Genomic DNA, 57671 nt, shown 5'->3' with positions numbered 1-57671 from the left:
AATATTACCAGCCGTTAAAACTAACACAATGATTGTTAAAGGATGAATATTTAGCGTTTTCCCCATGATATTTGGAGAGATGATATTGCCTTCAATTTGTTGAGCAATTAACATGATAATGGATACATAAACAGCCATAATTGGGTCTTGAAATAAGGCAACTAGAAAAGCTGGTATGACGGCAATAAATGGACCTAAAAACGGAATAACGTTCGTGAACATTCCGAATATAGCTAAAACAAGTGAATAGTTTAGGTCAATAATTAAATAGCCTATGTACAAAAGCACACCGACAATGACACTGACGAGCATTTGACCTTGAATATAGGTAGCGATGGTCTTGTCCATTTCTTTTAATATGTTTTTTACATTTTCTTTTTTAGATTGTGGGAACATAACAGCCACACGCGGTACCAACCGATGACTATCTTTTAACATATAAAATAAAATAAATGGAACAAGCACGAGATAGAAGATCGTATTGATAAAACCGCCAATATATCCGAAAGCACTAAGAATTCCATTTGCAATATTCCCTGCATTGGCTGCAATTTTGACTTGTAATTTTTCACTCGCAGTTATCAATGCTTCTTGAACGAAGTCAGGGAAAGTACTCCGATTTTCCTGAATATACATAAACCAATCTGTTACGGTGGAAACCATCATTGGCAAATTCTTCACAAAATGCTCTAATTGATCATTGATAACCGGTCCAACCAATTTTATAATGCCAATAATAAACAATGTTATGGCAAGATAAGCAGCTAAAATGGCTATCCATTTTGGTGTTTTCTTTTTTTCAAGCCATGTTACTAAAGGTCGGCATAAATAAAACAAAATACCGGCTACAACGAAAGGCAAAAAGATTGTTTTAAGGAATATAAAGATTGGATTTAATATAAACTTATTTGTATTTAATAAATACACAATAATTAAAAATAAAATGATGGCAACCATACTTTTAAACCATCTTTGTTCAAACAACGACATGTACAAATCTCACCTCCAAAAGAATGGCTAATATTACCCCTATCTGAATATTATACCCAATATACTGAAAATCCAATAATAATTTGTCGGATCAATATGCATATTAAACCATAATAAGTGTGTCAATTCCCGGTCATAATCTAGTATCCAGTCATTTAATGCTTCAAAATCTTAAAAGCTTGGTAAGTTTTCCATGTTGATTTATAAATGATCTTATCAATCAGATGCTAAAATTTAAAGAATTAAGGAGATATTAAGGTGGAGTTTATGCATGTGTAAGAAAAAGAGTCTATTATAGTGTTAGATTAATAATAGCATAAACACAGTAGTTTTATAGGCGGTGATTTAATGTATTCTCAAATGAATGCACCCAGGCAACGATTATCCAGGGATGCGGTTAAAGTATGGATCATAAGTGAATTGGTTACAAATCTAATCGGATTTATTATCCTTGGGGCTTTATTTTATCTTGACTATCGCTTTTCATGGAAGGAATGGATTGGCTGGATTCTGATTGCTATTACAGCAATCTCTTTGATAGGAGCTGTTTGGTCATTTATCAATCCGTTTCTGCTTTATAAAAATTGGCGCTTTGATGTTGATGAAGAGTTTTTACAATTGAAATCAGGTGTACTAAAGGAAGTACATCAACTTGTCCCGATGACAAAAATTCAATCGGTTGCAACTACACAAGGACCGTTACTGAGAAAATACAGTCTCTGCTCTGTTTCAATTGAAACAATGGGGTCGTCTCATACAATTCCAGCCTTACCTAAAGATGCAGCTATTGAGTTAAGAAATCAGATTGCCCAATATGCAAAAATTAAGGAAGTGGAGCAATGACAAAGGCAAAACGATATAATCCGCTTCTCATCCTTTTTGATCTTTGGTTATTAATCAAGAACTCCATTTTCTTTGTGATTTTTTTATTTGTGATCAAAGCTGGTTCGGAATCCACCTTCATTACATACGGTAGGATTATTTTTTTCCTAGCTTTCGGATTAACTATTATTTCAATAATTTTGAAATGGTTGACCCATAAATACGAACTCGATGATAGATCCTTTCATCTTTACAAAGGAATTTTCAGCAAATCTGAACGAACTATTCCTTTTTCTAAAATTCAAAACATCAATCGTCATACTTCTTTATTCCATCGGATATTTAAAGTAACTTCCATCAACTTTGAAACAGGAATGGCAGGTGAGGATGCTGCTGTTAAATTCGAAGTCATTTCTCAAAAGGAAGCTGATAGGATGGAAGCGCATATGACAAGTGCTGTCCGTGATGACTTGGCGACTATTCTTCCTAGCGATGAAGAAGATATATCCTATTCTGCTATGGAAGTTAAAGAAGGAAAATCAAATCGGATCATTCATTTTAAGCCGACAAAGAATGATATTTTAAAAGCGTCCTTTACATCTCTAAGTTTTCTAGTTCTTATTCCTTTACTTAGCTCTTTATATTTCAAAATCAATGAAATCTTTCATGTAGAAGATAAAGCAGAGGGCATTTTTGAAAAGCTAATAGGCTCTTGGTGGATGGTGACCATCGTTTTCATTGTACTCATCATTGCTTCTGCCACTTTCGGAATCGTCAGGACCTTCTTAAAGTATGGGAAATATGAAATTTCATCAGACCATGATCGTATCTATATAATAAAAGGTGTAATCGATGAAGCTGCCTTTTCCATTGCAAAAGAAAAAGTACAGGCGATTGAAATTGAACAGTCATTTTTGAAGAGAGTGCTCGGACTGGCAGAAGTGAAGCTAACAAGTGCAGGTAGTTTGTCTTCAGGAGAGGATACTCATGAGATTAACTCATTATATCCCTTCCTTCCTATTAAGAGAGCATATGAATTGGTTTCGGAGATTTTGCCATATTATGAAGTTACACATAAGATGGATCGTCTCCCGCAAAAATCCTTATTGGTGCGCATGTTTATGCCGAGTTGGCTCTGGATCATTGCAACAATTATTCTATTTTATTTCAAGCCGGCTGTTCTAAAATTAGAGCAAGCTTGGTGGATCTTATCTGTTGGCCTGTTCATTATTATCGTTGTGTTAAGATTGCTAGATTTCTTTAATACTCGTTACATCTTAAATGATCATTTCATTCAGTTCAAAAAAGGAAGTTTGACCACCTCTTTATTCGTGTCAAAACGGGATAAGATCATTGAAGTGGAAGTAACTAGGAACATCTTTCAAAAACTGCTAGGCCTCGCCTCAATTGGGACCATCAATCGGGCTAAACCAGTGCATCATGCAGGTGTTGACGATGTCCCATTAGAGCTCGCTGACTCGTTTTACAAGTGGTATATGGGACGCAGAAATGAAATTGAGTTGGGATAAAAGCGTGTTTTTATTTCTTGACTAATTAATCTTTTATGTAAATAAAAGTTGAACGGAAAAACCAAAGAAAACACTCATGCTGAGTGTTTTCTTTGTTAAGCTAATAAGCAATTTTAAGCTTATTAACGTACTAAAGTAAAGTGTGTGTTCAATTAAATTTCTGCTAATAAGGTATTCGCCAAAAAAGACTTGGCGAACGCCAAGTTTTTCTAATAGCGAAGTTTCATCAAAACCTCTTTAATCTCTTCATCAGCCATTACTGTTTTCTTATACCGTTGGGTAATCTTTGTTAAAGCTACATCGTGATAGAAGAAATCAGTAAAAATCTTTACTAATGGCGGCGACTGAGTTCGAATGGCTTGCCAATATGAATCTTCAATACCGGCAAACATCATTTCTTTCTCATCTACAATGATAATTCTGCTTCGCTCGAGCGTTTCATGGCTTTGATCAGGAATAAGTGTAGAGACAGTTGGTATGATTGTTTCAACCTCTCCAATTACATGAATAATGACTTCCAATCCTTCTTTATATTTCGCTTCTAATAATGGCAAGTATGTAACTAAGTCATCTGCCCATGCAGAAATAAAGATTGAACGTGTTGCTTTCAAAGATAATGCCTTTATGAATGATTGGATGGATTGATTTTTTTTCAATGTCCATACACGGTCATCTACTTCGGTTTCTTCCACGTTTATTTTATTTAGTTCTTCAATATGTAATTCAAAATCTGCTTTTAATTTTTCAATCATTGCGTCCATCGGCAATGCTGTATAGAGACGTTTCTTTTCAACTGTTGCCTCCATCACAATTCCTTTTTCAGACAATCTGTGCAGAACTTCGTATACTTTCGAACGAGGAACCTCGGATCGTTTAACAATAGCCGTTGCATCAAGTGCTTGATTAATCGTAATAAGCGATGAATATACTTGACTTTCATATTGTGTAAAACCAAATTGCTGTAGCATCAAGATCCTCCTATTCTTTGTACAACCTTACCAATAGCATAGACTAAACACTCCTATAATTTCTAGTTGTTTATCTTTTTATATAATGTTACCCTTATGGTGGTAACTTTTAAAGGGGGTGTTTTCATAAATAAACGAGTGTATTTATTAACGATCGTTTCATTTGTGGTTGGATTAGTTGAATTAATACTTGGAGGAATTCTTGATTTAGTAGCTAATGACCTGGGGGTTTCTCTCGGGAAAGTCGGAATGTTAATTTCAATATTTTCTTTAGTCTTTGCTATTTTTGGCCCCATTTTATTAGCCGCTACAGCTAAAGTAGAACGAAAAAAGCTAACATTAATTTCTCTAAGTGTTTTCTTTTTTGCTAACTTACTAGCTATGTTTAGTACAAGTTATGCCATGCTTATGCTTGCACGTATCATTTCTGCCATGAGCGGAGCTTTACTTATCGCCTTATGTGTAACGATCGCATCTAATATTGTTTCAGAACAGTACCGTGCCCGTGCGATTGGCATTGTTTTTATGGGAGTCAGTGCTTCTTTAGTACTTGGGGTACCGGCAGGTCTAATGTTAGGTAATGCCTTTGGCTGGCATGCACCATTTCTCATGATTACGATCTTAACAGCATTGTCCTTTTTCGGGATCTATTTCTTTATGGAACGCATTAACCCGAAACCTGGTATTCCCTTTAGGGAACAGCTGCAGACATTGAAGAATGGCAGGATTTTATTGATTCAATTATCGTCGTTTTTATTCTTAGCTGGACATATAACGCTTTATGCATACTTAACGCCATTCTTACAAATGACAATGGGGCTTGATGGTACATGGATTAGTATGATGTATCTCATCTTTGGTATTTCAGCGATTATCGGCGGTGGTATGGGTGGAATGCTGTCTGACCGCTTTGGACCGAAGAAAACGATTATTGGAGTTATGGCTGTATTTGCTGTATCGATTTTCACGATTCCGTATACAACAAATATTTTGCCGTTATTTTTAGTGGTGATGATGATTTGGAGTATGCTAAGTTGGGCGATTACCCCAGCGATACAAAGTAACTTAATTGAATCTGCACCAGAAACAGCTTCTATTCAGCAAAGCTTAAATAACTCTGCTCTCCATTTCGGAATTGCTTTTGGGTCCATGATTGGGGGAATTGTTATTGAAAATGCAACAGTTGAGATGAATGCAACGGTTGGTGGAATCTTTGTCCTTTTTGCTTTACTAATGTTTTCATTAACAATGGTTAATAAGAAAAAACATGCTGAGTCTTCAGCTGCTTAAGACAAAAAACATTATCATTGATCATTTCTGAGTTGGTTTATAACACGAACGGATCAGGTTATTGATATAACAATAGAGAGTCTTTTACAATCAATCAGTAAAAAGACTCTCTTTTTAATTATCTATGACATCCTTCATCTATTCTGAAAAAAAGTAATGAAACCGGAATGCTTTGTCTAAGTACCTTAGCAATCGGATTTGGAAAGATAATGAGTTTTTAATTGGAAATAGAAAATGTTACATAACACAATGCCTAATTGCTCAATGTTTCACAAATTATCCATAGACTATTAAGTTGTTAAAACTTATATTATAGGTGTAGGAAGAAATAATTGGGAGTGAAGTATACTACAAAGGGAGGAAGAATGAATTATGCCTATGACAACCTTTAAAGCTACTGCTCATTTACAGCAAGGTGTTCAAGTTAAAGTAAAATCTCGTGATTTTGAGATAATCATTGATGAGCCAAAGGAATTAGGTGGAACAGATACAGGGATGAATCCTGTCGAGTTAACTTTATCCGCATTAGGTGCTTGTCAAGCTATCGTAGCTCGTGTATACGCTAGAAAGTTTAAAATTGAATTTGATGATCTTTGGATTGATGTGGAAGGGGACCTTGACACAGATGGCTTTATGAATAAATCTGATGTCCGCCGCGGTTATTCTGATATTCGTTTTAACATTCATATTGCGACAGATGCACCTAGAGAAAAAGTTGAGGAGTTTGTCGCGTTTATTGAGAAGACATGCCCGGTTGGGGATACCATCGCTAACCCAGTGAACGTAAAATTAAATCAGATTATTTTAGAACCGAGAAAGGTCCATGTGTGAAATATAGACTCTTTTTAAGCTTAAATACATTTCTCTGAGGGGCTGTCCGAAATGGGTATTGGACAGCCCGTATATATTGGGGTTTATTTTTCTATTGCCTTATTAACCGCTTCAATCGCATGAATGACGGTTGTATCAAATAATGGAACTTCTGAATCCTCTTGTTTTACTAATAATCCAATTTCTGTACAGCCCAATATGATTCCTTCAGCGCCATTCTCAACCAATCTCTTAATAACTTTTTTATAATAATCCCTTGCCGATTGTTGAATATTTCCTAAACATAACTCTTCATATATAACTTTATTAACCATCTCTCGTTCAGTATGACTTGGTACTAAAACCTGTATACCATTTGATTCTATTCTAGATTTATAAAAGTCTTGCTCCATTGTATACTTAGTACCTAATAGTCCTACAGTTGTAATATTTGATTTTTTTATTTGATTTGCTGTTGCTTCCGCTATATGTAAGATAGGTATGTTTATTTTTTCTTTAATATTTTCAATAACTTTATGCATCGTATTTGTACAGATAACAATAAATTCTGCTCCTCCTTTTTCTAATGAGAGAGCAACATTCCCTAATAATTCACCAGCTTTATCCCAAGCACCTACTGCCTGATAACGCTCAATCTCCTCAAAATCAACGCTGTATAATAAGCATTTTGCTGAATGTAAACCACCTAATCTTTTTTTTACTTCTTCGTTAATAATTCGATAATATTCAACCGAAGATTCCCAACTCATTCCGCCAATTAATCCGATCGTCTTCATAAGTTCCCCTCATTTCTATTTTGTTGTCATAATACTAATTATTCATAAGAGCATCAATTTAATCTTCTAATGCAAAAATAGTTTAAATAGACTTGCTTTGTCTACTATCTTGATATGTTATTAATAGAATTAGCAGATCATAAAACGGAAACTCCGAAGACTATGTTAAATTTCCTTGTTGATTTCCGCTGCAGGCACTCGCTTTCCGCGGGCGGTCCGGAAGCCTCCTCGTCGCTATCGCTCCTGCGGGGTCTTCCTTTGACTCGCTTCTCCCGCAGGAGTCTCGTGCCTTCCGCTCCAATCAACAACAAAATAGCATTTTCAACACTGAGCGTTAACACAGACCTGTTAAAAAAGAGAATTATTGAGTTATTGTACATAAATCAATAAGAAAAGGAATATTAAACCAAATGAAGAGTATTTAAGATATACTTAATAGAGAAGTTTAGATAAAGTGAAACTTCCATCAGTGGGGGTTTTTTCATCCCCCACTGATGTTAGTTGCGGCCCACAGGAAGTGGGTCACGCAGACGTTGCCACACGATGTGGCGCTTTTAGTCTGTGTTCATTTTACGGGCAGTAAGACCCCCACCTATCTTCCTCGCTTCTCTCTCAATCTTGAGGTGGGGGTCATACTGCCCGTTAATGCGGGATAAATATTAAAGGGGATAAGGATATGCAAAACGTGCTGTATATTTTATATGCTGTAATATTGGGTATCGTTGCATTGACTACGGGTGAAATAGTCACGTTTGTGATGTTAGGTTTTATTTTATTGGCCCTTAATAATATCAATTCAACATTAAAGAAAATTTATAAAAACACTAAAAAAAATGAATAGCAGTAAAACTTTTAAAAGAAACAAACTAGGAGATTCGTGCTAATGGGTGCGGATCTTTTTTCGAATAGAAAAATGAAACCGGAATGCTTATTCAATCGTCTAAGTACGAATTTTGAAAAAAGGGGGGTGAGCCGTTTTGTATTTGGAAGAGAAAAGCAACGCGAATTATGCATGTGTAAGAGATGAAAATGTTGATGCTGTGATAGAAGGTTTGATGATGGAGTATGGTACAGAGTTAACCTCGCTCGCTTTTTCCTATGTGAAGGACGCGGCACAAGCGAAAGATATTGTACAAAATGTTTTTATTCGCTGCTATCAGCATTTGCACCAGTTTAAAGGTGAAGCTTCAATTAAAACATGGCTGTACCGGATTACGATTAATCAGTGTAAAGATTATTTGAAGAGCAGTTATTTTAAAAGGATTTTCTCGATTGAAAAGATGGAAAAAGTGGTGCAATCAGAGCAAAATCCAGAAGAAGATTTGCTGGATAAGGACCGAAAAACGCAAGTGAAAAATATAGTTTTATCATTAAGACCAAAGTATAAGGAAGTCATATTTTTATATTACTATAAAGATTTTTCAGTAGAAGAAATATCAGTTGTTTTGAAGGTTTCTGCGAATACTGTCAAAACAAGGCTGAAAAGAGGAAGAGAGCGGCTTAAGCAGTTATTAGAAGAGGGGGGATTTGAATGGGAGGATATATGAACCGAGATAAGAAGCTTCGAAACAGTGAATTATTTGAAGAAGTATCATTTAATGCGGACGATCGTCATCAAGTACATACTGTGCTTAAGGAAAGAAAGGTTCGACGGAATGTTTTCGGTAAAGGAAAGAGAGCTTTAGTGCCTGTGATCATTGGAATCATGATTTTATGTGCAGGGATCTATTTGCCATCTAATCCAGTATTGGCATTATCAAAGCTTCCTTTCTTTGAATCAATCTTTCAATTTTTTGGAGATAGCGGTTTAAAAGATGCTACAAAAGAGAATAAGCAAAATGTTCAACATCAGAAGAGTGAAGATGGTATGAGCATGGAAATACAAGAAGCTGTTTATGATGGAAAAAGGCTTTCAATCAGCTATGTTATCAAGTCTGAAAAGCCAATCAAGAATTATACTAGCCGTATGGTGAATTTTTATATCCCATTCGACGGCTTTCAAAAAGGAGGATATATTTCCAATGATCAATTTAAGCAAGTGTCAGATCATGAAGTAATCGGTTACTCCACATTTACATCAGAATCAGAAATGCCGAATGATATCATGGTAGATTTTGTTTATAAAGGAACGACAGATTATACATCTGATAAGCAAAAAGAATTCAAATTTTTGTTTGAAGTTCCGATTAAAAAGACCACTAAGATTGATACAGTAGTATTCAATAAAAAGAAAAGCTTTGGGGAAGAGGAACTGAAACTGAAACAAATAAGCCTAAGCCCTATCTCAACGGTCATCAACTTACAATATAAAGCTCCCTATCAAAATAATCCGGATGATGTGGCGATGTCTATTCGCCTGCTTGATCAAGATAACAGAATAATAAAGGAAGTTCCCAATAGAATAGGATGGTTCGGTACACAAATAAAAGAAAATAATCGTTGGTATACATTAAAGGAAACAAATATATTATTTGAACCGCTTGATAAAGAAATCGAAGAGATTAAAATACAGCTGTTTAAAAACGAAAACCAATTAGATATTTTAACTGATACGAAGGTTAAATTAATCGCCTTGCCAGAAGCAAAGAACCAGCTTCTTAATCTTGGTGAAAGAGGGACGATGAAAATTACTGATATAAAGCAAGAAGAGGATTCTGCTGTGATCCGTTACGAATATAACAGCAGCTTCGCCTTTTATTATAACTTATCACCGCTCGTACTTAAAAGCGCAGATGGGAATTGGCATCACGGTATCGAAATGGAACGAAAATATCTCGGCAATGAAACGTATATGGTAGAGGAATTATTTCTTGATCTTCCTAAAGATAAGTTAGAGGTGAGATACCTACAGGAGAAAGCACCTGAGTTAATAGAAGAACTGGAAATAAAGGTATCATCTGACGAAATTAAAAATGGCATCAAAGTACAATAACCAAGTTAGCGGTAAATGAACCGAATTCTAAAGAAGGGATATTAACATAAAAATAAAAAAGGGGTGCCTCTGAGCCGAATGATCGGCTTATGAGAAACCCCCACTTGTTTAACAATCTAGCCTTATATTAATGCCAGTTTCCTGCTTTATATTCTCCCTTTCTAAATGGCAGCCACCAATTCCACTTTCCAAATAGCTTCATTAAGCTAGGGACGAGTAAAAGTCGTATAATGGTCGCATCGATGGCGACTGCAATTGCAATTCCAACCCCGATCTGTTTTACTGGCATAACGTCCGTAAAGGCAAAGGCCCCTGTTAAAACAATCATGATAAGAGCGGCTGATGTAATAATTTTACTCGTCGACGCTAATCCTTCGACGGTTGCACGGTCATTGTCAAATGAGCTTGCATACTCCTCCTGCATTCTCGAAATAAGGAATACCTCATAGTCCATACTTAAACCAAACACAAGACTAAAGACGATGACAGGGATAATAAGGGCAATCGTCCCTGCCTCCAAGCCAAAATGGCCGTATTGGAAAATATAGACGAGAATGCCAAACGTCGCAGAAAGTCCAACGATGTTCATCAATATCGCTTTAATCGGAATTAAAATTGACCGGAAGGCCAGCATCAAGATTAAAAAGGTCGAAACAATAATGACAGTGAGAACAAGCCCAATTTTATTAGCGATCTCATCGAATATTTCCTGATTAAATTTTGGCTGCCCCCCGATTAAAAGGTCGAAAGAGGTTTCCTTCTCTGATAGATGACGTACCCAATCTTGTGCTTCATTTGAAGCTCCCGATGCTTTTAGCGTTACAGGAATGAACAGCTTATCATCTTTTACGAATGAATCCCATACTGGTTCAAGAGTCGCTTTCATTTCAGGTGCTGCCCATGCTTGTTCCCATTCCATAGGCGATTTGATCCCGCTTAAAGAAAAGATGGTTGTCACATGATCAACAAGTGAATCATTTAGAAAATCATCTTCTAATTTCTGTATTTGCTCTAAGCCCTCTAAATCTTGCCAACCTTCCTCACGTGTCGCTACGACATAAGCAGAGGATTTCTCTCCTAGTCCAAATTCATCCTCAAGCAATTCATATGCTTGACGAGAATCATAAGAAATTGGCAAAGAATCGATTTGTGGAATGGTTAAATTCATGTTTCGAGCAGGGATAAGAGCAGTTCCTAATAAAATGAGCGCCAATATTGTAATCGTGACAGGACGCTTGATTACACCATTTGCAAACACGCGCCAGCGATTCGTGCCGTTTTGCTTTAATTTCAGTACTTGCCATTTATCAATTCGTTCACCTAACAAGATTAAAATAGCAGGCAAAAGCGTTATGGAACTAATCACTGCCATCGACACAACAATCATTCCACCAATCGCGATATTTTGGAAAATATCTACTTCAATGAATAGCATCGCTCCAAGTCCAATAAACACACAAAGGGCAGAAAAGATAACCGAACGTCCTGCCGTTCGAATCGTGGTGGAGATAGCTTCAAGCGAAGATGACTTTTTTCGTTCTTCTCGATAGCGACTAATAAAAAGCAAAGCAAAATCAATGCTTAATGCAAGACCGAGCATCGGAATAATATTAAGGACAAAAATAGAAAGATCGACATGACCTCCTAAAATCGTTAATGTACCGAACGACACAATAATCGTACTTAAACCAATAATTAATGGGATACACGAAGCCGCAACGGTTCCAAATGCAAATAAGAGAACAATAATGGCAATCGGAAGACCAATCGCTTCTGCAATCATCAGATCTCGCTGGCTCGCCGTATTAATATCCTTTGAAATTGCAGGGGCACCAGTTAAAACAATCCCCTTTTCATCTCCGATAGCATCACGTATATTTGTTACAATTTCAGACATATCCGCATCTTCATCATCGAATTGAAGCATCGCATAAGAAAGCTGACTTTTATATAATGAAGGATCTTCCAATGGTGAAACAATTTGAGATGTAACGCCCATTTCCTCAATTTTTTTAAGTGTCGCCTTTATTTTTTCATCACTCACTTGATCAAAAACAAGAAAAATCGTCTCAACAGGCATATCAAATGTATTTGCGGCAATTTCCATTACTTCTTCATGCTCCCCATCCATCCGAAACCCATCGCCTTGAAGCATTGAAGGAAGGCGGATAGCAAAAAACGCCATCACTACTGTGATCACAACCCAAGTGATTATGATATATTTATAAGCTCCCGTTACAAACCGTGCTAGAGTGCGCATACTCTCTTTCCCCTCACTATGTACGAATCATATTCCCTTTTTAGTTTAGCCGATAAGCAGAAACTTGTCTCTTTAAATAGAGGATGAATGGATGGGATATCTCTTTGTATGTCTTTGATCATTGCTAACTACTTAAAAGTTTGACTGGTTTTTAATCCAGCTCTAGGAAAGCCCGCCGTATGAAAAAAAGGCTACCACGGTAACGAATCCAGTGCATTGGTGCCCGTCAACTGAAAAATCCTAGCCTTTTAATTTAGTCTTTAATTAATGTAGGAATAGGAGATTAAATGTAAGAAGGAGAGGGACAATGTTCCTGTCCCCTTGTCCTTAACTCTCATAACCAATCCCATATTTCTTCATTTTTTTATAAAGGGTAGCCCGGGACATTCCTAATTCTTTTGCGCTGATGCTTTTGTTGCCGTATGTTTTTTCAAGGGTTTGGAGGATTCGTTCTCTTTCTATGCTTTCCTTTTCATTTTTCAGTGAAAGAGGGACTGTATAAAGTGGTTTTACTAGTTGTTTAGCTTGCGGTAATAGCTGGGTAATATCCATTTCAGAAATTTCACTGTGCTCATGAAGAACCATAAGTCTTTCGAATAGATTACGCAATTCGCGTATATTGCCGGGCCAATGGTATTCACATAATCGATTTAATGCTTCTTTATGAATACTAGGAAGCGGTTTGTTATATGAAGAAGAAAATTCTTCTAAAAACTCATAGACCAGGCATGGAAGATCCTCTATCCGTTCCCGAAGAGACGGAATTCGAGTGGCAAATACGTTTAGACGGTAATACAAATCAGAACGGAAAGTCCCCTCTGATACCATATTTTCTAAATGCCGATTCGTAGCAGCGATTATTCTTACGTTGATTTTTTTTGGAGTTTGTCCGCCTATACGATAAATTTCTTTTTCTTGTAAAGCCCTCAATAGTTTTACCTGCATATTAAGGGGAAGTTCCCCCACTTCATCTAGAAATAAGGTACCTCCTTTAGCAAGCTCCATTTTCCCTGGTTTTCCTTTATTCGAGGCCCCGGTATATGCTCCTGCTTCATATCCAAATAGCTCGCTTTCAAACAAGGCTTGTGGAATAGCGCCGCAGTTAATAGGGATAAATGCTTTTTTGCTTCGTGAGCTTTCCTGGTGGATGGCCTGAGCAAAAAGCTCCTTTCCTGACCCGCTTTCGCCTGTAATTAAGACGGTAGCATCTGATTTAGCGGCTTTTTTTGCATCATAAATGAGACGATTAATCGCTTGGCTGTTCCCCTTAATTTTGCTAAAAGCATCATCAAGACGCTTAGAAGAGAGTTGTTGTTTTAAGTGCTGCAGCTCTTGTAATGTATTCGATAAATTTTCGTTTAATCGTATAGTCGTTGAAATGTCTCTTTCCACTGACATAGAACCAATAAGCTGATTGTTTTCATCGTAGATCGGAGTAGTGCTAATGACTACATGTTGGTCAGGAAGCGGTTGATGATATTTTTCATGGACAGGTTGTTTAGATTTTAGGACCTTTAAGTTCATGACATCTTCTTCTCTGAAAAAATCTGTTACATTTCTCCCAATGATCTCTTCTTTTTTAATATGAAAAGTTTTCTCTGCTGCTTCATTCCAATAAACCATTTCTCCCTTTGTATTAACGATGGAAATCGATTCTTCTAAAACGGATAACAATGTGTGTAAGGTATGAAGGGCAAAAGAGTCAGGTATTTTCATAGAATCACCTCACAGATTTAATAAATTGTGTTTAAAAAATATACAATCTATACACTTTTGTTGATAAAAATATACACTATTCATTAAATATTGTAAATTCAGTTTAACAGAAAATTAATAAAGTTTCTTTTTGGCAGGTTGGCATAATAATTGCATTAAATAAAGATGAATCACCAAGCATCATTGAAGAGGGGAGCTTATGTGAGAGTTATAAGTCTGCTGCTTCATTTTAATAATCATGGTATTTAACCATATTTATTAAAAATTAAACGAAAATTGGAGGAGAAATGATGAGATACGATAAATTATTTACGACTATTGACGTTCATGTGTCAGGAGAACCATTGCGTATTATTACCGGTGGTCTGCCGGAAATCAAAGGGGAAACCCAATTAGAAAGACGGGCATATTGCATGGAACATTTAGATCATATTCGAGAGGTGCTAATGTACGAGCCAAGGGGACATCATGGAATGTACGGCTGTATTATTACTCCACCGGCAAGTCCTGGTGCAGATCTTGGAGTGTTATTTATGCATAATGATGGCTTTAGTACAATGTGCGGTCATGGAGTCATCGCAGTCGTGACGATGGCCATTGAGACAGGCATGATCGAGATAAAAGATGAAAATCAAAAGTTCATTATCGATTGCCCATGTGGACCTGTCGTTGCCTATGCAAAATGTAATGGGAATGAAGTGGAAGCGGTTTCTTTTGAAAACGTACCTTCTTTTGTCTATAAAAAAGATGTTCCAGTGAAAATTGATGGCTATGAATTTAATGTGGATATATCTTATGGCGGAGCTTTTTATGCTGTAGTTGATAGTAAAAAAGTGGGCTTAAAAGTTAATAACGAAGATCTATGGGATCTGCAAATATGGGGAGACAAAATTAAACATTACATTGAAGGCCAAATGAAAGTGAAGCACCCATATGAGGATATAACAGAGATCTATGGGGTGATATTCTCTGACGAACCACAAGACAGCCATGCTGATTTACGGAATGTAACCATCTTTGCTGATAAACAGGTCGATCGCTCGCCTTGTGGTTCAGGCACTGCCGCTAGAGTAGCTACTCTATATGAACGTGGGGTATTGAAGGAAGGCGGAAGCTTTGTTCATGAAAGTATTACTGGGGGAAAATTTATTGGAGAAGTATTGTCATTAACAAAGGTCGGCGAATATGAAGCTGTTATTCCAAAAGTAACAGGGGATGCATTTATAACAGGATTCCATCAATTTGTCGTAGATTTACGGGATCCATTAAATAAAGGATTTTTATTGATGTAATGTTCGGTAAGAGTGTGTGTCAACGGGGAAAATTCAGCTCTCCTGTAATGGGGAACCGGTAAGGGGTTGTTTACATGAAATGGTGGAGAAATCAAAAGCTTTATGTGAAAATTTTCATCGGTGTATTAGTGGGGGTCATTCTAGGTCTTGTGTTTGGACCAAAAACCGCCATTTTAAAACCAATCGGGGATATTTTTATTCGTTTGCTGCAAATGCTTATCGTTCCATTGGCATTTTTAAGTATTGTATCTGGCATAACCAAGCTCGAAGATATCAAAATGTTGAGATCTATTGGTGGAAAGATTTTGATTTTTTATGTATTAACCACTTTACTAGCCACAATTAGTGGGGTTGTTACCGCCCTCTTGATTAATCCGGGTAAAGGTGAGAAAGGACTTCTCGATAAAGGGGAAGCTCCTGAGCATGAAGAATTTAGTTTTCTAGACAATATCGTCCAATGGGTTCCGTCAAATATTTTTCAATCAATGTCAGAAACCAATATGCTTCAGATTATTATCTTTGCTATTTTTGTCGGAATCGCAATCGTTCTTCTTGGAGACAAAGTGAAACGAATTCGTGAATTAGCCCAAGAAGGAGCAGACCTGATGATCAAAATTGCAGAAATCGTCATTAACTTTGCTCCTTACGGAATTATGGCGTTAATAGCTAACATTATCGGAACACTTGGATTGGAAATGCTTATCGAAGTTGGTCGATATGTATTATCGGCATTTATCGGTTTCTTCATTATTCTTTTAATAATATATCCGATTTTATTGAAAGGATTAGGAAAAACAAGCCCACTGTTCTTTTATAAGCAAATAAGTCCAGCTATGCTTGTAGCCTGCAGTACAACATCAAGCAGCGCAACACTTCCTGCATCAATGGAGGTTTCAAAAGAGGGACTCAAAATACCTGAAAACATATATGGATTCACGCTTCCGCTTGGCGCGACAATAAATATGAATGGATTAGCATCAACCCTGGGGGTTCTAGCTGTATTTGCAGCAAACCTTTACGGGATCCCTATTACGTTTAGTATGATTTTACAGATTGCCTTTTTAGGTGTTGTTCTTGCAATGGGCTGTGCAGGAGTAAAAGGGGCAGATGTCGTTACGGCATCCCTATTACTTTCTACATTAGGTCTTCCACTTACGTTAATACCAATCATTGCGGCAGTTTCCCCTATTGTTGATATGGGCAATACGGTTGTCAATATAACAGGTGATTTAGCAGGAACACAGATTGTTCACCGGAGAAATCCCCATTATTCAGATGGAAAAGAAGAGAGTATGATGTTGGCAGGAATAGATGATGTTAGTCATTAACCATTGGGACAAGGGACATACCCTCACATCCCACCAAGTAAAGATATAAGGATGAGAACCTATGTTAGTAATAAATACTGATGAACTGCGAAGTTTAGCAGACATGAATGAAATTATTGAATGTGTGGCTGTTGCTTTAAAGGAATTTTCAGCGAAAAGGACGATTACACCTATCCGTGCCGCTCTTCCTTTTAATAATGATCAAAATACAGCATTAATCATGCCTTCTGTTGCTGAAGAACTTGGCAGTGTTGGATTAAAGGTAGTAGCAGTAGCTCCCAATAACAAAAATTTAGGTAAGAAAACGATAACAGGAGTCGTAATGCTATCGGACTTTAAAACAGGGGAACCAATCGCTCTTTTGGAAGGCTCCTATTTAACAATGATTAGAACGGGTGCCTTATCAGGGGTAGCAACGAAATATTTATCTCGTCAAGATGCAAAGAAGCTATGTATCATTGGTACTGGAGAACAAGCAAAAGGTCTGCTTGAAGCCGTACTGACTGTTCGAGACATTGAAGAGATCTTCCTTAATAACAGAACAGAACAGAAAGCACAGGAATTTGCTGAATATATTAGAATGAAATTTGATAAACATGTACAGGTATATTCAGATTCAAATGAAGCAGTATGTGAAGCTGACATTATAGTAACGACAACAAACTCTACAACACCGGTTTTTTCAGAACGATTAAAACCTGGTGTTCATGTGAATGCAGTTGGTTCATTCAGGCCTACGATGCAAGAGATTCCATCTCATGCCATTTCTTCAGCTCATAAGGTTGTAGTCGAATCGAGCGAAGCGGCTCTTGAAGAAACAGGTGATTTCCAAATCCCAATAAAAGAAGGCGTTTTTAAACCTGGTGATATTTATGGAGAACTCGGGCAAATTGTAAATGGAGAACTAAATGGAAGAGAAAGCAACCAAGAAATTACTCTCTTTAAATCTGTAGGACTAGCAGTTGTAGACATTGTAGTAGCCAAGTATTTTTACGAAAAAGCCATTAAAAATAAAATAGGAACTAGTATTAACTTTTAGCCAGGGACATGGGGACAGTTTCCTTGTCTCACTTGTAAGAATGGTGATGGATAGAGAGAGAGTCACCCCTGCCACTACTCAGATTTATTGAAGGAACTTAATAACTGCCACATTTTTCGTGGAGTGACAGTTACTGTTCTCTTATTAAAGTTATTTAATAACGAAAGCCGACACTAAAAATAAAATAGTGTCGGCTTTTTTCGAGTGAGTTAAATCATCAAACCTAATGGATGTCTTGCTGAGCATTTTAACGCTTCTTCCAATTGCATTTATAGCCAACTTAAGGAGAGTTCAGCCTGAAAAGGTAATGAAATATACTTTGTCTACACTCTGGACTCTTTTTCGGTAAAGGAGAGTTTTCTGGTTGGTGAGGGGGAATTATTGGATGATCCCTCTGCGCAAGGCTTCGGCCACTCAAGACCAGATTGCCCGATGACGAGATTAGCCACTCCTTTTGGCAAACCAATTTCATCAAAGATTTTAAGGAGGTGAATCATAATACAGCAATGGCTTTGATGGAACTATGACCGTCAATCAAAGATATGCGGAACAACTAGCATCATAATACAGCAATGGTATTGAAGAACCAAGACTGAACATAATTTCTTCAGTTTTAAGTAGCCTTAATTATTTGGCTTAATAATTCCATTAATCATTTAGAACGTATATTAAAGTTAGCGCATTCTGACTTTGTCTTTTCCTCATTCAAACCTTATTTCCTTAGGAACTAATTACCTTTTTTCATTCCTTCTTTTTTACTTTTGGGTATATATTCATCATAATATTCGAAATCTATAAACTCTTCATAAACAAGTTGTTGATCTAATCCAGTTGTCTTTTGGCCATTAGATATTAATATTAATTTTAAGGTATTCCTTTTTTTAGAGAGCTAAACTCACCAAAATCCTAAATGATTTCATTGTATACTGTCTTGTTCTACCATTAATGTCAAATCTGTTTCTTTAATTTCCAATTTATAAACACCCGTATCGCATGAATCATACAGAAGTATATGATATTGTTATTCGTCATATGGCTATGGGCTTCCTTTTGCTTCTTCGATGAATTCAATTAGTCTTGGGAGATCAATCAATTTTATCGGCTTGTCTATTGAATAAGTCATTGCAGGTTGAGTGAAGTATCCTGTTGTAACAAAGTAACCCTCTTTTGCATTCATGTCAATTAATGCACTATGAAACTTTTGAATCTCAGGACGAGAAACCTTATTGTTTTGATTATATCTTTTACATTCCACCAAAGAGATTTCCTTGTTTTTTCTTAAAATAATGTCTTTTCCACCATCTCCAGTAAGAGGAGTTAATTCTACGTCATATCCTTTTGTAGTAAAAAGGTCCGCTACATATTTTTCAAAATTAGAAGGACTCATAGAAATTAATTTTTGATATTCTGAGTCTCGTAATACTCTTATTTTTGCTTGTTCTTGTTCAAAATGTCTTTGACCTATCTTTCTATTATTAATATAAAAATAATTAATAAGAATTAACGAAGTAATTATTACAACCATTAAAAACCAATCCACGGCAGTTAAAGATTGTATTAGGTATTTTAATTTTATAATAAATTGCTGCAATGCGTGGAGAAACTTATTTGACAATGCAAAAAAGAATACGGCACAAATAATTACCCATTCAATCTTATTTTGTATCCATGAATTTTTTCTTCTATATTTTCTTTTACCCATCCAACCACCCCTCTTGTCCATGTTTATTCTGATGAAAAGGAGGTTATTCATTGGTTAAAGTAACAAAAAAAATCTTTAACGATAAGGTCTTCTTCAAGTACATTTCGTCATGAAAGCCTCTCTAAGACTAAAGGTGTAGATTGATTCAATCGAATTCTTGATTCATTTATTTCTTTTTTAATCTAGGATTAAGGTAGATGAAAACAAGGAGGAGATGCAGAGTGAGACATTCACAATTATATGAAACACATATTCAGACGAAAGATTTAAGTAAGGCAGTAGCATTTTATCAAATGTTAGGTTTGGAGTTGGCACACATCATTCCTGATCGGAAAGTTGCCTTCTTTTGGCTGGGAGATCCGTCTAAAAAAGCACAAATGCTAGGGATATGGGAAGTATCAGATCATCAATTTTCACGCTCTCACTTTGCATTTGGTGTAACGTATGATGAATTACTTGGTGTACCAGAAATTCTTTCTAGCTTAGGAATTGAATTGTCTGCATCCTTCGGTTTAGATGCGAGTGAACCGATCGTTCATACTTGGATGCCTGCAGCAAGTTACTATTTTGCAGATCCTGATGGCAATTCATTAGAATACATTACTGTTCTTGATCAAAACCCTAATTTCGAATTACCGACCATGCATTTAAGCAAATGGGAAGAAATCAATACAGAAAAAAATGTAGATTGATCTTTTGTTACTAACTAGAAAAATCTGTTCAGACTTTATTTAATAAAAGGATATTAAAAGTAACAAAAAATCCCTTGTCTGACTGTTGACAATTATACGAAAAAGGTGATAATCTTCAAGAACACTAAACAATTTTTTACAGGAAAAGGAGGAATGGGCAATGAGAGATCAAATGCTTGCTTCAAAACGACTAATTTCATATATTGTCCATACCTATTTTCTGTAAAATTGTGAATTTCTAACGAGAAGCAAGGTATGGGGGCTACTTCTATACCTTTTTTGAGATGTATGCTCTTTTGAGGGTATGCATCTTTTTTGTTGGAATTTTTTGGTGAATTGATTAAAGAGGAGTAGATGTCAATGTGGAAAAGACAAAAAAGATTGATTTTCAAAAAGGAGTTGCTGGACAGTGGGTAGCAATGTTCATAGCCTGTGTGAGAAAGAAGGTTTGATATATGTTTGATGTATTAGGAAAGCTTGGCTGGTTTTTTAAGCAGTATTGGAAGCAATATACCATTGCTATTATTTTATTAATGATTGCCACTTTTTTGGAAGTGATTCCACCGTATTTACTTGGCTCCATTATCGATATTTTAACAGCTGGTGAAATGACAAAAGCGATCTTGAGCCAATATATACTCATATTCGTTGCCATAATTGTCTTCGGTTATTTTTTGAATTTCTTGTGGCAATATCGTTTATTTGAAGGGGCTCTTAATCTTGAAAAATTAATGCGTCGTAAATTAATGCTTCAATTTTTAAAAATGACGCCAACATTCTATGAAAAAAATCGTACGGGTGACTTAATGGCGCGTGCAACAAATGATTTAAATTCTGTTTCTTTAACAGCAGGATTTGGGATCATGACATTAATTGATTCTACTTTATTCCTAGGCACCATTATTTGTGCGATGGGCTTTATGATTTCATGGAAATTAACATTCTTCGCCATGCTGCCTGTGCCTATTATGGCTGTGCTCATTCAGTATTTAGGTAAGCTTGTACATGAACGATATATGAAGGCTCAGGACGCATTTGGCGAACTAAATGATAGTGTCTTAGAGTCTGTTGCAGGTGTACGTGTGATTCGTGCCTACGTCCAGGAGAAGAAGGATGAAGCCAATTTCGCTGGTATGAGTGAAAAAGTATACGAAAAAAATATGTATACAGCCAAGATAAACGCTTTATTCGGACCAATCACGAAAGTTGGAACGGGAATTAGCTATGTCGTGGCCCTTGGTTACGGTGCATTTCTAGTTTCAAACGGCGAAATGTCGGTCGGTCAGCTCGTCACATTTAATGTTTATTTAGGGCTTGCGGTATGGCCTATTTTTGCCATTGGCGAGTTAATAAATGTCATGCAGCAAGGGAATGCTTCACTTGATCGTGTACAAGAAACCCTCAACTACGAAGCAGACGTTCAAAACACGAAAAATCCGGTTGCGATTACGACACCGAGTACCATTGGTTTCGATGATTTGATGTTTCAATATCCAACAAGCCAGGTGAAAAACCTACAGCAAATCTCCTTGTCACTTAAAAAGGGAGAGACGCTTGGCATTGTTGGGAAAACAGGCGCAGGAAAAACGACGTTCCTTAGACAATTACTGCGTGAATATCCACTTGGTGAAGGTAAATTAACTGTTGGTGGAATAGATATCGCCTCGCAGACAAAAGAGCAGATTCTTGATTGGATCGGATATGTACCACAGGATCATGTGTTATTCTCGCGGACAATTCGAGAAAATATTTTGTTTGGTAAAGAGGATGCAACAGATGCTGATTTGGAGAACTCCATTCGCCTTGCATACTTTGAAAAGGATTTAGAAAATTTACCGATGGGGGTTGAAACCCTTGTTGGTGAAAAAGGGGTTTCTTTATCAGGGGGACAAAAGCAGCGTGTGTCGATTGCACGTGCCCTTATTAAAGATCCTGAAATATTAATCCTAGATGACTCACTATCAGCAGTCGATGCCAAAACAGAGGCTCGTATTATTAAAAACATTCAGAATGAACGAAGCGGCAAGACAACGATCATAACGACACATCGCTTGTCTAGTGTGCAGCATGCAAATCACATCATCGTGCTAGATGAGGGACAAATTACAGAGCAAGGAACACATGAAAAGCTCATTCAACAAAATGGCTGGTATAAAGAGCAATTTGACCGTCAGCAGCTAGAAGGAGGCGGGTCATGAGTACGAGTAAGCGATTATTGAAATATGCCATGGATTTTAAACGACCTATTTTTCTTGGGCTATTTTTCTTAACGGCCGCCGTATTTGCGGATCTTGCCGGTCCATTCATTGCGAAATATATTATCGATGAGCATATGACAATTGGAAAAATTGAAATAGAACCGATTGCCTGGCTGCTTTGTTTATATTTTATTTTGGCCACTGCAACAGCTATTTTACGTTACTTTATGTATATTTATTTGCAAAGTGGTGCAAACCGTGTTGTACAAAAAATACGTCAGGACGTATTTGGTCACATTCAAACATTGCCAATTCAGTATTTCGATAATCTGCCAGCTGGAAAAATTGTGGCCCGTGTCACCAATGATACAGAAGCAGTAAGAAATTTATATGTGACAGTCCTTTCTAATTTTGCAACAGGATTCATTTCGATAGCAGGTGTATATATTGCGCTATTTATTTTAAATTGGAAATTGGCGATCATTGCCTTAATCTTGCTTCCAATCGTCTATCTTTGGATGATTCTATATCGAAAATTTGCGTCGCGATACAATAAAGTGATTCGTAAAAAAATTGCTGATATTAATGCCATGATTAATGAATCCATTCAAGGCATGACCATTATTCAAGCCTTTCGTCGTGAAAAGCAAATGACGAAAGAATTTGATGAAATGAATAATGAACATTATGCCTATCAGCGAAAATTATTGTTATTAGATTCAGCAACGTCTTTTAACTTAGTGAATACGATTCGTCTCATTATGTTTACGATTTTTATTATTTATTTTGGGACACAATCCCTTACGACAGCAGAGATCGTGTCTTCAGGTACTCTATATGCATTTGTTGATTATTTAACGAGACTATTCAATCCGATTACGCAAATCGTCAATCAGTTTTCCCAGCTAGAACGCTCACTTGTGGCAGGGAACCGCGTGTTTGAAGTGTTAGATACAAAAGGGGAAACGGTATCGCAAGAAACGATGCCAAGATATGATGGGCATGTCCTATTCGATGATGTGTCATTTGCTTACAAAAACGATGAATATGTTTTGAAAAACGTATCATTTGAAGCGAATCGCGGCGAAACGGTGGCCCTTGTTGGACATACCGGTTCTGGAAAAAGCTCCATTATGAATCTGCTATTCCGTTTCTATGATCCATCTAAGGGTAAGATTTATATTGATGGTATCGACGTAACGACTGTGCCAAGACAGACGATGCGTCAGCATATGGGCATTGTTTTACAAGATCCATATTTATTTACAGGAACGATCGCGTCCAATGTCAGTTTGAATGATCCTAAAATTACAAGGGAAAAAGTAGAAGAAGCATTGAAAGCGGTTGGTGCGGAACGAGTACTAGGCCATCTCGAAAAAGGAATTGATGAACCTGTTATTGAAAAAGGAAGCACACTCTCTTCTGGCCAGCGTCAGCTAATTTCATTTGCGCGTGCGCTCGCCTTTGACCCTGCGATTTTAATATTGGACGAAGCAACATCCAATATTGATACCGAGACAGAAGAAATCATTCAGCATGCGATGGATGTTCTTAAGAAAGGACGTACAACCTTTATTATTGCACACCGTCTTTCAACCATTAAAAATGCCGACCGTATTCTTGTATTAGAACGCGGTGTTATTAAAGAACAAGGTACGCATGATGAATTGCTGGCTCAAGGCGGCATTTATGACCAAATGTATCAAATGCAGGCAAAATCACTACAAGAAAAGATAAGTATCCGTCCGTAGAATGGGCGGATACTTATTCACAGTGATTTGTTACGGAAATTTCTCTAGAATCTCATAAAATAGAATGGGGTTATTCCATTTGAGACAGCAACTATACTCATACCTTGCTCATGAAGCACAACATTTTTCGGATTATGAAGACTTCCCATGTCTTCTTTCGTCAGACTTAGAATACCGAGCAAAATTAGTAGAGCTCATTTATCATCTGTTAAACAATAGAGTTTTAATGAAAAAGTTTTTATCAGATTCAGACAGTAATAAAGAAAATCCGCATCCTTATTCAAGTTTTGTCATTTGTAGGAATTTATCTAAGGCAATCTTTAACCAAAACTATGAGAATAATCTTGAAAAATGGAAAAAAACCGACTCTCACTTATTAAGTAAGTACGCTAAAGAGCTATTTCAAAAACATACCGACCTACTATAAGAACATGGTAAAGATAAAGTAGAAGATGTAATTTAAAGAAGGATTCTAGAGTATTAGGTTAATATTATAAAAGGATAATGAATGGACGTGATGACAAGTGGATATTAGAAAACCTAACGATTTAGAGCTTAAGAAGGTTATGTTACTTTCTCCACAAGCTGTATTTGATGGCACTTTGGGTGAAGTAAAGCCGACAAATGAAAAAATTAAACATCTTGTTGAACCGCTGCTTGAAAAGGGTTGCTATTATTTAATAGCAACAGAAAACGATAATTTAATGGGCTGGATTCTTATAGGGGCAAGCAAAGATCAATTTACCGATAGGATGAATGGATTTATTTATGAACTATTTGTTTTAGAAGAATTTAGAGGGAGCGGGATTTCTAAAAGGTTAATGAAAACGGCCATTGACCATCTAAAACAAGATGGATATCCTGAAGTTCGACTTAGTGCATTTGCAGGTAATCAAGCTATTAAACTATACGAAAAACTGGGCTTTAACATAAGAACAGTTACTATGAGTTTGCCGTTATAAGCAACTGGATTTAACAATATTTTCCTAATGCATGTAAATAAAGGTGGTTTACAAAAAGCCAATGGTTATGGACAGCTGTAGCCTTAATTTCTTTTCTTCGTAACGGTTTCGCGTAGGTTAAGAGTTGTCCATTTCTGTAATAGGTGCTTTTTTACGAATAATCCCTAGATTTTTTGGAGGTGTTTGAAATTAATAAAAGGATAAGAGTAATTGTTGGATTAGTTTGTAGCTTTATTTTATGCATTTATGGAGTATATGGTTTAATGAGTGAGAATCCAATATCGAGTTTATCATATCTCCCTATAATATTTGCGGTTGGAGGCTTTATTGGATTCATTGGGTATATTATTGAACTTAGAAAAATGAATGGTGCTTAAACAAGATGCATTCCTTAAAATAGGGATGCTTAATTTTTATTAAGAAGAGTAAGAAACTTTAAAAAATTTATTGATCCCATAGTGTATGTTTGCTCCAACTATTGTAGAAGGAGTCTGATTAAATTGGAAAGACTATTGGAGCAGCTAAAAAAAGCTGGAGTCCCTATTATGAAAAATGATTTTGAAATTCTTTTAGAAATTTTCAATGATAAACTAAGTAATTCCAGTGAAATAGACGCTCATATAAATGAACTTATATCGAACATAACAAGAAGTGAACATAAAAAAATATTATTTGAATGTCCTATGACTCTCTTAAATAATTTAAGCAATATGAAAGAAAAAATGAAAATCGTTGGTGAAAGAGTCATATTTACGAAGGAATTTTCAGATCGATTTAATATTTCGGTTCCACCTTATGAAGTATGGTCAATAACAGAGCCGAGGGCCTTATCGTTTTTATTTGAAATGATGGGTGTAGATAAAACAGAGAAATTTCTTATGAGTATGGGAAGTGAACTGCCAACACAAGTGAATAAAATGTTTACTGTCTATCTCATTGACAATGAACCTATTGGTGTGGTGTTTCCTCATATTGAACCTGAAACAGATCAAGAAGGACGGATTTTTTGGATAGGAATTTATCCTAAATTTCTTGGAAAAGGGTTTGGAAAGGACCTGCATTTAATAGGGTTATACAGATTGCAGCATGAATTTAAGGCAAAATCTTATCTTGGGGCAACAAAAATAGAAAACCTCCCAATGAGAAAAATTATGAGTGCGAACGGATGCGATCAACATAAAAATAGTGTCATATCATTGGAATATTCCTTATAGAATGTGGGGGTAAATAATTGAGACAGATCATAGCAATGGGTGGAGGCGGTTTCTCGATGGAACCAGAAAACCTTCTACTCGACCAGTATATACTAGCTCAAGTTAAGAAAGAGTTGCCAAAAGTATGTTTTATTCCAACTGCCAGTGGAGACGCAGCAGGCTATATTGAAAGATTTTATGAGGCATATAAAACATTGAAATGCGAGCCATCACACTTATCGTTATTTGAGCCAAACTTTGAAGATTTAGAGCAATATGTACTTGAGAAAGATGTCATATATGTTGGTGGTGGTAATACGAGAAATTTGCTTCTTTTGTGGAAGGAGTGGGGACTAGATAAAGCTTTGAGAAAAGCGTATGAAAACGGGACGATTCTTGCTGGACTAAGCGCTGGTTCAAATTGCTGGTTTGAAGAAGGACATACTGACCCAATAAATGCCCCATTATATAAATTAGATTGTTTAGGCTTTTTGAAGGGAAGCCATAGCCCTCACTATGATGGAGAGGAAAAAAGGAGACCCTCTTATCATCAATTAATCTTAGAGGGGAAAATGCAAGAAGGCTATGCAGCTGATGACGGAGCAGCTTTTCACTTTGTAGATGAAACATTAATCAAGACTGTAAGTTCAAGACCGAATGCGAAAGCATACTTCGTTAAAAGTGGAGATCTTGGAATTATTGAAACTGAAGTGAATACCATTTATTTAGGTGATAAATAGAAATTTTTTTCAACGAATGAGGGCATTACTGGAAAACGGTAATGCTTTTTGTTTCATGAAGTTACGTGACAAGTTTATGAAGCGGCTTTCCTTTAGAAGGTGTTAGTTAAGTGTTTGGAGAATACTTACAATTAAAGGTGGTTATATAATGGGAATTTTTAAGTGCCTTATTTTAGTTTTCCTTATATTAATAATGATTGGGTGTGCCAATCAAAATACTACTACCAATCAAGATAAGATTATACAAGTACATCAGGATGGTCCAGCTATGTTATTTATAGATGGAAAGGAGTACGTGTCTGTTAGAGATCTAAAAAATGGTGAATATACAATAGATGAACTGGTTGGAAAAGTTAAAAAAAAGTCACCTTAAATATTTCACCAAACTCGGATTTTGCTTCGAATTCATTAGAAGCTGGTACTGAAATCTATTCAGTTAAAGAGGATAAGAATGTGTTTCTTGCGAAAATCACAGAAAGTGAATTTCATTTATATGAGCTAAGATAACATAAGTAAGTCTTTTTGTATAAATACCAGGAAGAGCAATAACTGTGCAAGAGCTATAAAAATCAATTAGGAGATAATTAATAATGAAGATTTTTGTAAAAGTGGGATTAACACTATTATTGTGTCTATATCTAATCATTCTTTCGAAACTAATTTTGTTTAAATATCTCCCAATGCAGGAAATAATTAATCATTTTACTTTTAGTTATAGTGCTCCTTACTGGAATAGCCATAACTTTATACCTTTTAAAACGATTATTTTTTATTTGTTTTTAGCAGATATAAATATAAATATTCGGGTTGATAATTTAATAGGGAACATTATTGGATTCATACCATTTGGTTTCATCCTTCCGTTACTATCAAAAAGATTACTAAGTTTTAAAAAAATTACTATATCAACATTTTGTTTAAGTCTGACCTTTGAACTTCTTCAATTGCTATTTCATTTTGGAAGCTTTGATGTTGACGATTTAATTTTAAATACACTTGGAGGAGTATTAGGTTACTTACCAATTAAACTCATTTATTCATTTATAAATTACAAGCAGGGACAGCAAAAAAATAGCTTATCGAATACTTAAAAGGTAGTCTATGTAAATAAGGTTTGTCCTGAAAAACTTTATGTGTTTTTTAGTTAAAGTCGTAATAAGATACTGGGCTAAACCTTGTTCATATTCCATGACATAGAGTACGATTAATGTAAATCAAAACAAGAATTGCATTAGGAGGAGAATTATGAAAGAAAGTACGAAACAAGAAATTTATTCTTGGATAAAATCAATTGCATTTGCTTTCATTATCGCTTTTATTTGTAAACAATTTCTTTTCACAACTACGACTGTATTTGGTGAATCAATGGAACCTACCTTTCAAGACCAAGATAAAGTGGTTTTGAGCAAAACGTCTGAAATTCAGCGATTTGATATGATAGTGTTTGATGCACCAGATGTTGAGGGTGAACACTATATTAAGAGGGTAATTGGACTTCCTGGAGATCATATTGAGATGAAAGATGATGTTCTTTATATTAATGGGGAGGCAATAGAAGAACCGTATTTGATAGAAAATAAAAAAGATAATCCATTCAATAATTTGACTGAGGACTTTTCATTGGAAGAAAAAACAGGAAAATCAAAAATCCCTAAAGATATGTTATTTGTGATGGGAGATAACCGTTTAGTGAGTAAGGACAGTAGATTTTTCGGACTAGTTCCCTATGATTCGGTTATTGGAGAAGTGAAATTTCGATATTATCCATTAGAAGAAATCGGCATACCTAAATAAAAATAGAAGTAGGAGTTGCTAAGGTTCAAGAGCGATTGAGCAGATAGCAGCTTTTTTTTCTTTTTGTATTAGCCAATGCAGATTTTTGGAAGAAGGATTTAATCTTTGTTGTACAGAAATGTAGTAGGTAATGAATTCTAAAATGGGTGGGATAAAATGACAGAGCAAAAATTTGTAGATTCAGATACGAAAGAGGCAATTGAAGAGCTTCTTAAAGCAGTAAATCATCAAACTGCTGTACTCTGGGCTACAGATTGTTTCTTGAACATGTCATTCATTATTTCGAACAAAAGTATCCGCAAGATGAACAACCTAGAAAAGCGATTGAGAGGCAAAATTAATTAAGAGGAAATTGGCTTGATATCAAGTTCTATCGACTAAATAGGAAGACCAAAAATGAAGAGAATAGGAATAATGTGGATAGGGGAATTTTATGGATTACAAAATTGTATTTTTAGATGTTGATGGAACGATTACGCACCACGAAGATGGAAGTATTTCAAATAATACTAAAGAAGCAATAAAAGTATTAAAAAACAAAGGAATAAGGGTGGTAGCGGCAACAGGAAGACCGTTATCTATGTGCAATGAAATAAGAGAATTAGGAATAGATACCTTCATTACCGCGAATGGAGCATATGTAAAGCACAATCAAGAGATTCTTCATAAAGTGCCGATGGATAAAAATATCATTCAAGAAGTGTTTGAATTTGCACTCACAGAGAACCATGGTCTGTCATTCTTCACTGAAGAATTTAGCATGAACGGTGTGCAAGATACTGAAATCTTAAAAGCATTAAAGAAGACTTTGTCATTGAATGATTATCCTGCCATCAATCAACATATTTATAATCAAGACGTATACTTAATGTGTTTGTATGCCAATGACGAAATTGCCAAGAAATACACTCAAAAATTTCCCCATCTAACCTTTAAAAGATGGCATCCTTTTGTGTTAAATGTATTGCAAGAAGAAATATCTAAATCTTTAGCGATCATGAAAGTTTTACAGTATTTTGATATTGATAAATTAGAGGCAATAGCGTTTGGTGATGGAGATAATGACATAGATATGTTGGAATTAGTTGGGCTTGGTGTAGCGATGGGAAATGGGACTGAACAATTAAAAAAAGTTGCAGATTTCGTCACGAAAAAATCAAGTGAAGACGGTATTGAGTTTGCATTAAAACAGTATGGGATAATTTGACCTTAAATGGAGGGGGAGTATGAATATTTTAATATATATATCTATCCTTTCGATCTTAACCCTTTTATTATCATCTTGCAGCACCTTCAGACCATTAAGTGGTTGCCCAGATGGTGAAATTGAATGGGTCGATGTGGTCATGATCAATGATATAAAATATCAGCATCATTTTCCTGATCAGACTGATGGGAATATTCCTCTATCAATTGAAAAAGGCAGTGAGATTGGGAAAGTAACCTACAAGATGGCTGATAGTGCATGTAGTAATCACAAGACAAAAAATGGTGATGCTGCTTATTTAGAGGAGGGTACACCAGTTTTTAAAATAAAAGGATATCCATCTTCATTTGTCGTAGTAGCGAATGATAGGGTGTTTGTAGCAGAAGAAAATAAAAAGGCCAAAACCGCAGGCGAATTATACGCAATGGATCAGTTGGTGAAAAATATTTATATCGAAAGTACAGAAGATGGGAGTCGAATGCACACTTTCTCGCAATCTTCAAAAGATAAATTTCTAGATGCCTGGTATCAATTAAAGTTAGAGGATGTAGAAAAATTATATAAAGAGGGGAAACAAGAAGGAGAACCTGTTTTCTTAGAGATTGAACTAAACAACGGAGTCACCTTTAGAGAACTTTACTGGGCTGATTCGAATACATTTCATTCTGGAGCAATTGGAAACAAGGAAATAAAAGAAATCATTGATCAAGAATTATCAAAAAAGAAGTAAAAAAGCATTCAGGCCACTTTCCTTGAATGCTTTATCACTTTATTCAGAGTGAATTTCCTGCACACGGCCAATCTGTCCATCGGTTAGCCTGACTTTGATGCCGTGTGGATGGGTGCTTGATTTGGTGAGAATATCTTTCACGATGCCTCTGGTAAGCTTCCCCGTTTTTTGATCCGCTTTTAAAACAATATCAACAGGGATGCCTGGCAATACGTCCTTCCGGTTTTGTCCGTTCATTAGACACCCATTTTTCTGCGGGTATTGGTTGTTTTTTTGGTTTGTTGGCTTTTTAATTTTTTTGTTGAAAGGTCGCCATGCGCTTTTCCTTTACCAGCGGAGGCCTGGTTCTTTTTGTTTTCAAGCTGCTGTCTCATTGCCTCTTGCAGGCTGATTTTCTTTTTAGGTGCTTCAGATTGATTATTCTCAGTCATAGGTTTCTCCTCCTTATTGGATATGATATTTAGTCAAGTATAATCTATTTTCACTTGTTTGTGAAAGGGCAACTAAATTAATTATGGACATTAAATTATCGTTTTCTACGTTAAATAAATGAAAAAACAATCCTCCTTCATGTAAAAATTTGTTAATATTAATACATCTGATATTAACACAAAATTCAAAAAAAGAGTGCATTGAAGTACCGGTATATGAATCTATTGAAGTGTTAATTATCAATGATTTTCAAATGCCATTCTACTTTCGAGGGGTTGTGCAATGAATAATAAAGCTGTTATTTTAGGTTGCAATTATTATATTGGTTTAAGTGCAATTCGGTGCTTAGGTGTGCACGGAATTCAGACGGTGGCAGTGGATTATTCTAGTGAATATAATTACGCGGCGGATTCTAAATATTGTTCAGAGAGGCTTATTGCTCCTCATTACAAAAATGAGAAAGATGATTTTGTTCAATTTTTAATTGATTATGCAAAAAGGCAAAGTGTCCCTCCCGTCCTTATTCCATGTCATGATTCATACGTTGAGGTCATTGATCAACATCTAGAAGAATTAAAAGAGTATTATCTGATTACGCAAACAGAACAGGGACTTTGGACAAATGTAATGAATAAAGAAATATTGAATGAAATAGCAAAGGAAAAAGGGGTACTAATACCAGAAACAGTACGCGTAGATGAAGAGAATTTCATTGAAAAAATCGAAGAAAACATAAAATATCCTTGTATTGTTAAACCCACTGATTCACCTGCATTCGTCGCAATATTTAGACGGAAGATTTTTAAAGTCCAAAATAGAGAAGAGTTAGAAGCAGCAATCAAAAAAGCGAATGATGCTGGTTTAGAAGTAATTGTACAAAGAATCATACCAGGGTTCGATGATCATATGTACACGTTTGATGCCTATTTAAATCAAGAATCTAAAGTCACACATTGGGTTACTTGTCAAAAATATCGACAGTTCCCCATTAACTTTGGCGCTTCCGTGTATACTGTTCAAAAATATGTTCCAGAGTTATATGAGATAGGTGCGAAGTTTTTAGAAGATATTCATTATAAAGGGTTTGCTGAGATTGAGTTCAAAAAGGATGCCGAAACAGGCAAATTTTATTTAATTGAAATCAATGCGAGGATTACGACCCTTAATAACATGCTCAATAAAGTTGGCGTTAACTTTCCTTATATAACTTATTTAGAGCTAACAAAACAAGAAATTGGAACAAAAGCAATAGAACATGATACAAATATAGCGTTTTGTTATGCGTATGAAGATATTTTAGCCATAAAAGATTATATGAAAACGGGACAACTATCTATTCCACAAATTATTCCTACATTATTTAGGAAAAAGACATATGCCATATGGGATTGGAATGATCCTAAACCAACCTTTTCATTTTTGAAGATGATGAATTCCAAGGTGTTTAGTAGACTTTCGAAATCATAGGGGGTTGTCAAAGTGTAATCAATAAAATGGTGCGTTGATCTAGTAGAATTAAACCTTCTTTGGTGAACTTATTGTACTTACGGGGAGTTTTGTAATTGGTTTTTTATGGAAGATGAAATATTTTTATAAATAGTAGGTGATGATTAAAATTGGAGAGTAGACTTTCGTTATTAGACCAAATTCGTTCTATTGCACAACTTGGGTTAGAGTATGCAAATAATCCGTATGATATTGAAAGATATGAAAAGTTGCTGGAATTGGCAAGTAATGAATACTCGGAAATAAGCGATGTTAAGAAACATATTATTCTTAAAAAGTTTAAGGATGAACTTGGACATATAACACCAAAGGTTGGTGTTAACGGTGTTATTTTTTCTTCAGATGGAAAGATACTTTTAGAGCGTCGTGCTGATGATGGGACATGGGGGATTATAGGCGGATGGTGCGACGCTGGAGAAAGTCCACAAGAATCACTAAAAAGAGAGTTTTTAGAAGAAACAGGGTTGAATGTAAAGGTTAAGGAACTCATCGATATTTTTACAAGGAAGCTGGAGATTTTGGACAGCCACATACTTCTTACCATCCTCTTTTTGTTTGTGAAATTATGGATGGGAGCTTGCAAACATCTTTTGAAAGCTTAGAAATCGAATTCTATAATATCACTGAAGTGGAAAAATGGCATGGCGATCACTTTGAAATGGCTAAAAGGGCATTTGAGTTTATGAATTTCAATAATGATTAAAAAGAAAACTATTAAAAATAATGTATGGTGTATTGAAACAGTAGACTGATATTTTGAGGACTGTCTGCAAGAACAAATGGCATCTGTAATAATTTTGAGTAGCTTTTCAAAAAAGAACCATTTTACTATCCTATAAAATTCAGCTGTCGTTTATTTTGCAATTTTTCCATATTTAACTATAGGGAGCACTCCTGTTAGAAAGGTATTACCATTTTGATATTGAATTGTAATGTGTGAAGTATTCTTTAGAAGAGGTGGCTTTGTGTTTAATCTATCTCCTTATGTTTGTCGAGTTGAATGGGGTATCCGTGGTGCAAGAAATGCAGCCGAACGTGGAGACATTATAATAATTGTTGATGTTTTAAGTTTTTCATCAACTGTTATTTCAGCTGTAAATTACGGTGCAATAATATACCCTGCAATTCAGAAAAAAATATTGTCTTATTTAACTGAAGGGTGCGATACTTCAATATCGAAAATCGCTTTTTTATTGTTCAGCTAACAGAGCAGAATAATGGAAGTGATTACCTATTGTACTTAAATTAAGCGATTAATTTTTAATGGTAATACTAAATATATACTATTAAGATAAGTAAGGATCGACAAGAGTAGGTTAGTGGTAGCTTGAACTTTCAGATGATTTTGTAATATATTAATAATTGTATATTTAATGTTTAAATTTGGGTTTCCTACATGAAACTAGTCTGCTTTGGAAATATAATGATTATGAATCCTTCTAAACGATCATTCGTGCAAGAAAATTTTTAAAAAAGGAAAGGGGCTATCTCATGAAAAAAATTGAAGTAGGCGAAATCTTTACAAATGACCAGGGCGAGGAAATTGAAGTGCTTGCAGTGGTAAATATGGAAGGGACAGAATACGTTGCAGTCGGCTTTGTGGAGGATCTTCAAGAAGAAATCGAGGAAGACATTGATATTTTCTTTTTAAAGGTCAATCAAGATGGAGACTTCACAGCCATTGAAAGCGACGAGGAATTCGACAGAGTTTCTTCAGCTTTTGATGAAATAATGCAAGAAGACTAATACTTTATAGGACAAAAAAGGAATATGAAAACCTTGCTAATGCAAGGTTTTTTTGTTGTTCAGCAATCGTGCACCATTCTTTAATAAGAAGGCGTCTTTATTGATAGATTGTTTAAGAAGGAATAGTTAATAATTTATCGAATATTGAACTATTAGGGAGTTTACTTAAAGAAGAGATAAACGAATATTGATGAAATGATTGAGGGGGAGAAAATGGTTGAATGAAGAAATAAAAAGTTCTAATTTAGGAAAAGTCATAGCAGTTAGTTTAAGTGATAAACATACATTTAGTAAAGAAAATCGACAAAGTATAAAATTAGTTAAAGGATTAGGTGTTGAAGGGGATGCACACTATGGTTCTACTGTTAAACATCGTTCGAGAGTTGCACAAAACCCGAATCAGCCGAATCTAAGACAAGTCCATTTAATTCACAGTGAGTTATTTGAAGAGTTAAAAAACCTTTTTACTATAGAACCTGGACAAATGGGTGAAAATATTACAACTATCGGAATAAATCTTCTTGAATTACCTACTGACACGATATTGTATATTGGTAAAAATGCAATTGTAAAAATAACAGGCTTAAGAAATCCTTGTGCTCAAATAGATAATTTTAAACCTGGTCTTTTGAAGGCGGTTTTAGATAACGATGATAATGGTAATCTAATAAGGAAAGCTGGAATAATGGGGATAATTTTGCAGAGTGGGGAAGTAAAACCTGGTGATTGCATTCATGTTGAATTACCACCAAAACCATTTAAAAAACTTGATCGTGTTTAAGCTAACGGGTGCGATACTTCAATAATGAAGATCGCTTTTTCTTGTTCAACTTAATGGCAGGTTAGTTTAGCAAGTCGTGAGTTCAGGAATTATAAATGGAAATTAAGAAAAATTATATATTATTTGTAAGAAATTTCTATATAATAGATGTAGGAAGGAGCACTACAGTGTCTTTGGTGCTCTATTTTTATTAGATTAAAAGATGGAGGCGAAACATTGCATGTCCAATGATAATGAAGTTTTGTTAGATAATGGAAAACGAAATGATTTAAAAGTGAAGGAAGAAAGGAAAGAGGGAGAACCGACTTCAGCCTTCAAAGGGGCTTCTTGGACAGCGCTATTAGTAGGTGTTGCGTCTTATCTTATAGGTTTGTTTAACGCAAATATGCAATTGAACGAAAAAGGATATTACTTTGCAGTTTTAGTATTCGGACTTTATTCGGCGATATCTTTACAAAAAGCAGTTAGAGATAAAGATGAGGGAATACCCGTTACTAATATTTATTATGGTATTAGTTGGTTCGCACTTATTGTATCTATTTCATTAATGGCCATCGGTTTATACAATGCAGGAAGTATTGTTTTAAGCGAAAAAGGATTTTATGGTATGGCATTTGTTCTTAGTTTATTTGCAGCTATAACAGTTCAAAAGAATATAAGAGATACACAGAGGGCAAGAGAAAAAGATTGAGTTAATGCATTTTTATCCCGCATTAACGGGCAGTAGACCCCCACCTCAAGATTGAGAGAGAAGCGAGGAAGATAAGTGGGGGACAACTGCCCGTAAAAGCCCGATGGGTTAAACTAACCATCAGTGGGGGATGGGAAAAACCCCCACTGATGGAAGTTTCACTTTATCGAAAACTGAAATTTAATAACTTCAATAAATATTAAGGACACTTGGTATTTTGAACAAAGGACAGTAGATTTTATATCTTGTCTTATTCGACAAAACGGGAGCGATTGCTAAATAAGAGCGGTCGCTTTTTTACTAACGAAGCAGTATAGTGGAATTACAAAAATCAGGGGAGAGATAGTTTGGAAATAAAAAATAATTTATGGTCATTTTATTTAATATGGATTTGTATAGGAGTATCCGTCTATTCGTTATTTTCCAATATTAATAATACTTGGTTAATTGCTCCGCCAAACTATATTCTTTTGTTAGTAAGTGTAATTGCCTTCATTTTAGGGATAAAAGGCTTTAAAGACAAAAGGAACTGGTGGACAAAATTAAGAAGTTGGTTAACGGTGATATTGTCATTATTATTATCAATTATCTTATTGTTAGCTGTACTATTAACGTTACTAGGCTCTTATTTCGGAGCGAATTCTCACCTAGAAACAATAAGTTCTCCAGATGGAAAATATACGATTGATTTCTATCGTTGGGATGCTGGTGCAGCGGGTTCATTTGGAATTAGAGGAGAGTTAAATGGACCATTTTGGTTCAAGAAAAGGATTTATTACGAAAAAAGAACGGAAAATGTAGAGATTGAATGGGAAAACAATAATACAGTGTCAATAAATAATCACATCTTCAATTTAGATGAAGGGGACACTTATGGATATCAGTATTAACGTTGAGAGGTTGATATGTGAAACTATCTACTCAAAGTAATGGGTGCAAGAGTTAAAGAAGCAGCCACTATTAAGTGGTTTTTGCTTTTTAAGCTGAAGAGCAGTTTACTTGAATAAGGATTATTGTAACTGGCTGTGCATTAATTCTAAAATTTTTAGGTTGCTTCGGCAGCTTTTTTTCTTATTAAAAAGCGTATAAATAGACCGCATTTCTATGAAATTTAGTAAAAAGTGGTCTATTACTAATAATTTAGGACAAACTTACTCTCAAATTATCTTTTCCTAATAATAAAACGATCTCTTCCCCAAGTTTTCTAATTCCTTCTTCAATTTTTTTATCTTCAACCTGGGAAACACTCAAACGGATAACATTTTCCTTTTTATATAAGGGTAGATACATACCGGTCGCATCTTGGATAAGAACATTCTTTTTCTTAAGGCCATTTACGAGATGAGCTGCCTTAATATTGGAGGGCAACTGAATGGTTGAATAAAATCCAGATTCGGCACCAGTATATGAAACATTTCTTGGAAGATATTTATGAAAAGCCTGTTTAAGAATTTTCCCTTTTTTACTATAAATTTTTCTAAGGCCTTGTATATGTGCGTTATACATGCCGCTTTGCAGATAAATTTCCAAGGCTCCTTGAGTTATAACAGGGGTATGAACATCTGCTGCAAATTTTGCTTGGGTAAAAGATCCTAAAAGCGAATCTGGCAGTACTACTGCCCCGAGCCGTAAGCCTGGCAATAAGACTTTCGAAAAACTTTTTGTGTATATTACTCTCCCTGAAGGATCATATGCAAACATAGGATCAGCCTTTTTCCTTGTATCTAGATCTCCCATATAATCATCCTCAATAATATATACATTGTACTTTTGTGCCAGCTCCACGATTTTCTTCTTTTCCTTATTCGTATAACTATATCCCGTAGGATTCTGGAATCTTGAAACGGTATAGAAAAATTTAATTTTCCTTTGTTTAAAAATCTTTTCTAATTCTGTAAGGCTAATTCCATCCTTTGTCATTTCTATTCCGATTGCATTCAATCCACGGGAGCGAATGGAATCAATAAAACTAAAATGGGTTGGTTGCTCAACACAGATTTCCTCTTTCCCATTTGGAAAGGGCAGAGATATTAGAATATCTAGTGCCTGCTGTGAGCCAGAGACTACACCAATCCTATCTGGTGATGCAAAAACTTGAAGTTCCTGTAGTTGCTTTGAAAGCTGAAGACGGAGTGACGTTAGACCAAGAGGTTCTGAGTATTGAAACATCTCTTCTTTATACAGATCGATTGCCTGATTCATACAATGCTGATAATCACGATAAGGCATATTCCATCTGTCAGGTCCTGCGGATGAAAAATCAATTAATTCTTCAGTTAGATTAGGTTCCACATTACGGGTACCTACAAGAAAATATCCACTTTTAGGAACCGAATAGATTTTGTGTTCTTTTTCCATTTCACTGTAGGCTTTTACAATCGTGTTTATACTGCAACCAAAGGTTTTTGAAAGTGCTCGGATTGAAGGTAACTTTTCGCCAGGCTTAAGATGTCCATCCGATTTTTGACCAAGTATATAATTTATTATTTCTTCATACTTTCTCTCCATAAGTAACCCTCACATTATATCTGTATAGGTACAGATGACAATTTTATCATCTTCCATAAAATAAAAGTTCCATATAGTATAAATTAACAGAAGAGTAAATTCTCTTCATCAATAAAGGAGGCTAAGAAAATGTACAAATATAAAAATGGTTCAACAAAAAAGCTCTTTAACTTAGCAGCATTCTTTTTAATTCCAATGATTTTGGTTTTTACATGTCTATCAACAGTAACTGAAGCAAAAGTGCAAAAAACAATGAAACTAGAAAATGAAGGGTTGTTTAATGGTAAAGAAGGAACAATGGTTCTTAAGAATTTAAAAAATGATAGCCTATATGTATATAACAGTGAAAGAAGCACAAAAAGGTTTACACCAGAATCAACATTTAAAGTACCTAATTCTTTAATAGGGTTAGAAACTAGTGCTTTAAGAGACGAGTATGAAGTAAAACGTTGGGATGGTGTTGTAAGGGAATTTGAAAGTTGGAATCGTGATCATTCATTAGCTTCAGCGATGGGGGAGTCAGCTATATGGTTTTATCAGGATATGGCAAGGGATATAGGTGAAATGAAGATGCTGGAATATATGAACCAAATGGGGTATGGAAACGGAGATATATCAGGGGGAATTGATAGATTCTGGCTCGATAGTACATTAAAGATTTCAGCAGTGGAACAAGTTGATTTCTTGGAAGACCTTGTAGAAGAAGAGCTCCCTTTTAAAGAAAAAAACCAAAAAGTTGTAAAACGAATGATGATACAAGATGAACAAGACAATTATACGCTTCATGGGAAAACAGGAACAAGGCTTTCGGATATGGGATTAGGATGGTACATAGGATATATCGAAACAGATAAAGAAACCTGGGTATTTGCAGTAAATCTTAATGGATCTGGAACAGAAGCAAAAAATATTACAATCGAAGTATTAAAGAAAATGCATATTATGAACTAGATCTAGTAGTCAAAAGTATTTTTTTTATAAAAGTTATTTAGAAATAAGGTGAATTTATGAAAGAGTACTTTTATACAAAGGTTTTAGCCAGTTTGGTTGGAATAGTAATGACTATTTTGGCAATTATTTTTGGTTCATTAGCTTTAATTGGTATAGGATTATCAAACGAATGGAGTAGTGAGAACAGTACTTCTACCACTCAATACTCCTCTGTTTTTCCTATCTTTGTCATGATATTTTCTATTGGTCTCATTACATTCATTGGCTCGTTTAGACTTAAAAATAAAACATGGAGCATTATCTATATTGGATTAATTGTACTTATTGGGATTTGTTTTATAATCACGTTTTTTGTAGTTTTGGGGGCAATAGGATTAAAAATTGAAATTTTTATTTTATTTATTGGATTTCTATATATATGTTTAGGGTATATGGCATATAAAAAAAGATAGAAATAATATTGAAATTATCCTTATATGTTAAGGTCACCTTTATCAAAAAGCAGTATGGATAACCCAATAATTAACAGTCAATTTAGCTCATAAAAACGTTGGGGGATTTCATCTCCAGGCGTTTTTTTTATCGTATTTAATTTTTGTTCTTCAAATAAAGCTCTTCGTTAGTGCCTTGAGATACTATAAAAGTTTTTTAGCTCTTAATAAATCCTTTAATATTTCGCTTGAGTCTAGTGTAGCAACTTCTCCAAAGAACATATTAAAAGTAATCACATCCCCTTTTGGTGAATATTTTACGGATGATGCGTTCAAGTCATCATATTCATCTGTTTTGAATCGAAGTTCCCATCCTCCTTCATTAAAAGGAATAAAATCTCCGTTCTTCCACTTTACGAGCCAATACTGATTAGTTGCCATTTTGTATTTTAAATCTTGCAAAAGTGCTTGAATCTCCTGAGCATTTTCCGTTAATAATGTTTCTACCCCATCTATCGTTACATACACTTCTTTAACTTGTTCAAATTCTTTATCCTGCCATGGCCTTTCCTTTTCAAAAAGAATATGTCGGACATCATCATCAACATAATTCCAATCTAAAAATAAGAAAATACCACAAATTATAACTGAAATAATAATAAAAGTTTTCTTCATATCCCATCCCCCGAATTAAGAATATTTTCTTAACAAAAATGTATGTCAACGAAGGTTAGCTCCTAGTTAGTCTAAGTATAGCCATTCACAATCTATAAATTCGTTTTAACATAAATTTTCCAGTTCCCTTCAAAACGCTTGATATATAAGCCCTCTTATTTTTTTCTGCAGAAATAAATATTTTTTTATTGAACTAGCGTAAACATTTAGTCTAAGAAACAATAAAGAAACCTTATATTGACACAAGTGTGACTGATAAACTAAAGTAGACAGTTTCTGCTAGATAAGAATGAACACTTATTTTCCAGTGGGGGTGTTGGGTTTTCATTTGGGGATGGCCTATGGACGATCCTCCAATGGAAAATGGTCCCTTCTCTCCCGATTATTAAAAATAGTTCTCTGACACTGTATGATAAATGATAGAATCTTGAAATTTACATCAGTGTGGAGGAGTAAAAGGTGGATAAGTGGCAAATGTATATGGAAATTCATCAGTTGTTAAAGAGAGGCTTTAGTAAGGCTAAAATTGCAAAGAAATTAGGTGTTTCTAGAACGACGGTTTATCGTTATTTAGAAAGGTCTCCTGGGGAAATGAGTGAGTGGGTTGTTCAACAACAAAGCAGGAAGAAAAAGCTAGATACTCACAAGGGAAAGATACTCTCATGGTTGTATAATTATCCTGATATGACGGCTGCACAAGTTTTTGATTGGTTACAAGAAAAACGGCAAGTAACAGATATTGCCGAGAGCACAGTCAGAGCATATGTAAGGGAATTGCGTAAAGAATATAATATTTCTAAAGAAGCTAGCCCCCGAGAATATGAGGCAGTTCCTGACCCACCAATGGGAGAGCAAATACAAGTAGATTTTGGACAAACCGTCCAGCGTACAGAGAGTGGCAAGGAAGTAAAACTTCGTTTTATAGCATTTGTCCTTTCTCATTCAAGGTACAAGTACAAAGAGTGGCTTGATAGACCTTTCACTACTACTGACGTTATACGAGCTCACGAAAATGCGTTTCAATACTTTGGAGGTATTCCTAGTGAACTAGTATACGACCAAGATGCACTCATCGTTGTTAGTGAAAATGGAGGGGATTTAATTCTTACCAGAGAGTTTCAAGCATACAGAGAAGAACGTAAATTAACGATTTGGGTATGTAGAAAAGCAGATCCAGAAAGTAAAGGCAAAATAGAAAATGTAGTTGGTTATGTAAAAGATAACTTTGCCAAACACCGTATCTATCGTGGTATCGATAAGTGGAACGAAGAAGGAATGGCATGGCTTAAGCGTACAGGGAACTATAAGATTCATAATACAACAAAAAAGAGACCAGTCGATGTGTTTCTCCTCGAAAAGCAACACTTACGACCCATCTCTGAATCTACCAATAGATTCCCTATCGATAGTAAAAACCAATTCGACTCTAGTATAACAAGAACCGTTCGAAAGGACAATACGATTCGGTATAACTCTAATCGCTATTCCGTACCTCTCGGAACATTTGGAAAGTACCCACAAGTAGCAATTTCTGAGACAGACGACGGTTATTTAGTAATCTGCGATCCTGAAACTGGGGAATTAGTGGCCAAGCATAGTGTTTCTCAAGAAAAAGGTAAACTGATTCAAGACAGGCAACATACTCGAGATCGAACAAAAGGAATAGACGTATATATTCAAACAGTCGCAGAACAATTTGATAATCTCGATATCGCACTTTCCTTTCTAGAGTCAGTAAAAAATGCATACCCACGTTACATTAGGGATCAGCTTCAACTCATATCTAGAGAGATAAAGAAGTACGAAAATACCTTATTAAATGAAGCACTTAAAGAATGTGTGAATCAGAAACTATTTTGTGCAACAGATTTTATCGATATGGTTCGGTACCTAGACCGTCAACGACAAGTGAACAGTACAGCACCTACTGATAATGATGAAACAATAAAAACACTCCATGGCTTTCATGAATCGAAAATGTTAACGAAGCCGGGAACACGAGGAATGGATGGATATGTTTCAGTATTGGCTGGTGAAATACGGTGAGCCAGCTATACCAGGTACAACAGTTATTAAAAACATTGCGTTTAACGGAAACATCCAATGAAATATCTAAACTAATCAAAGCAGCAGAAACAAACGAAGATTCTTATACTACTTTTCTTTTAGAAATATTAACGTATGAGCAAAAACGTCGGGAAGAAAAACAAATAGAAAAACGCCTTAAATGGGCTACGTTTCCGTATCATAAAACACTGAATGACTTTAATCTAGGTGAACAGGAATCATTAAGTAAAAAGCAACTTAATCAACTTAAAGAGTTAACTTGGATTGAACAATTATTTAATATCATATTACTTGGACCGCCAGGTGCGGGGAAAACCCACCTGGCAATTGGGTTAGGTATAGAGGCAATAAAACAAGGTTTTAAAGTTGTATTTACTTCAATGGGAGAGTTGATACACACATTAAAAACAGAAGAAATTACTCGTAAATCACAGACAAGGATGAAAAGGATTCGAAGTTCAGACTTAGTTGTGATAGATGATCTGATGTTTATGGCGATGGATCAGCGCGAAGCGAATCTGTTTTTCCATCTTATTAACGACTTATATAACAACGCTTCGATCATTCTTACTTCAAATAAGTCACCTAGTGATTGGGGAGAGTTAATGGGTGATGCAAGTATTACCACTGCCATTTTGGATAGAATCATTCATCGAGCAGAAGTTATTCACTTAAATAATGATAGCTACCGAATGAAGCACCGAACTTCCATTTTTGGAAGTGAAAGTGTTCAAAATTAATTAGCAAAATGTGTTCAATTTTACTTGACGGTCACAACAAGCGTCTAATAAGGAAAGGAGGAGTGCTTTTGAGAATAAAAAAATGTATATTTACTGCAATAATTTGTGTTTTTTTTATATTTGTTCTTTCTGGTTGTAACAATAGCAGTTCTGAAAATTCATCAGCAGATTGGTCTGCTTCATTTGTTGTTTGGGACGGTTATATTTATCATTTAACTGATGAATATGTAGATGAAATAGATGGAGAAATTGGAGAAGTAACAAAGTATTCAGATATAGAGGGCACATACTCTGGAAACTTCTCTAATGTATATGAAAAAGGTACAAAATACTTCGCTATAAAAGGAATAAATACTGAAGAAGCAATAGCTATTCAAGAAGAGGGTGGGAAATATAGAAAAGTAATAAGGGAGGGAAAATATGGCGAGAAGTAATTTTACTGTTAAGCTAAAGGCTGACCAGAAATATTTGGCGATACCTAATCTATGGGAGCATATTTTTAACACAAAATAATTTTTCGGAAAAATCCTGTTATATATTTACATATTTCAAATTAAAATATACAATACAGTTAAATAAATTTAACCGGTTAAAAAGGAGAATGTATAATGAATCAAAAACCAATATTAATTATTGAAACATACGACCAATTAAAAGCGATAAGTGATCCTCTTAGAACAAAAATGCTAATTTTTTTAGTAGAACAACCTCATACCGGACATATGCTTGCAAATGAATTAAATCTTTCTAGAGCTAAAATCCTTTATCATCTAAGGGAATTAGAAAAACACGGGATAATAAAGCTGGTGAAAAAAGAAGAAAGGGGAGGAAATATCCTAAAATATTATCAAGCAGTGGCAAGAGGCTTTATTCCAGCTGATCATTTACTTAATTACGTCGAATCAAAAGAGGCAACTAGACAATCATTTTTAGAGGTCATAAACAGAGCTAAAACAAGAGTGTTAACAGCTCCCGAGGAGTCATTTGAATTAAACTCATCTAATGTAGAAGAATGGTTAAATATGTCTATCCAAAAAGAATTCTCTTTAAGTAAAGAAAAATTTTTAAAGTTTACTCGTCAATATAGAAATTTATTAGATTCACTATTAGATGATGATTCTGATGATGAAGATAAACAGCTTTATTACATAATGACAACAGCCTTCCAGATAGAGGAACCACTATTTAACAAAAACAACAAATAGTTAATGGGGGAATCTAATTGGAAAACCAACAAGTGTTAGATGCATCTAATCACAAGTTTAATTTTGTAGAATTGTTAAGAAATCGATCATTTATTCTCTTATGGTTATCTAGCACAGCATCTTTTCTGTCATTATCCACATATTTATTTGCAGAACAGTGGTATATCATTACCGAATTGAATAAAGAAGCTTCACTTGGAATTGTAATGATGGCAACTATGATTCCAAGAGTCCTTTTTATGATTATTGGTGGTGTTTGGGCTGATAGATTAAAAAAGTCACAAATTATGTTTATTTCAAGCTTGATAAGATTCTTAATAGTACTTATCATGATTTTCTTCCTTGGAATGAGTTGGTTAGAAATTTGGCCATTGGTAGGTTTTGCATTAATATTTGGTATCCTTGATGCCTTCTTCTCTCCCGCTAACACATCATTACTTCCAATTTTGGTTCCAAAAGAAGGGCTGATACGAGCCAATTCATTGATACAGAGTTCAAATCAAATAGCAATGGTTTCCGGTCCAATGATTGGAGGGTTAATTCTTGCAGTAGGATCTTTTATCCATTTGTTTTTATTCGTAGCACTTTTACTCTTTATGACTTTTCTTTTCTCTCTATTTATAAACGAAAAAGAAAATATAAAACTAAAAAATAAGTCAACCATCTCAGAGCTAAAAGAAGGAATTACATATGTAAGAAGTATGCAATCTCTAAAAAGTATGTTAATAATTCTGGTTATTATCAATTTTTTATTCTTTGGTCCTTTATTAATGGGTATTCCTCTTGTTGTAGATAAGGTAATTCAGGGAAGTGCTTTAGATTTGAGCTTCCTTCAAAGCTCATACCAAGTTGGTATGCTTGCAGGAGCATTAATGATAGGAGTATTAACGATTAAGAAAAAAAAGGGGTTAGCTATACTATTAATGATAAGTACATTAGGTATACTACTTACGTTTCTAGGGCAAATAGAAAAAATCTGGCAGGGAGTGCTTTTATTAATTCTAATGGGTTCTCTTTCATCTTTTATTAATGTGATGTTAGTAACTTCTATACAAGAAAAAAGTCAGAAAGATAAAATTGGAAGGGTTATGAGTCTTGTAAGTGCCTTCTCTAATGGGCTGGTTCCTTTATCTTATGCCTTCGTTTCTATAGCTCTGGTTTTTAATTTTGGTATATCGCATATAATGATGATCTGTGGTATAGGAATTACTATAATATCTTTTGTATTTCTTGCAAAATCGAATGTTATTAAAGAAGAAATATAGTACCTGAAATTTTATATTAAGCTATATGGGGTTTTGATCTGCTGCTTTTTTGTTAGATTAAAGTGACGGCATTTCTGTAATAAATGATATGAGTTTTGTATTTCCAGCTAGGTTTGTGCTTAAACAATAGGGGGCTTTCTTTCAAGAAAGAATAGTCCCATCTTATTAACTACAGAAGCAGGTTGAATAACAATTCCATTACCATATGAATAATATTGAGATTATCTTATGTACATGGTAAAGCCCCAAATGAAGAAAATGATTATTTAAAGTCTAAATCAATCTTTCAGGAAGTGAGCAAATGAAAAAAGAAAAGCTAATTAAAAAATATGATAAACAGGTAAAAATGTATGAAAATAATCTTGCTAATCAAAAGCTTGCTGGATTGAGAAATAAAATAATAAAAAACGCATACGGAAAAGTCTTAGAGGTCGGAGTTGGAGCTGGAGCGAACTTTCCTTATTATGATAGGAATAATGTTGAAATAACAGGAGTTGATTTTAGCTCAGAGATGATTAAGAGTGCCAAAAGGGCAGCATCAATTTTTCAAGTGAAAGCAGAGTTTATACAGGAAGATATTGATGAGTTGATTTTAGAACACAACTCTTTTGACTGTATCGTATCAACCCTTTCACTTTGCAGTTATCCTGAACCAATTGTAACATTAAGTAAATTTAATAGTTGGTGCCGTAAGGATGGGATCATATTGTTAATGGAACATGGTCTGAGCTCTAATCCATTGCTATCCTTTACTCAAAAAATGATTGACCCACTATATGCTAAAATATCTGGGTGTCATTGTAACAGAAATATCGATAAGATAATTGAAAAATCTAATCTTCAGGTCGATCATATCGAACGTTATTGGTCAGATATCATCTATTTAATACGTGCAAGACCCTCTAAGTAACAGTTCGATTCTAATTAAGCGAATGGGGGCGATACTTCAAAAGCGAAGGATTGTTTTTTGTTTTTGAAGTAACGGTGTAGGACCTTATAAACGGCTTGTTGAAAATAATAGGAATAACTAATTATGGAGGGTGTCAATATGCAAAAAGTGATTCCTGCATTCCGCATTACTGATTATACAAGGAGTAAGGCGTTTTATGTGGAAGGAATGGGCTTTCAAATCGACTGGGAGCATCGGTTTGAACCTCATTTTCCTGTTTTTGTTCAAATCACTAAGGATGATTTGACTATTTATTTAACTGAACATACTGGAGACTGCCAGGTTGGTGGATTAAATCACTTATTTGTTCCTAATGTTGATAACTGGTACAACGAATTAAAGAGTAAAAAAGATATCAGTATTACTGAGCCTCCAAATGAAGATCTTGAAGGGCTTCGCATGATGACAGTCGTAGACCCTGACGGAAATCAATTACGCATTTGTACTCGTTTATAAACAATCTGATTGGACTAAGGGGGGGCCAACAGGCTTAATTAATGAGGTCAACGAATTCATTTCTTTCATGTTGACTAACGGAACCTGCTGCGGGCGGTTAGATGCTCAAGTATTAGCTAAAGCTAAGGAATGGCACGAGCCGTTGGCAGTACCTTTCTTTCTACTACAACTCTAGTTCGGATAAATTCTAAATGAAGAAGATCAATCAGCTACTAAACTTAAATATATGAAAGAAAGCTCAGGAGAATACTTTTCATCGTAGAGAATATATACATAATAGGGATCTAACTATGCATTTTCTGGTAAAGGGGGAAATCTCATGAATAAATTAGTAAATGACAATCTGTATGAAACGAGAAATAACTTACTAAAGGAGATTACTATATTAAGTGATGCTCAATTTAATAGTAAGCCTGATATGAATATGTGGAGTATAGCACAAGTTTGCCATCATTTAGTTTTAGTGGAAGAGGCATCAATAAAGGCCATTGCATGGGGATTAAAAGAGATTGATAGTACTCAAAAAGAACGTAAAAACGTTCAACTTATATATTTGGATAGAACGAAAAAGATTAAAGCTCCAAAAATCGTAGAACCAGATGTAGAACCATTTGAAGTTCAGCAAATAATTGATTTGTTAAACGATTCGAGAAAAAAATTGATGACTTTTCTTAGCACTATAGAAGATAAATCCATATTGGCGGAAAAATCAGTGAAGCATCCTGCTTTAGGTGAATTACTTCTTGATCAATGGATTGACCTGATATATTTTCATGAACAGCGGCACATAGAACAAATAAAAGAGATAAAATTACTTTTAGATAACTTGCTGATTTAATGGTGCCATTAACAACATACGATTAACTTAATTACTGGATTCCCGATCACTCAATAACCCTGGCACACACTCGGATTAGGCGGTCATCTACAATGGTCCGGTAAAACTAGTGTCAATCATATTTAAGTAACGAGTGAGGGATTTTTTGTAAAAAAGGAACTTTATTCCCAATTATACGTATATCCTTCTAACGGTAGCTTTATTAAAGTAGGGAGGGTTGGGTTTGTTTCGCCTAAGTCTACATACATTTCTTTTCGGGTTAATAGATAATAAGACATACGTAACATGCATGAGCGACTACAATACCAGTACGTTTTTTGCCTTTTCGTGAGGCAGTACGGCCTATACAGTGCATGGATCCTCTTACTGAATGAGCTGCTTCTGTTAACGCTGACCTTCTTTTCCTTGAAGTTGCCCACCTATCTTAATAAAATCTAATTTCTCTGAATAACACCTGAGAGTTTCCTCTAAAAATACGACAATTTGAGAATGAAAAAATATTATAAAACTAGTTGAGTTAATAGTATAGCCGTTGGAAAACGGCTATGTGTATTTGACTATAATTAAAATAGTAATTGTAGTGAGGATGTTTTAATAAGGTAAAGAGGTCAATCTCTGTTGGTGATTGACCTCTTAGTGTTTATGTTTATTTTTATACATCACAATATGTGGACCAATAGGAGGATAATCAAAGGTTTCACCATGTACTTTAAAACCTAATTTATTATAGTATTCTTGTACTGTGGTTCTTGCTTTGCACCATAATAGGTCAAACCCCTGTTCTTTTATCAAATTTTCGGCAAAGGTAACAAGTAATCTCCCTGTTCCTAATTTCCTAAACTCTTCAAGGGTTACCATTCCCCGCAAGAGATATTGCTTTCTAATAGTAAAATCAGGATTCTTTTCAACGCAAAAGGAAGCAATACTGATTAGCCTTCCTTGATAAAATGATCCACACTATCTTCATGATCTGTATCATATTTGCAGTCCTCAACTGTCAGGTGAAGACGTAAAACACTACATTTAAGGCTGTAGGTCATTTCTGGCTTGATTTTTCTAACCCTACCATGTTTTTACTCCAATCCTTTGTAATGAAACTAAATAAAATAATAATAATGAATAATTCTCTTACTGTTCTAGAAATCCTGCGCTAGATAAATATTTTTAGAGGAAATGGATAGTAAAGTTCATAATCTTCAATAACCATCTTACTGTCCCATAGTATCGAAAGTAGCCCGAAGAGAAAGGAGGAATAAACAATGTCTTATCCATTCGATTGCATTACCAACTTTATTTTCGTGGAAACCGAAATTGCTCCAGCAGATGTAATTTTAGTTCCTGGTGCTAACCATCCTCAGCTTATGGAAAAAGCTGCTTTCTTGTATAAACAAGGATTAGCACCGTGCATACTTCCATCTGGGGGATATAATCCATATGCTGGAACGACTGAATGGGATTACTTACAAAAGATTGGCATTGCAAATGGAGTGTCTGAAGAAGCAATATTAAAGGAAGATAAAGCGCAAAATACTTTTGAAAATGCACGTTTTTCATTGGAAGTTCTACGAAAAATGGGAATACAACCTAGAAAAGTTATAATTGTCTGTAAAGCAGGACATGCCCGTCGAGCATTACTATCTTATCAAGCGGAATTCCCAAAAGAAACGGAGTTCTTCGTTTCGCCCGTAATCGATAGGTATGGAATAACCAAGGAAAACTGGTTTTTATCTGAGGTTGGAATAAGTCGTATTATGACTGAAGTGGAGAAAATCGGTAAATACTTTGGTCGCCATATTCCAAATTGGATTAATTAAACTAGGATTTTGTCTATGATATCAGTAATTGGTGCAAGAATTTAAGACATGCCTACCGTTTTTGGTGCATTTTCATGTCCAATTAGCAGAGCAGTTAAGCTAAGGGAGGAAAATCCTTTTATAATGAAGAAATTATTAAAGTATGTAGAAAAATCACTGGGTAGCTTATTAGGTTCATTTAAATATAAAAAGGCCGTCATAAGGACGGTCTTTTTATATAGGTACAGAATCCTATAGAATATTAATTCCAATGAAAGTAAAATTTTGTAACCTTTATTGTGGCTTAAACGATTAATAAATGAATACTTAATTGAGGGGGGAAAAGTTAGTACCTCAAGCTGCAAGCACTGGTCTTTGGGATATAATGCTTCCAATAAAAACAAAGGATGCTTTGTAAGTGTCATCTTCATCTGCCTGATAAAAGAAACCGGCTATTCACAATCGTGCCGTTTATATAGAAATGCGTCTTTTTCGTGTATTGGCCAGATTGTTGAGGAAAACTCCCAAATAAAATCGTATTTTTAAGGAGATCTGAGATTGTGAAGTTTGAAGTGAAACAGACCTCTATCTATTAAAATCTTTCTAATAATCTCAATAAAATGTTTAATTTCATTTCCAATCATCTCTTCTTTATCCAATTTTAACATCTATTTAATTAAGGATTTACACTTTTTAACTATTCTTATAAAGATACTAGATTTATAAGGAGTGGAGAGGATGAAAAGGAAAAAGTTTTTAGCCGTAGCGATGGCTGCACTTATGGTGTGTTCAACCCAGCCCGCTTTGGCTGATAATGAGTCGGACAGCTTTGGTCCAAAGACGTTTGACCTTCAGGCACATCGCGGGGGAATGGGGCTAACTGTTGAGTCGACCATTGCATCGTTCTCCCATGCGCTTGAAATGGGTGTAAGCACACTAGAGCTTGACGTACAAATTACGGAGGATCATCAGGCAGTTGTTACGCATGATCGAAAAATCTCAGGTAGAAACTGTAAGGATACGCGTCCGGCATTTACTGGAGATCCAGAGTTTCCCTACGTGGGTAAGTTTGTAAAGGACCTCACAGTTGCTCAGATCCGTACGATGGATTGTGGCACAATTACCAAGCCTGAGTACCCAGAGCAGCAATCGAGCCCAGGTGCTAAAATGCCGTTGCTAAGTGAGGTTCTTGACCTTGTGAAGCACTATAAGGCAAAAAAAGTGTGGCTGAATATTGAGACGAAGGTAGAGGCTGCTGCACCATGGGAGACTGCTCCACGTGAAGAGTTCGTGCAAATCGTTACATGCGAGATTCGCGAGGCGGGAATGCTTGACCGCGTTTCTATTCAAAGCTTCGACTGGGGCACGCTTATGCGTATAAAAGAGGTAGAGCCGAGTTTACCTATCGTGGCACTAACCAATGGTCCGCAATTCTTAGAGCCAGGGCAACCAGGAGCTTCACCATGGTTGGGTGGAATCGATATCGATGATTTTGATGGAGACCTTGTAGCAGCAGCCAAATCGTTTGGTGCGGATGCAATCTCTCCTGTTCATGGTTTCCCGCAAAATGGAAAAATCACTGACGATAACTACATAAGTTATGTAACAAAGGACATGGTGGAGGATGCACACAAGGCTGGTATGAAGGTCATTCCCTGGACAATCGACGATATGCCAACGATGAATAAGCTTATTGACGACGGAGTCGACGGAATCATTACCAACTATCCTGACCGTCTACGTGAGGTCATGGAGGTCCGTGGATTCAAGTTACCTAAGGACTATAAGGCACCGAAGAGTGAGAAGATTTACTAATTATTAAATTAATAATAATTTAATTTAAAGCTATTTTTAGTAAAGGACTATCTATTGTAGCTTTAAAATAAAGTTTAATAACCTTAAATAAAGTTCAATAATTAATAAAAAGATTGCTAATTTTTAATAAAGTCCTGTATTAATTTAAACAGGACTTTTTTTAGTTTCTTGTTGATGTTGTAAGACTTCAGTCTGTTATTCAACTACTATGAAAATTAACTTCTGTAGTTAGGGAAAAATGGAATACTAAATAAGAAGAAGCTCATTCATTTTTTTTAAAAAGATCGCCTGATTCGTAAACTATTAAAAAGCTAGTTTAGACTAGATCAAGATGCTTCGGCTTCTGGCAACGAAACAATGTAGACTAGGTTTTCAAGTCTTCGAAGTGAATGTCGGGCTTTGTGTAAAAAAGCACTACAAACAGCTTTGAAAATATAACTGTTTGCAATGCTTCTTTTTCTGTCTAATATCTCAATGAAACCTTCACGATCTCATCGCCAAACTTTACTTCAATGTGTTGTTCGGAATCATCTTGCATTCCAAAGCTAATGTTGTGAACAAGGACATTTTCTTTAATTAGTCCTTCAAAAAATTGAATTTTTTCTCTAATTTCATCTGTGGCTGAAATATGGATCGATATATACTTCTCGACAGGTAAATCTCTTTTTTTCCGAGTATCTTGAATTGATCTAATTAATTCTCTAACTTGACCTTCCTCCACTAGTTGAGGTGTGAGTTTTACATCTAATAGCACCTTTAACTGCTGATCGCCAGTCATCTCAAAGCCAGTCGCGACTACATATTCCACATTTATATGCTCTTTCAGTAATGTTACCGTTTGCCCCTCTACAATTATTTCTAGTTGGCCATCATCTAGTAACGCTCGTTTCTCGGCATCCTGTATATTATCGACATATTGTTTGACTGCGTTTATTTGTTTACCGAATACAGCACCGGCTGTTTTGAAATTCAATTTAAAGACAGTCGATTCATATTGTGATAAATCTTCTGTATAAACTACATTTTTAACATTTAGCTCGTTTTTAATGATATCTGTATAGTCGTGTAAAAGCTGTTTGCCTTCTTTACGCCATACAATCATTTGCTGTAAAGGCTGCTTAACCCTCATGTTTTTGGCATTGCGAATGCTGCGTCCAAGCTCCACTATTTTTTGGATCGTTTGCATGTCTGCTTCTAAATCAGGTTTGATCATGGAAGCATTTGCTTTTGGATAGTCTTGTAAGTGTACGCTATCTTGATGAAGCTTCAAATGAATATCTTCTGATACAAATGGTACAAACGGAGCTAACAAGCGGCTTATTGTACTAAGTGCTTCAAATAGCGTTGAATAAGCGGCTCGTTTATCTTCTGTAAGCCCAGATGCCCAAAAACGATTTCTTGATCGTCGAACATACCAATTGCTCAATTCATCAACTAATACTGCCATTTCGCGTGTTGCTTGGGTAAATTGATAACGTTCCATATAGTCATTAACGAGTTTGACTGTACTATGCAGGCGAGAAAGAATCCACTCATCTAAGATTGTTCTCTGACCTGTTTGCTGCCCGTCATATACATAGCCATCTATTTTCGCATACATGGCATAAAACTTATACGTATTATCTAATGTGTCAATCAATTTTGATTTTGCATCCTGCACAATCTTTTTTGAAAACCGTTTCGGATTCCACGGTGAGCTATCGACTAAGAAGGACCAGCGAAGAGCATCTGCACCGTATTCCTTCATAAGTTCAATAGGATCCAATGCATTTCCTTTACTTTTAGACATTTTCTGACCATGTTCATCAAGTACATGTCCGAGTGATAAGACGTTTTTATACGGTGCTTTTCCTGAGAATAGTGTGGAAACAGCGAGTAGGCTGTAGAAAAATCCTCTCGTCTGGTCAATTCCTTCAATGACGACATCTGCAGGGAATTGTGTAGCGAATTTTTCTTTGTTTTCAAATGGATAGTGATGCTGTGCAAATGGCATCGAGCCACTATCAAACCAAACATCAATAACTTCAGGCGTTCGTTGCATAGTACCTTCACACTTCGGACAGGTACATAGTACTTCGTCAATATATGGCTTATGCAGTTCGATATCGTTTAATACCGGCTTTGCCGCTAGTTTTTGTAATTCCTCGATACTGCTAGGTGCCTCTTCGTGATCACATTCAGAACAAACCCAAACATTTAAAGGTGTACCCCAGTATCGATTTCTGCTTATATTCCAATCAACGAGATTTTCAAGGAAGTGACCAAATCGTCCATCTTTAATATGCTCTGGGTACCAAGTAACAGTTGCATTGTTCTCAAGCATTTTCTCCTTTAAAGACGACATCCTGATAAACCAGCTATCCGTTGCGTAGTAAAGTAACGGAGAGTCACATCTCCAACAATGTGGGTAGCTGTGCTCATATTTTTCTTTATGATAAAGCGTGCCTTGTTCAGAAAGCATTTTAATAATATCAACGTCACAGTCCTTCACAAATCTACCTGAAAGCTCTACTACGTCAGCGGTATAACGTCCTTGTTGATCGACAACATTGATAAAGGAAAAATTATTTTGCTGAACGGTTTTATAATCATCTTCACCGTAAGCCGGAGCAATGTGAACAATCCCTGTTCCGCTGTCTTCTGTGACATAGTCTGCTAAAACGACCTGGTGTCCTTTCTCAACAGTTACATAATTAAATGGTGGGGCATAACGGACTCCTTCAAATTCAATACCACTATGTTCACTTAACACGATAACATGATCACCAAGGACTTTTTCTACTAATGATTTAGCAACGATGTAAACCACATTCTCTTTTTGGGCACGCACATACGTTAAGGTTGGATTCATGGCGAGTGCAACATTTGCAGGCAATGTCCAAGGTGTTGTTGTCCAGCCTAAGAAATATTCTTCGTCTGCATCAAGACGCTTGAATTTTACAGTAGCCGATAAATCTTTTACATCCTTATAGCCTTGGGCAACCTCGTGCGAGCTTAAAGAAGTTTGACAGCTAGGGCAATATGGTGATACGCGATGCCCTTTATACAAGAGGCCATCTTTGTGAACTTTACTTAAAATGTTCCATACAGTCTCGATGTATTCATTGCTTAAAGTCATATAAGGACTGTCCATATCTACCCAATAACCTAATTCTTCTGTAAATGAACGCCACTTTTTCTCGTAGGTAAATACGCTTTCCTTACATTTATTGATAAAAGACTCGATGCCATACCGTTCAATCTCATGCTTTCCTGATATGCCCAGTTGTTTTTCAACACCAAGCTCCACCGGAAGACCATGTGTATCCCAACCAGCCTTTCTTTCTACTTGGAAGCCTTGCATTGTTTTATACCGAGCTACCACATCTTTAATCGTTCGCCCAAACGCATGACCTACATGGGGCAGACCATTTGCTGTTGGTGGTCCTTCATAAAAAACAAAAGGTGTCTTGCCTTCTCTTGATTGAACAGACTGTCTAAATGTGTTTTCTTCTGTCCAATAGTGACGGACATGTTCTTCACGCTGAGTAACAGTTTCCTTACTTTCATTCATATTCATAGATATCGCTCCTATACAAAAATGTTTAAAAACACACAAAAAACCCCGTCCCAAGTAAAGGGACGGGGTTAACCGCGATACCACCCTAATTCTATTGATCCGATCAATAGCACTTAGCAACGTACAATCATACGTGTTCCTTGTAACGGTAGACGCCCGATTAGACTTACTATAAGATTCAGTCTAACTTCTCAGAGAGGATTTTCACGTAACACTCGAACACTGACTTGCACCAAAATGTCAGCTCTCTGTGGATCAAGACGAAACGCTACTTTTTCTCATCAACGAATTTGTATGCTTTTATTGGGATTTATTGTAACAGACGATTAAATAGCTGTCAAATAGTTCTGGAATTAAGATTTAAGGGATTAAAACAGCACCTTTGAGGTGGTTCTTTTCTCATTATTAATAAATCTTAATAAGTATAAGGAAGAAACTGATATTTTTTCAGTTCTTCATTAGAATAAATTTCCCTTGCTTATCTGTGACATATGGAACTATATTTACAATGGGAATCACTTCGGAAATATTCTATATCGGTTTCCTGTAACCCCCGTGCTTTTTATTACAGCATCAGTGACTCATTATGAAGATACCTATTCAATATATCTATATATTTATATGAAAATAAAAAAACGATAATATTTTTAGCCAGGGTGTTGCTTTTTTAAAAAAATAATAGTAATATAATAATCCTCAGCTAATAGATAAATAGTAAATGAAAAGTTTTTTATAAATTTATCTTTTAGTTGTTGACAATGTCTAGTATACTTTGATAAGATATAATCCTGTTGTTAATACAGCGGAAATTATTTTAAAAAAGTATTTGACACTTTGAGATTGAGATGGTATATTGATATTCCGCCTCAAAAAATAGTTCTTTGAAAACTAAACAAAGCAGAAACGTCAACGTTAATTCTATTATTATATTAAGAGCTAATCTTACTCTTTATTGGAGAGTTTGATCCTGGCTCAGGACGAACGCTGGCGGCGTGCCTAATACATGCAAGTCGAGCGGACTTGTGAGAGCTTGCTCTCGCAAGTTAGCGGCGGACGGGTGAGTAACACGTGGGCAACCTGCCTGTAAGACTGGGATAACTTCGGGAAACCGGAGCTAATACCGGATAATTCTTTTCTACACATGTAGGAAAGCTGAAAGATGGCTTCGGCTATCACTTACAGATGGGCCCGCGGCGCATTAGCTAGTTGGTGAGGTAACGGCTCACCAAGGCAACGATGCGTAGCCGACCTGAGAGGGTGATCGGCCACACTGGGACTGAGACACGGCCCAGACTCCTACGGGAGGCAGCAGTAGGGAATCTTCCGCAATGGACGAAAGTCTGACGGAGCAACGCCGCGTGAGTGATGAAGGTTTTCGGATCGTAAAACTCTGTTGTTAGGGAAGAACAAGTACCGTTCGAATAGGGCGGTACCTTGACGGTACCTAACCAGAAAGCCACGGCTAACTACGTGCCAGCAGCCGCGGTAATACGTAGGTGGCAAGCGTTGTCCGGAATTATTGGGCGTAAAGCGCGCGCAGGTGGTTCCTTAAGTCTGATGTGAAAGCCCACGGCTCAACCGTGGAGGGTCATTGGAAACTGGGGAACTTGAGTGCAGAAGAGGAAAGTGGAATTCCACGTGTAGCGGTGAAATGCGTAGAGATGTGGAGGAACACCAGTGGCGAAGGCGACTTTCTGGTCTGTAACTGACACTGAGGCGCGAAAGCGTGGGGAGCGAACAGGATTAGATACCCTGGTAGTCCACGCCGTAAACGATGAGTGCTAAGTGTTAGGGGGTTTCCGCCCCTTAGTGCTGCAGCTAACGCATTAAGCACTCCGCCTGGGGAGTACGGCCGCAAGGCTGAAACTCAAAGGAATTGACGGGGGCCCGCACAAGCGGTGGAGCATGTGGTTTAATTCGAAGCAACGCGAAGAACCTTACCAGGTCTTGACATCCTCTGCCAACCCTAGAGATAGGGCGTTCCCCTTCGGGGGACAGAGTGACAGGTGGTGCATGGTTGTCGTCAGCTCGTGTCGTGAGATGTTGGGTTAAGTCCCGCAACGAGCGCAACCCTTGATCTTAGTTGCCAGCATTCAGTTGGGCACTCTAAGGTGACTGCCGGTGACAAACCGGAGGAAGGTGGGGATGACGTCAAATCATCATGCCCCTTATGACCTGGGCTACACACGTGCTACAATGGATGGTACAAAGGGCTGCGAGACCGCGAGGTTAAGCGAATCCCATAAAACCATTCTCAGTTCGGATTGCAGGCTGCAACTCGCCTGCATGAAGCCGGAATCGCTAGTAATCGCGGATCAGCATGCCGCGGTGAATACGTTCCCGGGCCTTGTACACACCGCCCGTCACACCACGAGAGTTTGTAACACCCGAAGTCGGTGGGGTAACCGTAAGGAGCCAGCCGCCTAAGGTGGGACAGATGATTGGGGTGAAGTCGTAACAAGGTAGCCGTATCGGAAGGTGCGGCTGGATCACCTCCTTTCTAAGGATATATAGAAGTATT

53 protein-coding genes, 1 rRNA gene and 1 other annotated feature (1 of these 55 running past the window's edge) are annotated in these 57671 nt (G+C 36.0%); of the genes, 42 read left to right on the top strand and 12 right to left on the bottom strand.

Annotated features, from left to right (window positions below; translation table 11 throughout):
* Positions 1-990: the 5' portion of an AI-2E family transporter gene (locus KHA94_RS21885; RefSeq protein ID WP_213104241.1), read on the bottom strand. Its footprint begins 93 nt before the window's first position; 990 of the gene's 1083 nt are visible here — the first part of the coding sequence; it begins with the start codon at positions 988-990; the stop codon falls past the left edge of the window.
* Positions 991-1338: 348 nt separating this feature from the next.
* On the opposite strand from KHA94_RS21885, the gene KHA94_RS21880 reads away from it, so the two are divergent.
* Together KHA94_RS21880 and KHA94_RS21875 are read left to right on the top strand one after the other, a co-directional pair.
* The gene (locus tag KHA94_RS21880) at positions 1339-1833 is read left to right on the top strand and encodes a PH domain-containing protein (protein ID WP_213104240.1); all 495 of its coding nucleotides are present in this window, start codon (positions 1339-1341) and stop codon (positions 1831-1833) included.
* Positions 1830-3341, top strand: coding sequence for a PH domain-containing protein (locus KHA94_RS21875; protein WP_213104239.1), 1512 nt, complete (start codon positions 1830-1832; stop codon positions 3339-3341). The genes KHA94_RS21880 and KHA94_RS21875 overlap by 4 nt, the downstream gene beginning before the upstream one ends.
* A 209-nt stretch (positions 3342-3550) precedes the next feature.
* On the opposite strand, the gene KHA94_RS21870 is transcribed toward KHA94_RS21875, so the two are convergent.
* Complete coding sequence (locus tag KHA94_RS21870) at positions 3551-4309, bottom strand: TrmB family transcriptional regulator (protein WP_213104238.1); 759 nt, start codon at positions 4307-4309, stop codon at positions 3551-3553.
* Positions 4310-4435: 126 nt separating this feature from the next.
* Between KHA94_RS21870 and KHA94_RS21865 the strand changes: the two genes are divergently transcribed.
* Entirely contained in the window at positions 4436-5599 is a 1164-nt protein-coding gene (locus KHA94_RS21865) for an MFS transporter (protein ID WP_213104334.1), read from the top strand.
* 372 nt (positions 5600-5971) lie between these two features.
* Complete coding sequence (locus KHA94_RS21860; RefSeq protein ID WP_213104237.1) at positions 5972-6430, top strand: OsmC family protein; 459 nt, start codon at positions 5972-5974, stop codon at positions 6428-6430.
* An 83-nt stretch (positions 6431-6513) separates the two neighbouring features.
* On the opposite strand, the gene KHA94_RS21855 is transcribed toward KHA94_RS21860, so the two are convergent.
* On the bottom strand, positions 6514-7206 hold the full coding sequence (locus KHA94_RS21855; RefSeq protein ID WP_213104236.1) for an aspartate/glutamate racemase family protein: 693 nt from the start codon (positions 7204-7206) through the stop codon (positions 6514-6516).
* Between the two features lie 977 nt (positions 7207-8183).
* Between KHA94_RS21855 and KHA94_RS21850 the strand changes: the two genes are divergently transcribed.
* A complete protein-coding gene (locus KHA94_RS21850; RefSeq protein ID WP_213104235.1) occupies positions 8184-8753 on the top strand; it encodes a sigma-70 family RNA polymerase sigma factor in 570 nt (189 codons plus the stop codon).
* Positions 8738-10138, top strand: coding sequence for a DUF4179 domain-containing protein (locus KHA94_RS21845; protein WP_249365680.1), 1401 nt, complete (start codon positions 8738-8740; stop codon positions 10136-10138). The genes KHA94_RS21850 and KHA94_RS21845 overlap by 16 nt, the downstream gene beginning before the upstream one ends.
* Positions 10139-10265: 127 nt before the next feature.
* Here KHA94_RS21845 and KHA94_RS21840 read toward each other — a convergent pair whose 3' ends face one another.
* Together KHA94_RS21840 and KHA94_RS21835 are read right to left on the bottom strand one after the other, a co-directional pair.
* On the bottom strand, positions 10266-12398 hold the full coding sequence (locus tag KHA94_RS21840) for an MMPL family transporter (RefSeq protein WP_213104234.1): 2133 nt from the start codon (positions 12396-12398) through the stop codon (positions 10266-10268).
* Positions 12399-12725: 327 nt separating this feature from the next.
* Positions 12726-14114 (bottom strand): sigma-54 interaction domain-containing protein, encoded by a 1389-nt coding sequence (locus tag KHA94_RS21835; protein WP_213104233.1) that lies wholly within the window; start codon positions 14112-14114, stop codon positions 12726-12728.
* 290 nt (positions 14115-14404) lie between these two features.
* Between KHA94_RS21835 and KHA94_RS21830 the strand changes: the two genes are divergently transcribed.
* The 3 genes from KHA94_RS21830 (at position 14405) to KHA94_RS21820 (ending at position 17773) form a co-directional block, all read left to right on the top strand.
* Complete coding sequence (locus KHA94_RS21830; protein ID WP_213104332.1) at positions 14405-15406, top strand: proline racemase family protein; 1002 nt, start codon at positions 14405-14407, stop codon at positions 15404-15406.
* 74 nt (positions 15407-15480) lie between these two features.
* Entirely contained in the window at positions 15481-16734 is a 1254-nt protein-coding gene (locus KHA94_RS21825) for a dicarboxylate/amino acid:cation symporter (protein WP_213104232.1), read from the top strand.
* A gap of 61 nt (positions 16735-16795) precedes the next feature.
* A complete protein-coding gene (locus KHA94_RS21820; protein ID WP_213104231.1) occupies positions 16796-17773 on the top strand; it encodes an ornithine cyclodeaminase family protein in 978 nt (325 codons plus the stop codon).
* Between the two features lie 1036 nt (positions 17774-18809).
* On the opposite strand, the gene KHA94_RS21815 is transcribed toward KHA94_RS21820, so the two are convergent.
* A complete protein-coding gene (locus KHA94_RS21815; protein WP_213104230.1) occupies positions 18810-19475 on the bottom strand; it encodes a restriction endonuclease in 666 nt (221 codons plus the stop codon).
* Positions 19476-19696: 221 nt separating this feature from the next.
* Here KHA94_RS21815 and KHA94_RS21810 point away from each other — a divergent pair, with 221 nt between their 5' ends.
* The 13 genes from KHA94_RS21810 (at position 19697) to KHA94_RS21750 (ending at position 30742) form a co-directional block, all read left to right on the top strand.
* On the top strand, positions 19697-20167 hold the full coding sequence (locus KHA94_RS21810) for a VOC family protein (RefSeq protein ID WP_338030855.1): 471 nt from the start codon (positions 19697-19699) through the stop codon (positions 20165-20167).
* A gap of 455 nt (positions 20168-20622) precedes the next feature.
* Entirely contained in the window at positions 20623-22365 is a 1743-nt protein-coding gene (locus tag KHA94_RS21805; protein WP_213104228.1) for an ABC transporter ATP-binding protein, read from the top strand.
* Positions 22362-24116, top strand: coding sequence for an ABC transporter ATP-binding protein (locus tag KHA94_RS21800; RefSeq protein ID WP_213104227.1), 1755 nt, complete (start codon positions 22362-22364; stop codon positions 24114-24116). Before KHA94_RS21805 ends, KHA94_RS21800 begins: the two co-directional genes overlap by 4 nt.
* Before the next feature lie 79 nt (positions 24117-24195).
* Entirely contained in the window at positions 24196-24543 is a 348-nt protein-coding gene (locus tag KHA94_RS21795) for a hypothetical protein (RefSeq protein ID WP_213104226.1), read from the top strand.
* Positions 24544-24640: 97 nt separating this feature from the next.
* Complete coding sequence (locus KHA94_RS21790) at positions 24641-25078, top strand: GNAT family N-acetyltransferase (protein WP_213104225.1); 438 nt, start codon at positions 24641-24643, stop codon at positions 25076-25078.
* Positions 25079-25578: 500 nt separating this feature from the next.
* The gene (locus KHA94_RS21785; protein WP_213104224.1) at positions 25579-26292 is read left to right on the top strand and encodes a GNAT family N-acetyltransferase; all 714 of its coding nucleotides are present in this window, start codon (positions 25579-25581) and stop codon (positions 26290-26292) included.
* Positions 26293-26309: 17 nt separating this feature from the next.
* Complete coding sequence (locus tag KHA94_RS21780; RefSeq protein WP_213104223.1) at positions 26310-27011, top strand: Type 1 glutamine amidotransferase-like domain-containing protein; 702 nt, start codon at positions 26310-26312, stop codon at positions 27009-27011.
* A gap of 148 nt (positions 27012-27159) precedes the next feature.
* Positions 27160-27384 carry a hypothetical protein gene (locus KHA94_RS21775; protein WP_213104222.1) on the top strand — a complete coding sequence of 75 codons (225 nt, stop codon included), beginning with the start codon at positions 27160-27162 and terminating at the stop codon, positions 27382-27384.
* A gap of 217 nt (positions 27385-27601) precedes the next feature.
* Positions 27602-28102 carry a VanZ family protein gene (locus tag KHA94_RS21770; protein ID WP_213104221.1) on the top strand — a complete coding sequence of 167 codons (501 nt, stop codon included), beginning with the start codon at positions 27602-27604 and terminating at the stop codon, positions 28100-28102.
* A gap of 154 nt (positions 28103-28256) precedes the next feature.
* Complete coding sequence (gene lepB, locus KHA94_RS21765; protein WP_213104220.1) at positions 28257-28805, top strand: signal peptidase I; 549 nt, start codon at positions 28257-28259, stop codon at positions 28803-28805.
* Between the two features lie 156 nt (positions 28806-28961).
* Entirely contained in the window at positions 28962-29150 is a 189-nt protein-coding gene (locus KHA94_RS21760; protein WP_213104219.1) for a hypothetical protein, read from the top strand.
* Between the two features lie 88 nt (positions 29151-29238).
* Positions 29239-30012 carry a Cof-type HAD-IIB family hydrolase gene (locus tag KHA94_RS21755; RefSeq protein WP_213104218.1) on the top strand — a complete coding sequence of 258 codons (774 nt, stop codon included), beginning with the start codon at positions 29239-29241 and terminating at the stop codon, positions 30010-30012.
* A 19-nt stretch (positions 30013-30031) separates the two neighbouring features.
* Positions 30032-30742, top strand: coding sequence for a hypothetical protein (locus KHA94_RS21750; RefSeq protein WP_213104217.1), 711 nt, complete (start codon positions 30032-30034; stop codon positions 30740-30742).
* Between the two features lie 39 nt (positions 30743-30781).
* On the opposite strand, the gene KHA94_RS21745 is transcribed toward KHA94_RS21750, so the two are convergent.
* Positions 30782-30979 carry a YwbE family protein gene (locus tag KHA94_RS21745; RefSeq protein ID WP_213104216.1) on the bottom strand — a complete coding sequence of 66 codons (198 nt, stop codon included), beginning with the start codon at positions 30977-30979 and terminating at the stop codon, positions 30782-30784.
* Entirely contained in the window at positions 30979-31173 is a 195-nt protein-coding gene (locus KHA94_RS21740) for a hypothetical protein (RefSeq protein WP_213104215.1), read from the bottom strand. Before KHA94_RS21740 ends, KHA94_RS21745 begins: the two co-directional genes overlap by 1 nt.
* Before the next feature lie 283 nt (positions 31174-31456).
* Between KHA94_RS21740 and KHA94_RS21735 the strand changes: the two genes are divergently transcribed.
* The 7 genes from KHA94_RS21735 to KHA94_RS21705 all read left to right on the top strand — a co-directional run bounded on the left by KHA94_RS21735 (position 31457) and on the right by KHA94_RS21705 (position 36788).
* Positions 31457-32641 (top strand): carboxylate--amine ligase, encoded by a 1185-nt coding sequence (locus KHA94_RS21735; protein ID WP_213104214.1) that lies wholly within the window; start codon positions 31457-31459, stop codon positions 32639-32641.
* A gap of 149 nt (positions 32642-32790) precedes the next feature.
* Entirely contained in the window at positions 32791-33282 is a 492-nt protein-coding gene (locus tag KHA94_RS21730; RefSeq protein WP_213104213.1) for an NUDIX hydrolase N-terminal domain-containing protein, read from the top strand.
* 363 nt (positions 33283-33645) lie between these two features.
* Positions 33646-33885: a hypothetical protein gene (locus tag KHA94_RS21725; protein WP_213104212.1), complete on the top strand. Its 240-nt coding sequence runs from the start codon at positions 33646-33648 to the stop codon at positions 33883-33885.
* Positions 33886-34171: 286 nt separating this feature from the next.
* Positions 34172-34426 (top strand): DUF1292 domain-containing protein, encoded by a 255-nt coding sequence (locus tag KHA94_RS21720; RefSeq protein WP_213104211.1) that lies wholly within the window; start codon positions 34172-34174, stop codon positions 34424-34426.
* A 217-nt stretch (positions 34427-34643) separates the two neighbouring features.
* Positions 34644-35207, top strand: a complete 564-nt coding sequence (locus KHA94_RS21715; RefSeq protein ID WP_213104210.1) for an MOSC domain-containing protein — start codon at positions 34644-34646, stop codon at positions 35205-35207.
* A gap of 220 nt (positions 35208-35427) precedes the next feature.
* Positions 35428-35898: an inner membrane protein YiaA gene (gene yiaA / locus KHA94_RS21710; protein WP_213104209.1), complete on the top strand. Its 471-nt coding sequence runs from the start codon at positions 35428-35430 to the stop codon at positions 35896-35898.
* Positions 35899-36245: 347 nt separating this feature from the next.
* Positions 36246-36788 (top strand): DUF5412 family protein, encoded by a 543-nt coding sequence (locus KHA94_RS21705; RefSeq protein ID WP_213104208.1) that lies wholly within the window; start codon positions 36246-36248, stop codon positions 36786-36788.
* A gap of 250 nt (positions 36789-37038) precedes the next feature.
* On the opposite strand, the gene KHA94_RS21700 is transcribed toward KHA94_RS21705, so the two are convergent.
* A complete protein-coding gene (locus KHA94_RS21700) occupies positions 37039-38406 on the bottom strand; it encodes an aminotransferase-like domain-containing protein (RefSeq protein ID WP_213104207.1) in 1368 nt (455 codons plus the stop codon).
* Between the two features lie 195 nt (positions 38407-38601).
* On the opposite strand from KHA94_RS21700, the gene blaOXA reads away from it, so the two are divergent.
* The gene (gene blaOXA, locus KHA94_RS21695; RefSeq protein ID WP_213104331.1) at positions 38602-39357 is read left to right on the top strand and encodes a class D beta-lactamase; all 756 of its coding nucleotides are present in this window, start codon (positions 38602-38604) and stop codon (positions 39355-39357) included.
* A 56-nt stretch (positions 39358-39413) separates the two neighbouring features.
* The gene (locus KHA94_RS21690; RefSeq protein WP_213104206.1) at positions 39414-39809 is read left to right on the top strand and encodes a hypothetical protein; all 396 of its coding nucleotides are present in this window, start codon (positions 39414-39416) and stop codon (positions 39807-39809) included.
* Between the two features lie 183 nt (positions 39810-39992).
* Here KHA94_RS21690 and KHA94_RS21685 read toward each other — a convergent pair whose 3' ends face one another.
* The gene (locus KHA94_RS21685) at positions 39993-40463 is read right to left on the bottom strand and encodes a hypothetical protein (RefSeq protein ID WP_057776912.1); all 471 of its coding nucleotides are present in this window, start codon (positions 40461-40463) and stop codon (positions 39993-39995) included.
* A 459-nt stretch (positions 40464-40922) separates the two neighbouring features.
* Between KHA94_RS21685 and istA the strand changes: the two genes are divergently transcribed.
* The 8 genes from istA (at position 40923) to KHA94_RS21645 (ending at position 47983) form a co-directional block, all read left to right on the top strand.
* Complete coding sequence (istA, locus tag KHA94_RS21680; protein ID WP_213101846.1) at positions 40923-42509, top strand: IS21 family transposase; 1587 nt, start codon at positions 40923-40925, stop codon at positions 42507-42509.
* Entirely contained in the window at positions 42506-43270 is a 765-nt protein-coding gene (istB, locus tag KHA94_RS21675; RefSeq protein WP_213101845.1) for an IS21-like element helper ATPase IstB, read from the top strand. Before istA ends, istB begins: the two co-directional genes overlap by 4 nt.
* A gap of 68 nt (positions 43271-43338) precedes the next feature.
* The gene (locus KHA94_RS21670) at positions 43339-43704 is read left to right on the top strand and encodes a hypothetical protein (RefSeq protein ID WP_249365678.1); all 366 of its coding nucleotides are present in this window, start codon (positions 43339-43341) and stop codon (positions 43702-43704) included.
* Between the two features lie 174 nt (positions 43705-43878).
* The gene (locus KHA94_RS21665) at positions 43879-44475 is read left to right on the top strand and encodes an ArsR/SmtB family transcription factor (RefSeq protein ID WP_213104205.1); all 597 of its coding nucleotides are present in this window, start codon (positions 43879-43881) and stop codon (positions 44473-44475) included.
* A 17-nt stretch (positions 44476-44492) separates the two neighbouring features.
* On the top strand, positions 44493-45740 hold the full coding sequence (locus KHA94_RS21660) for an MFS transporter (RefSeq protein WP_213104204.1): 1248 nt from the start codon (positions 44493-44495) through the stop codon (positions 45738-45740).
* A 301-nt stretch (positions 45741-46041) separates the two neighbouring features.
* Entirely contained in the window at positions 46042-46650 is a 609-nt protein-coding gene (locus tag KHA94_RS21655; RefSeq protein ID WP_213104203.1) for a class I SAM-dependent methyltransferase, read from the top strand.
* A 138-nt stretch (positions 46651-46788) separates the two neighbouring features.
* Positions 46789-47145: a glyoxalase superfamily protein gene (locus tag KHA94_RS21650; protein WP_213104202.1), complete on the top strand. Its 357-nt coding sequence runs from the start codon at positions 46789-46791 to the stop codon at positions 47143-47145.
* 319 nt (positions 47146-47464) lie between these two features.
* Complete coding sequence (locus tag KHA94_RS21645; protein WP_213104201.1) at positions 47465-47983, top strand: DinB family protein; 519 nt, start codon at positions 47465-47467, stop codon at positions 47981-47983.
* Positions 47984-48616: 633 nt separating this feature from the next.
* Here KHA94_RS21645 and KHA94_RS26080 read toward each other — a convergent pair.
* Positions 48617-48850 carry a GNAT family N-acetyltransferase gene (locus tag KHA94_RS26080; RefSeq protein ID WP_338030853.1) on the bottom strand — a complete coding sequence of 78 codons (234 nt, stop codon included), beginning with the start codon at positions 48848-48850 and terminating at the stop codon, positions 48617-48619.
* A 392-nt stretch (positions 48851-49242) separates the two neighbouring features.
* Between KHA94_RS26080 and KHA94_RS21635 the strand changes: the two genes are divergently transcribed.
* Positions 49243-49797, top strand: coding sequence for a YdcF family protein (locus KHA94_RS21635; protein ID WP_213104200.1), 555 nt, complete (start codon positions 49243-49245; stop codon positions 49795-49797).
* 717 nt (positions 49798-50514) lie between these two features.
* Complete coding sequence (locus tag KHA94_RS21630; protein ID WP_213104199.1) at positions 50515-51591, top strand: glycerophosphodiester phosphodiesterase; 1077 nt, start codon at positions 50515-50517, stop codon at positions 51589-51591.
* Between the two features lie 463 nt (positions 51592-52054).
* Here KHA94_RS21630 and ileS read toward each other — a convergent pair whose 3' ends face one another.
* Positions 52055-55150: an isoleucine--tRNA ligase gene (ileS, locus tag KHA94_RS21625; protein WP_213104198.1), complete on the bottom strand. Its 3096-nt coding sequence runs from the start codon at positions 55148-55150 to the stop codon at positions 52055-52057.
* Between the two features lie 55 nt (positions 55151-55205).
* Positions 55206-55444: a binding site (T-box leader), on the bottom strand.
* A gap of 655 nt (positions 55445-56099) precedes the next feature.
* On the opposite strand from ileS, the gene KHA94_RS21620 reads away from it, so the two are divergent.
* Positions 56100-57650 (top strand): 16S ribosomal RNA (locus tag KHA94_RS21620).
* The last annotated feature ends 21 nt before the right edge of the window (positions 57651-57671 follow it).

Source organism: Cytobacillus citreus (genome assembly GCF_018343665.1).
Classification (GTDB): domain Bacteria; phylum Bacillota; class Bacilli; order Bacillales; family Cytobacillaceae; genus Cytobacillus; species Cytobacillus citreus.
The sequence above is the reverse complement of the archived record's forward strand: the minus strand, read 5'-3'. Positions and strand labels throughout refer to the sequence as shown.

What these genes read in the sequence shown, in the direction of transcription:
- KHA94_RS21880 (WP_213104240.1), top strand. Translation starts at nt 1,339, where the DNA reads ATGTATTCTCAAATGAATGCACCCAGGCAACGATTATCCAGGGATGCG.
- KHA94_RS21875 (WP_213104239.1), top strand. Translation starts at nt 1,830, where the DNA reads ATGACAAAGGCAAAACGATATAATCCGCTTCTCATCCTTTTTGATCTT.
- KHA94_RS21870 (WP_213104238.1), bottom strand. Translation starts at nt 4,309, where the DNA reads ATGCTACAGCAATTTGGTTTTACACAATATGAAAGTCAAGTATATTCA.
- KHA94_RS21860 (WP_213104237.1), top strand. Translation starts at nt 5,972, where the DNA reads ATGCCTATGACAACCTTTAAAGCTACTGCTCATTTACAGCAAGGTGTT.
- KHA94_RS21855 (WP_213104236.1), bottom strand. Translation starts at nt 7,206, where the DNA reads ATGAAGACGATCGGATTAATTGGCGGAATGAGTTGGGAATCTTCGGTT.
- KHA94_RS21845 (WP_249365680.1), top strand. Translation starts at nt 8,738, where the DNA reads ATGGGAGGATATATGAACCGAGATAAGAAGCTTCGAAACAGTGAATTA.
- KHA94_RS21840 (WP_213104234.1), bottom strand. Translation starts at nt 12,398, where the DNA reads ATGCGCACTCTAGCACGGTTTGTAACGGGAGCTTATAAATATATCATA.
- KHA94_RS21835 (WP_213104233.1), bottom strand. Translation starts at nt 14,114, where the DNA reads ATGAAAATACCTGACTCTTTTGCCCTTCATACCTTACACACATTGTTA.
- KHA94_RS21830 (WP_213104332.1), top strand. Translation starts at nt 14,405, where the DNA reads ATGAGATACGATAAATTATTTACGACTATTGACGTTCATGTGTCAGGA.
- KHA94_RS21825 (WP_213104232.1), top strand. Translation starts at nt 15,481, where the DNA reads ATGAAATGGTGGAGAAATCAAAAGCTTTATGTGAAAATTTTCATCGGT.
- KHA94_RS21820 (WP_213104231.1), top strand. Translation starts at nt 16,796, where the DNA reads ATGTTAGTAATAAATACTGATGAACTGCGAAGTTTAGCAGACATGAAT.
- KHA94_RS21815 (WP_213104230.1), bottom strand. Translation starts at nt 19,475, where the DNA reads ATGGGTAAAAGAAAATATAGAAGAAAAAATTCATGGATACAAAATAAG.
- KHA94_RS21805 (WP_213104228.1), top strand. Translation starts at nt 20,623, where the DNA reads ATGTTTGATGTATTAGGAAAGCTTGGCTGGTTTTTTAAGCAGTATTGG.
- KHA94_RS21800 (WP_213104227.1), top strand. Translation starts at nt 22,362, where the DNA reads ATGAGTACGAGTAAGCGATTATTGAAATATGCCATGGATTTTAAACGA.
- KHA94_RS21775 (WP_213104222.1), top strand. Translation starts at nt 27,160, where the DNA reads ATGGGAATTTTTAAGTGCCTTATTTTAGTTTTCCTTATATTAATAATG.
- KHA94_RS21770 (WP_213104221.1), top strand. Translation starts at nt 27,602, where the DNA reads ATGAAGATTTTTGTAAAAGTGGGATTAACACTATTATTGTGTCTATAT.
- lepB (WP_213104220.1), top strand. Translation starts at nt 28,257, where the DNA reads ATGAAAGAAAGTACGAAACAAGAAATTTATTCTTGGATAAAATCAATT.
- KHA94_RS21760 (WP_213104219.1), top strand. Translation starts at nt 28,962, where the DNA reads ATGACAGAGCAAAAATTTGTAGATTCAGATACGAAAGAGGCAATTGAA.
- KHA94_RS21755 (WP_213104218.1), top strand. Translation starts at nt 29,239, where the DNA reads ATGGATTACAAAATTGTATTTTTAGATGTTGATGGAACGATTACGCAC.
- KHA94_RS21750 (WP_213104217.1), top strand. Translation starts at nt 30,032, where the DNA reads ATGAATATTTTAATATATATATCTATCCTTTCGATCTTAACCCTTTTA.
- KHA94_RS21745 (WP_213104216.1), bottom strand. Translation starts at nt 30,979, where the DNA reads ATGAACGGACAAAACCGGAAGGACGTATTGCCAGGCATCCCTGTTGAT.
- KHA94_RS21740 (WP_213104215.1), bottom strand. Translation starts at nt 31,173, where the DNA reads ATGACTGAGAATAATCAATCTGAAGCACCTAAAAAGAAAATCAGCCTG.
- KHA94_RS21735 (WP_213104214.1), top strand. Translation starts at nt 31,457, where the DNA reads ATGAATAATAAAGCTGTTATTTTAGGTTGCAATTATTATATTGGTTTA.
- KHA94_RS21720 (WP_213104211.1), top strand. Translation starts at nt 34,172, where the DNA reads ATGAAAAAAATTGAAGTAGGCGAAATCTTTACAAATGACCAGGGCGAG.
- yiaA (WP_213104209.1), top strand. Translation starts at nt 35,428, where the DNA reads ATGTCCAATGATAATGAAGTTTTGTTAGATAATGGAAAACGAAATGAT.
- KHA94_RS21700 (WP_213104207.1), bottom strand. Translation starts at nt 38,406, where the DNA reads ATGGAGAGAAAGTATGAAGAAATAATAAATTATATACTTGGTCAAAAA.
- blaOXA (WP_213104331.1), top strand. Translation starts at nt 38,602, where the DNA reads ATGATTTTGGTTTTTACATGTCTATCAACAGTAACTGAAGCAAAAGTG.
- KHA94_RS21690 (WP_213104206.1), top strand. Translation starts at nt 39,414, where the DNA reads ATGAAAGAGTACTTTTATACAAAGGTTTTAGCCAGTTTGGTTGGAATA.
- KHA94_RS21685 (WP_057776912.1), bottom strand. Translation starts at nt 40,463, where the DNA reads ATGAAGAAAACTTTTATTATTATTTCAGTTATAATTTGTGGTATTTTC.
- KHA94_RS21665 (WP_213104205.1), top strand. Translation starts at nt 43,879, where the DNA reads ATGAATCAAAAACCAATATTAATTATTGAAACATACGACCAATTAAAA.
- KHA94_RS21655 (WP_213104203.1), top strand. Translation starts at nt 46,042, where the DNA reads ATGAAAAAAGAAAAGCTAATTAAAAAATATGATAAACAGGTAAAAATG.
- KHA94_RS21650 (WP_213104202.1), top strand. Translation starts at nt 46,789, where the DNA reads ATGCAAAAAGTGATTCCTGCATTCCGCATTACTGATTATACAAGGAGT.
- KHA94_RS21645 (WP_213104201.1), top strand. Translation starts at nt 47,465, where the DNA reads ATGAATAAATTAGTAAATGACAATCTGTATGAAACGAGAAATAACTTA.
- KHA94_RS21635 (WP_213104200.1), top strand. Translation starts at nt 49,243, where the DNA reads ATGTCTTATCCATTCGATTGCATTACCAACTTTATTTTCGTGGAAACC.
- KHA94_RS21630 (WP_213104199.1), top strand. Translation starts at nt 50,515, where the DNA reads ATGAAAAGGAAAAAGTTTTTAGCCGTAGCGATGGCTGCACTTATGGTG.
- ileS (WP_213104198.1), bottom strand. Translation starts at nt 55,150, where the DNA reads ATGAATATGAATGAAAGTAAGGAAACTGTTACTCAGCGTGAAGAACAT.